General features: G+C 56.3%; 45 protein-coding genes (1 of these 45 running past the window's edge). 17 read left to right on the top strand and 28 right to left on the bottom strand.

The genetic code is table 11. The features are described 5' to 3' along the window. Positions 1 to 66 precede the first annotated feature (66 nt). Positions 67 to 1653, top strand: coding sequence for a peptide chain release factor 3 (locus HZB23_00005; protein ID MBI5843031.1), 1587 nt, complete (start codon positions 67 to 69; stop codon positions 1651 to 1653). Between the two features lie 68 nt (positions 1654 to 1721). Here HZB23_00005 and HZB23_00010 read toward each other — a convergent pair whose 3' ends face one another. After that, positions 1722 to 3371 (bottom strand): hypothetical protein, encoded by a 1650-nt coding sequence (locus HZB23_00010; protein MBI5843032.1) that lies wholly within the window; start codon positions 3369 to 3371, stop codon positions 1722 to 1724. A gap of 54 nt (positions 3372 to 3425) precedes the next feature. After that, a complete protein-coding gene (locus tag HZB23_00015) occupies positions 3426 to 3614 on the bottom strand; it encodes a hypothetical protein (protein ID MBI5843033.1) in 189 nt (62 codons plus the stop codon). A 585-nt stretch (positions 3615 to 4199) separates the two neighbouring features. Here HZB23_00015 and nifJ point away from each other — a divergent pair. From nifJ to HZB23_00040, 5 genes are all read left to right on the top strand, one after another. Beyond that, positions 4200 to 7823 carry a pyruvate:ferredoxin (flavodoxin) oxidoreductase gene (gene nifJ, locus HZB23_00020; GenBank protein ID MBI5843034.1) on the top strand — a complete coding sequence of 1208 codons (3624 nt, stop codon included), beginning with the start codon at positions 4200 to 4202 and terminating at the stop codon, positions 7821 to 7823. A 193-nt stretch (positions 7824 to 8016) separates the two neighbouring features. Continuing rightward, a complete protein-coding gene (locus HZB23_00025) occupies positions 8017 to 9018 on the top strand; it encodes a (Fe-S)-binding protein (protein ID MBI5843035.1) in 1002 nt (333 codons plus the stop codon). Further along, positions 9015 to 10535, top strand: coding sequence for a sigma 54-interacting transcriptional regulator (locus tag HZB23_00030; protein ID MBI5843036.1), 1521 nt, complete (start codon positions 9015 to 9017; stop codon positions 10533 to 10535). Before HZB23_00025 ends, HZB23_00030 begins: the two co-directional genes overlap by 4 nt. Positions 10536 to 10701: 166 nt before the next feature. After that, entirely contained in the window at positions 10702 to 11661 is a 960-nt protein-coding gene (locus HZB23_00035) for a hypothetical protein (protein ID MBI5843037.1), read from the top strand. Positions 11662 to 11695: 34 nt separating this feature from the next. Then, entirely contained in the window at positions 11696 to 12403 is a 708-nt protein-coding gene (locus HZB23_00040; GenBank protein MBI5843038.1) for a glycosyltransferase family 2 protein, read from the top strand. Between the two features lie 32 nt (positions 12404 to 12435). Here HZB23_00040 and HZB23_00045 read toward each other — a convergent pair whose 3' ends face one another. From HZB23_00045 to carA, 9 genes are all read right to left on the bottom strand, one after another. Next, complete coding sequence (locus HZB23_00045) at positions 12436 to 13149, bottom strand: aspartyl protease family protein (protein MBI5843039.1); 714 nt, start codon at positions 13147 to 13149, stop codon at positions 12436 to 12438. Then, positions 13133 to 15310: an ATP-dependent RecD-like DNA helicase gene (locus HZB23_00050; GenBank protein MBI5843040.1), complete on the bottom strand. Its 2178-nt coding sequence runs from the start codon at positions 15308 to 15310 to the stop codon at positions 13133 to 13135. The genes HZB23_00045 and HZB23_00050 overlap by 17 nt, the downstream gene beginning before the upstream one ends. 4 nt (positions 15311 to 15314) lie before the next feature. Beyond that, positions 15315 to 15869 (bottom strand): D-glycero-beta-D-manno-heptose 1,7-bisphosphate 7-phosphatase, encoded by a 555-nt coding sequence (gmhB, locus tag HZB23_00055; GenBank protein MBI5843041.1) that lies wholly within the window; start codon positions 15867 to 15869, stop codon positions 15315 to 15317. Positions 15870 to 16158: 289 nt separating this feature from the next. Continuing rightward, positions 16159 to 16911, bottom strand: a complete 753-nt coding sequence (locus HZB23_00060; GenBank protein ID MBI5843042.1) for a septal ring lytic transglycosylase RlpA family protein — start codon at positions 16909 to 16911, stop codon at positions 16159 to 16161. Then, complete coding sequence (locus tag HZB23_00065; protein ID MBI5843043.1) at positions 16908 to 17813, bottom strand: acyltransferase family protein; 906 nt, start codon at positions 17811 to 17813, stop codon at positions 16908 to 16910. The genes HZB23_00060 and HZB23_00065 overlap by 4 nt, the downstream gene beginning before the upstream one ends. Beyond that, complete coding sequence (locus tag HZB23_00070; protein ID MBI5843044.1) at positions 17810 to 18670, bottom strand: acyltransferase family protein; 861 nt, start codon at positions 18668 to 18670, stop codon at positions 17810 to 17812. Before HZB23_00070 ends, HZB23_00065 begins: the two co-directional genes overlap by 4 nt. Before the next feature lie 27 nt (positions 18671 to 18697). Further along, on the bottom strand, positions 18698 to 20104 hold the full coding sequence (locus HZB23_00075; protein ID MBI5843045.1) for an amidophosphoribosyltransferase: 1407 nt from the start codon (positions 20102 to 20104) through the stop codon (positions 18698 to 18700). A 158-nt stretch (positions 20105 to 20262) separates the two neighbouring features. Continuing rightward, positions 20263 to 23475 (bottom strand): carbamoyl-phosphate synthase large subunit, encoded by a 3213-nt coding sequence (gene carB, locus HZB23_00080; protein MBI5843046.1) that lies wholly within the window; start codon positions 23473 to 23475, stop codon positions 20263 to 20265. 7 nt (positions 23476 to 23482) lie between these two features. Then, positions 23483 to 24625, bottom strand: a complete 1143-nt coding sequence (carA, locus tag HZB23_00085; GenBank protein ID MBI5843047.1) for a glutamine-hydrolyzing carbamoyl-phosphate synthase small subunit — start codon at positions 24623 to 24625, stop codon at positions 23483 to 23485. Positions 24626 to 25057: 432 nt separating this feature from the next. On the opposite strand from carA, the gene HZB23_00090 reads away from it, so the two are divergent. Both HZB23_00090 and HZB23_00095 read left to right on the top strand, forming a co-directional pair. Then, positions 25058 to 26440: a hypothetical protein gene (locus HZB23_00090; protein MBI5843048.1), complete on the top strand. Its 1383-nt coding sequence runs from the start codon at positions 25058 to 25060 to the stop codon at positions 26438 to 26440. 117 nt (positions 26441 to 26557) lie between these two features. After that, positions 26558 to 27781: a hypothetical protein gene (locus HZB23_00095; protein ID MBI5843049.1), complete on the top strand. Its 1224-nt coding sequence runs from the start codon at positions 26558 to 26560 to the stop codon at positions 27779 to 27781. Positions 27782 to 27891: 110 nt separating this feature from the next. On the opposite strand, the gene HZB23_00100 is transcribed toward HZB23_00095, so the two are convergent. From HZB23_00100 to HZB23_00180, 17 genes are all read right to left on the bottom strand, one after another. Next, a complete protein-coding gene (locus tag HZB23_00100) occupies positions 27892 to 28368 on the bottom strand; it encodes an isoprenylcysteine carboxylmethyltransferase family protein (GenBank protein ID MBI5843050.1) in 477 nt (158 codons plus the stop codon). Positions 28369 to 28559: 191 nt separating this feature from the next. Further along, the gene (locus HZB23_00105; protein MBI5843051.1) at positions 28560 to 29042 is read right to left on the bottom strand and encodes a hypothetical protein; all 483 of its coding nucleotides are present in this window, start codon (positions 29040 to 29042) and stop codon (positions 28560 to 28562) included. 83 nt (positions 29043 to 29125) lie between these two features. After that, positions 29126 to 29929, bottom strand: coding sequence for a CoA pyrophosphatase (locus HZB23_00110; GenBank protein MBI5843052.1), 804 nt, complete (start codon positions 29927 to 29929; stop codon positions 29126 to 29128). Between the two features lie 945 nt (positions 29930 to 30874). Beyond that, positions 30875 to 32956, bottom strand: a complete 2082-nt coding sequence (locus HZB23_00115) for an acetate--CoA ligase family protein (protein ID MBI5843053.1) — start codon at positions 32954 to 32956, stop codon at positions 30875 to 30877. A 146-nt stretch (positions 32957 to 33102) separates the two neighbouring features. Further along, positions 33103 to 33501, bottom strand: a complete 399-nt coding sequence (locus tag HZB23_00120; GenBank protein ID MBI5843054.1) for a type II toxin-antitoxin system VapC family toxin — start codon at positions 33499 to 33501, stop codon at positions 33103 to 33105. Beyond that, the gene (locus HZB23_00125; protein MBI5843055.1) at positions 33501 to 33728 is read right to left on the bottom strand and encodes an antitoxin; all 228 of its coding nucleotides are present in this window, start codon (positions 33726 to 33728) and stop codon (positions 33501 to 33503) included. The genes HZB23_00120 and HZB23_00125 overlap by 1 nt, the downstream gene beginning before the upstream one ends. A 223-nt stretch (positions 33729 to 33951) precedes the next feature. Continuing rightward, positions 33952 to 35841: a GNAT family N-acetyltransferase gene (locus HZB23_00130; protein MBI5843056.1), complete on the bottom strand. Its 1890-nt coding sequence runs from the start codon at positions 35839 to 35841 to the stop codon at positions 33952 to 33954. Positions 35842 to 36254: 413 nt separating this feature from the next. Continuing rightward, positions 36255 to 36467 carry a hypothetical protein gene (locus HZB23_00135; GenBank protein MBI5843057.1) on the bottom strand — a complete coding sequence of 71 codons (213 nt, stop codon included), beginning with the start codon at positions 36465 to 36467 and terminating at the stop codon, positions 36255 to 36257. 12 nt (positions 36468 to 36479) lie between these two features. Continuing rightward, a complete protein-coding gene (locus HZB23_00140) occupies positions 36480 to 36857 on the bottom strand; it encodes a hypothetical protein (GenBank protein MBI5843058.1) in 378 nt (125 codons plus the stop codon). Positions 36858 to 36935: 78 nt separating this feature from the next. Further along, the gene (locus HZB23_00145) at positions 36936 to 37385 is read right to left on the bottom strand and encodes a MarR family transcriptional regulator (GenBank protein MBI5843059.1); all 450 of its coding nucleotides are present in this window, start codon (positions 37383 to 37385) and stop codon (positions 36936 to 36938) included. Positions 37386 to 37461: 76 nt separating this feature from the next. After that, complete coding sequence (locus tag HZB23_00150; protein ID MBI5843060.1) at positions 37462 to 38106, bottom strand: L-2-amino-thiazoline-4-carboxylic acid hydrolase; 645 nt, start codon at positions 38104 to 38106, stop codon at positions 37462 to 37464. Between the two features lie 87 nt (positions 38107 to 38193). Then, positions 38194 to 38526: a hypothetical protein gene (locus tag HZB23_00155; GenBank protein ID MBI5843061.1), complete on the bottom strand. Its 333-nt coding sequence runs from the start codon at positions 38524 to 38526 to the stop codon at positions 38194 to 38196. 284 nt (positions 38527 to 38810) lie between these two features. Further along, positions 38811 to 39701, bottom strand: a complete 891-nt coding sequence (locus tag HZB23_00160) for a carbon-nitrogen hydrolase family protein (protein MBI5843062.1) — start codon at positions 39699 to 39701, stop codon at positions 38811 to 38813. A 177-nt stretch (positions 39702 to 39878) separates the two neighbouring features. After that, positions 39879 to 41384 (bottom strand): DUF362 domain-containing protein, encoded by a 1506-nt coding sequence (locus HZB23_00165; protein ID MBI5843063.1) that lies wholly within the window; start codon positions 41382 to 41384, stop codon positions 39879 to 39881. A 2-nt stretch (positions 41385 to 41386) separates the two neighbouring features. Further along, positions 41387 to 41842 carry a hypothetical protein gene (locus tag HZB23_00170; GenBank protein MBI5843064.1) on the bottom strand — a complete coding sequence of 152 codons (456 nt, stop codon included), beginning with the start codon at positions 41840 to 41842 and terminating at the stop codon, positions 41387 to 41389. Position 41843: 1 nt separating this feature from the next. Beyond that, positions 41844 to 42677, bottom strand: coding sequence for a hypothetical protein (locus tag HZB23_00175; protein MBI5843065.1), 834 nt, complete (start codon positions 42675 to 42677; stop codon positions 41844 to 41846). 267 nt (positions 42678 to 42944) lie between these two features. After that, positions 42945 to 43553, bottom strand: a complete 609-nt coding sequence (locus tag HZB23_00180; GenBank protein MBI5843066.1) for a TetR/AcrR family transcriptional regulator — start codon at positions 43551 to 43553, stop codon at positions 42945 to 42947. 465 nt (positions 43554 to 44018) lie between these two features. Here HZB23_00180 and HZB23_00185 point away from each other — a divergent pair, with 465 nt between their 5' ends. The 9 genes from HZB23_00185 to HZB23_00225 all read left to right on the top strand — a co-directional run. Next, a complete protein-coding gene (locus tag HZB23_00185) occupies positions 44019 to 45584 on the top strand; it encodes a DUF4301 family protein (GenBank protein MBI5843067.1) in 1566 nt (521 codons plus the stop codon). A 332-nt stretch (positions 45585 to 45916) separates the two neighbouring features. Beyond that, on the top strand, positions 45917 to 47074 hold the full coding sequence (dnaN, locus tag HZB23_00190) for a DNA polymerase III subunit beta (GenBank protein MBI5843068.1): 1158 nt from the start codon (positions 45917 to 45919) through the stop codon (positions 47072 to 47074). Between the two features lie 110 nt (positions 47075 to 47184). Next, positions 47185 to 48159 (top strand): hypothetical protein, encoded by a 975-nt coding sequence (locus tag HZB23_00195; protein ID MBI5843069.1) that lies wholly within the window; start codon positions 47185 to 47187, stop codon positions 48157 to 48159. Between the two features lie 207 nt (positions 48160 to 48366). Beyond that, complete coding sequence (gyrB, locus tag HZB23_00200; GenBank protein MBI5843070.1) at positions 48367 to 50817, top strand: DNA topoisomerase (ATP-hydrolyzing) subunit B; 2451 nt, start codon at positions 48367 to 48369, stop codon at positions 50815 to 50817. Positions 50818 to 50970: 153 nt separating this feature from the next. Beyond that, positions 50971 to 53424: a TIGR03960 family B12-binding radical SAM protein gene (locus tag HZB23_00205; GenBank protein ID MBI5843071.1), complete on the top strand. Its 2454-nt coding sequence runs from the start codon at positions 50971 to 50973 to the stop codon at positions 53422 to 53424. A 26-nt stretch (positions 53425 to 53450) separates the two neighbouring features. Further along, the gene (locus tag HZB23_00210; GenBank protein ID MBI5843072.1) at positions 53451 to 54293 is read left to right on the top strand and encodes an amidohydrolase family protein; all 843 of its coding nucleotides are present in this window, start codon (positions 53451 to 53453) and stop codon (positions 54291 to 54293) included. A 250-nt stretch (positions 54294 to 54543) separates the two neighbouring features. Beyond that, positions 54544 to 55977 (top strand): amidase, encoded by a 1434-nt coding sequence (locus tag HZB23_00215; protein MBI5843073.1) that lies wholly within the window; start codon positions 54544 to 54546, stop codon positions 55975 to 55977. Then, positions 55974 to 57179, top strand: coding sequence for a class I SAM-dependent rRNA methyltransferase (locus HZB23_00220; GenBank protein MBI5843074.1), 1206 nt, complete (start codon positions 55974 to 55976; stop codon positions 57177 to 57179). Before HZB23_00215 ends, HZB23_00220 begins: the two co-directional genes overlap by 4 nt. 265 nt (positions 57180 to 57444) lie before the next feature. Then, positions 57445 to 57671: the 5' portion of a type II secretion system protein gene (locus HZB23_00225; protein MBI5843075.1), read on the top strand. It continues 157 nt past the right edge of the window; 227 of the gene's 384 nt are visible here — the first part of the coding sequence; its start codon is at positions 57445 to 57447; its stop codon lies beyond the right edge, outside the window.

Genomic DNA, 57671 nt, shown 5'->3' on the forward strand with positions numbered 1-57671 from the left:
GGGGAAACCTTTTTTTCAAAAAAGGTTTCCCCTCCCTCCCCCGCAAATCCTCTCTCGCATTTTTATATGAACGAGCTGCAAAAAGAGATAGCCCGGAGAAGAACCTTCGGCATCATAAGCCATCCTGACGCGGGCAAGACCACGCTCACGGAAAAATTCCTGCTTTTCGGCGGGGCCATCCAGCTTGCGGGTGCGGTGCGGGCGCGCAAAAGCTCGCGCTACGCCACAAGCGACTGGATGAGCATCGAAAAGGAGCGCGGGATTTCCGTCACCACCTCGGTGATGAATTTCTCGTACCGGGATTTCGACGTCAATCTTCTGGACACCCCCGGCCACCAGGATTTTTCCGAGGACACCTACCGGGTGCTCACCGCAGTCGACTCGGCCCTCATGGTGATAGATTCCGCAAAGGCCGTGGAGACCCAGACGGAAAAGCTCATGGCGGTGTGCCGGATGCGCAACACCCCCATCATCACCTTCATCAACAAACTTGACCGCGAGGGCATGGAGCCCCTGGACATCATCGCCGACATCGAGGAAAAGCTCCAGGTGGAGTGCGCGCCCCTTTCCTGGCCCATCGGCATGGGAAAGGGTTTCGCCGGGGTTTACGACCTTTATAAAAAGCGCATCAGGCTCTTCCGTCCGGGAGCGGACAGGCGGGACGACGACGAGGTGGTGATAGAGGACCTCTCCGACCCAAGGCTTGACGACTACGTCGGGAAAAGCGCGGCGGAAAAGCTCCGGGAGGATGTGGAGCTTCTGGAGGGCGCGGCTGACCCCTTTGATCTCGATCTTTACCTTTCCGGCACCCAGACCCCGGTTTTTTTCGGCAGCGCGGTGAACAACTTCGGCGTAAAGGAAGTGCTGGACGCCCTGGTGGAAATGGCCCCTCCGCCCCTTCCCAGGGCCGCCGCAACCCGCGTGGTGTCGCCCGACGAAGAAGCCTTCACGGGCTTCGCGTTCAAAATCCAGGCCAACATGGACCCGGCCCACAGGGACCGCATAGCCTTCGTGCGTGTGTGTTCCGGCCGGTTCACCCGTGGCATGAAGGTGATGCATCACAGAATCGGCAAGGAAGTGACCCTTTCCAATGCCACCATGTTCATGGCCCGCGAGCGCACCAATGTTGACGAGGCCTTTCCCGGCGACATAATCGGCCTTCACAACCACGGAACCATCAAGATCGGCGACACCTTTTCCGAAAAGGAGCCGCTGAAATACGTGGGCATTCCCAATTTCGCGCCCGAGGAGTTCAAGCGGGTGCGCCTCAAGAATCCGCTCAAAACCAAGCAGCTTGCAAAGGGCCTCACCCAGCTTGCCGAGGAGGGGGCCATACAGGTTTTCCGGCCAACGGATTCCTCCGACTACATCCTGGGAGCGGTGGGCGTCCTGCAGTTCGACGTCACAGCCTCGCGCCTTCTGGCCGAGTACGGCGTTGAAACGGTCTTCGAGACCACCAGCTACGCCGTGGCCCGCTGGGTGACCGCCGACGATAAAAAGGCCCTGGACCGCTTCACGTCCGAATTCCGCGCCCACATGGCCACCGACACAGAGGGGCGCCTCACCTACCTCGCCTCAAGCGACTGGCGTCTTTCCCACACCAAAGAAAACTGGCCGGAAATCCAATTCCACAGTACGCAAGAGCAATCATAGGCAGGGCAACAAGGCGTGTTATCCGCTGGCTTGAAGGATTTTTACATATTAATAAATCATTTTAATAGCTATGGAACTGCTATTAAAGGATGATGAGGATAACTTTGTTCATATTGTGCACAATAAACATTATCTTCAGCAATTAAACATGCGACAAATGGCAATCGTATTAAAATCGTACCAGCTTCATTGTTTTGTTGAAATTTTAATGGGTCTATTATAATTTCGCCGACTTTATGTTGGTTTGCCCAAAATAATTCTGGAATGCTAATTTCAGAAATCCAAAAAGTTTCTGGTAAATAATTCTCAATATCTTTTTTAACGTCACTGTCGGTGATGATATTTTTTAATGAATCAAGATATATATTTTTTTCACAAATAAAAGTTCTAATGATAAGATGTTTATTTTGATATGCATTATAAAAAAATCTTTTGAAATTGATGTCTGTTGTTTCAATAATATCCTGCAAGCCATCAACAACTCTATACAAACTTGATACCGCATTAGGCTCTATATTAAAACCATCTATTACGAATGATTTTTCTTTAGGATATATTAGTACAGCCATCATTTCTGTTTCACCAAAATTGGTATCCATACCATCATTCGGGAGATATTTTCCATTATTATCTTCTTTAGCTTTTTGCTGGATAGACACTCCCCTAAAAAAATCCGAGTTAATCAAATAATACGGTCCCCAATTATCATCTTGCACAACGAAGTTATCACACCACAAAACACTCGGCAAATAGTCTATATCCGTTGTATTTTCATCTGCAAAATAAAACTTTAATGAATATGGCCACCAACTATGCGCGTTAAAGGTGTGGCCAATTATTGCTATTGCATGACCTTCGTGGCCTGGATGCTTAAATAGCAATATTACTGGCAATCTCGATTCTATTGTATGGTACAACACTCTTAAAAATTCGAGTCTATTTTTTAATCCATTTAAATCGATAATGGTTGTAGATATTCCATCACATATTGATTCAATGGCTGTACAAATTTGATCAGGGTTTAATCCATCATTTCCCTTTTGCGATTTATGGTCTATTCCTAACTTTTCATTTATATCCTCTGCATAAACATTGCAAGCTAAACCTTTGGTAGTCATTTTTATGGCTGCATGCGCACAACAGTTGGTGTATCCATTTTGTTGCGAAAAATAATCACCGTTCAAAAAAATTGTGCGGCCATCAACTAAAATTTCGGTTTTATAATTATTTAATGTGATCCAATATTTATTATCATGTGGCGTAGGCATCAATGTTTCTGTGAGATACGAACGTCTAATATCTCTACCGTCAACAGTATGCAATATATCGCAATGGACAATACAAAAGCCTATTAGCGCATTTCCATCAATTTTTTCTGAAGGGTCACCATTTCTTTGCATATTAAGAAAAAATATTTTAGTGCACTTTTTTTCCACGAGCCTAAAACCATAGTCATCTAATGCCCCAATATATTTTTTACAGCTATTATATTTCTTCCCACAAAATTGTTCTGAACAATCTTCTCCCCCCCAAGTACATTCTTCGGTATATATATCTTTAAGCTGTCCATGCATCCTCATCAATGAGAGAACTCGCTGCAAAGGCCTTGGGGAACCAAACTTTTCGGCAAATTGAATGAAACTATTTTCCACCGCGATATGTCCAGGTTTCATATCATTGACCCCTAAAATTAAAAAAGAGGGCGGCTTTAATGCCATACCCTCTTTTTTAATTTTGCATTTTAGAATGAATTCACATGAGTCCCCGAATATTTATTCTTCAAGACCAACAGGCACGCGGCCATACTTCCGCTTTTCTGATTCACGAAAGGCCTTGCCGTCTTGCAATGCCTTTTCATACCGTGCGCTCATGGCTTTAAGTTTTTCTTTGGTTGCATCTTCTGTCGGGCGCATTTTAAACTTTCTTGCGTCCGACGTTATGCTTAGTTCTTTCTCACTCACCTTGCCACCTCCTCTCTGTTGTTGGCTTGTGTCTTAACCAGCACACAACCATCAAAATAGAATCGCCCGCTTACGCTCGGCACCCTATTGGGGTGAATTGCCTAATTGATTTTCTTTAATATGTCAAGGGGGAGTTTTCAACTGATTCAGTTTGAAGCCTTTAAAAAAAACTACTGGCTCGCAAAAAACTTATACCCACGCAATATAAGTTTACCAAAGCTCTCTGAAAAATACAAGTTTTTTATTTAATAGTTCTTGCTTTAAAATAAAGATGCTCTTGTGCTTCGCACCCCGGCAACGAGTTGCCGGGGCCACCCGCACCGGGGCAATCTGCATTTTCCATCAACTGCTGCTCTCCTGCCTTTTCACTGCCGACTGCCGACTGCCCACCGCCCACCGCCCACTGCCCACTGCCGCCCGCCGACTTTCCTTTCCGCCCGCCGTTTTCATCAAATTTTTGTAAAACACCCCACTTTGGTCTTTACAGGGGCGTCAGTCATGAAATAATATCGAAATTTTCCCCAAAGCGGAACCGGCGCTTTCGGGCGTTGGCCGCCATTCAACAAACAAGGAGGATTTTTCAAAATGGCCCCCAAGATGAAAACAATGGACGGAAACACCGCAGCCGCCCACGTTGCATATGCCCTCTCAGAGGTGGCCGCAATCTACCCCATCACGCCCTCGACCCCCATCGGCGAAACCGTTGACGAGTGGGCTGCCGAAGGCCGCAAGAACATTTTCGGCCAGGCCTTGCGGGTGCGCCAGATGCAGAGCGAAGCGGGAGCCGCAGGCGCGGTTCACGGCTCCCTCTGCGCCGGAGCCCTCACCTCCACATACACGGCCTCCCAGGGCCTTTTGTTGATGATTCCCAACATGTACAAGATCGCGGGCGAGCTTCTCCCGGCGGTCTTTCACGTAACGGCGCGCAGTATCGCCACCCACGCCCTTTCAATTTTCGGCGACCAGTCCGACGTGATGTGCGTGCGCCAGACCGGCTTCGCCCTTCTGGCCTCGGCCTCGGTGCAGGAGGTCATGGACTTGGGCCTCGTTGCCCACCTTGCCGCCATTGACGCATCGATTCCCTTTCTGCACTTTTTCGACGGCTTCCGCACCAGCCACGAGATCCAGAAAATAGAGGTGATCGACTACGCCGACATGGCGAAACTTGTGAACTACGGGGCGCTTGCCGAGTTCCGTTCGCGGGCCATGAACCCGGAAAACCCGACCCTTCGCGGAACCGCCCAGAACCCGGACACCTTTTTCCAGGGCCGGGAGGCGTCCAATCCATATTATGACGCCATCGTTCCCACGGTTGTGCAATACATGAAAAAGGTGGGGGCTCTCACTGGCCGCCCCTACAGGCCCTTCGACTACGTGGGCCACCCGGAAGCCGAGCGCGTGATCGTTGCCATGGGAAGCGGCTGCGAAACCATAGAGGAAGTTGTCAACAATCTCGTTGCAAACGGCGAGCGGGTGGGACTCGTGAAGGTGCGCCTCTACCGGCCCTTCTCAGCCGATCATTTCCTGGCCGCTCTTCCCGGCACGGCCACCGTCGTCACTGCCCTTGACCGCACCAAGGAGCCGGGCGCTTTGGGCGACCCGCTTTATCTCGACCTGTGCACGGTCTTTTCCGAGCGCGGCGGCGGCCCCGAGCTTCTGGGGGGTCGCTACGGGCTTTCCTCCAAGGAGTTCACCCCGCCCATGGTGAAGGCGGTTTTCGACAACATGAAAGCCTTTGGCCCCAAGAACCACTTCACCGTTGGAATCGAGGACGACGTAACCCATCACAGCCTGGAAACGGTGCCGGTGTTCGAGACAGCGCCCGAAGGCACCATCTCGTGCAAGTTCTGGGGCCTTGGCTCGGACGGCACGGTGGGGGCCAACAAGAGCGCCATTAAAATTATCGGCGACCACACCGACATGTTCGCCCAGGGTTATTTTTCCTACGATTCCAAGAAATCGGGCGGCATCACCATAAGCCACCTTCGGTTCGGCCATAAGCCCATCCAGAGCACCTACATGGTGAACAGGCCGGATTTCGTGGCGGTTCACAAGTCCAACTACGTGGCCCTTTACGACGTTCTGGAAGGCATGAAGGACGGCGGAACCTTTCTTTTGAATTCCGACTGGGGCATGGAAGACCTGGAGCGCGAGCTTCCCGCCTCGCTCAAACGCCAGATCGCGGCTCAGAAGATCAAGTTCTATAATCTTGATGCAGTCAAGATCGCCACGGAACTCGGCCTTGGCGGGCGCATCAACATGATCATGCAGACGGCCTTCTTCAAGCTCGCAAACGTCATCCCCTTTGAAGACGCCGTGAAGTACCTCAAGGCCGAAATCGACCACACTTACGGCAAAAAGGGCGAGAAGGTTGTAAAAATGAACTACGACGCGGTTGACCGCGCCGTTGACAACCTTGTGGAAATCAAGGTCCCGGCAGCATGGGCCGGTGCGGTGGACGCCGAAGCAGGCTGCTGCGACGGCCACGGGCACGCCCATGAAGGCTGCTGCCAGACCCACAGCCACGGCGACTGCTGTTGCGGAGACGAGCCGGAGTACGTGCAAAACGTGATGCGGCCCATTATGGCCCAAAAGGGCGACACCCTGCCGGTTTCTGCCTTCCCCCCGGACGGCATGTTCCCGGTGGGCACGGCGGCTTTTGAGAAGCGCGGCGTGGCCATGAGCGTTCCCGAATGGATTCCGGAAAACTGCATCCACTGCAACCAGTGCTCGATGGTGTGCCCCCACGCGGCCATCCGCCCGGCGCTTTTAAGCGACGAGGAAAAGGAAGCGGCCCCGGAGGGTTTCGACACCCTGCCCGCACTGGGGAAGGAACTGAAGGGCTTTCATTTTCGTATGCAGGTCAACACCCTTGACTGCCAGGGCTGCGGCAACTGCGCCGACATCTGCCCCGCCAAGAAGAAGGCCCTGGTTATGAAGCCCATTCACACCCAGACGGCCAAGCAGGTTCCCCTCCACGAGTTCGCCGTGGCGGTGCCCGCAAAGCCGGGCCTTCTGAAGCGCGACTCGGTGAAGGGCAGCCAGCTTTACACGCCTTTGATGGAGTTCTCCGGGGCCTGCGCGGGCTGCGGCGAAACCCCCTACGTCAAGCTCGTCACCCAGCTTTTCGGCGAGCGCATGATGATAGCCAATGCAACAGGCTGCTCCTCCATCTGGGGCGGCTCGTCGCCATCCACCCCCTACTGCGCCAACGAGGAGGGCTGCGGCCCGGCCTGGAACAACTCGCTGTTTGAAGACCCCGCCGAGCTTGCCTACGGCATGTTGCAGGCCGTGAACGCCCGGCGCGAGGGCCTTGTGAGCATCATGAAGCACGCCATGGAGCACGAGGTGCCCGATTCCGTCAAGGCCGCCATGGAAAACTGGCTGGCCAACATGAACGACGCGGCGGGGAGCAAGTCGGCGGGCGAGGAGTTGATCGAAACCCTCATGAACGAGGCCGAGGGCGAGAGCTACACAGGCGAGATTCTGGAGTTGAACGACCTTCTGACCAAGCGCTCCATGTGGGTGTTCGGCGGCGACGGCTGGGCCTACGACATCGGCTACGGGGGCTTGGACCACGTTCTGGCCTCCGGCGAGGACATCAACGTGCTGGTGATGGACACCGAGGTTTACTCCAACACCGGCGGCCAGAGCTCCAAGGCCACCCCTGCCGGGTCGGTTGCCAAGTTCGCGGCAAGCGGCAAGAAGACCGCCAAGAAGGACCTTGGCCGCATGGCCATGACCTACGGCTACGTCTACGTGGCCTCCGTCGCCATGGGCGCCAACAAGAACCAGCTCATGAAGGCCCTTTCCGAGGCCGAGGCCTATCCGGGGCCGTCTTTGGTCATTTGCTACGCGCCCTGCATCAACCATGGAATAAAGGCCGGCATGGGCAAGAGCCAGGAGGAGCAGGCCCTTGCTGTCAATTCCGGTTACTGGCCCCTCTACCGCTACAACCCGCTTCTGGCCGACGAGGGCAAGAACCCCTTTACGCTGGATTCCAAGGCACCGGACGGAAGCCTCTCGAATTTCCTTGCGGGCGAGGTTCGCTACGCATCCCTTGCCAAGAGCTTCCCGGAGGAGTACACCCGCCTTTCCGCTCTTCTGGCCAAGCAGGTGGACTCGCGTTTTGAGACCTACAAGCTCATGAACGACCCGGCCTCCGTCTGCGCCACGGACGCCAAGGCCGACGAGAAGAAGGACGCGTAAGCGTCAAGATGTTTGAGGTACAATGTGCAAGGGGGGGATTCCGATTATTATCGGAATCCCCCTTTCACGTTTTGGAGTGCCTTGTTCCCTCTTTCCCTCTTGCTTTTTTTGTGAATCCCCTTCAAAAATCCGGCGAGACATCGTACTGTAACGGGTCCGTTCAAACGGCTCTGTCAACGAGGAGGATTTCCCGATGCACCACCCGGACCGCTGCAATTTTTGCGGAATCTGTCTTTCGGAATGCAAATTTGTGGGAATTTCGGCGGAAGACGCCCCCAATGAAGTGAAAAAGCTGGCCGAAGGCGAGGCCCCGGACTGGCTCGACAAGTGCGTGACCTGCTTTGCCTGCGAGGAGCGCTGTCCCAACCAGGCGGGGCCGTTTTTCCGGCTGGCCGCGCGGATGGAGGAGTCGGGCCGCTACTTTTCGCCTGAGATGGTGGACGCCATGCACGCCCACTTCGCGGTGAAGGGCGAGTTCACTCCGCCCAGGGTGGCGGGCCGGGCCGCGAGCCTTTGCACCATCTACACCTTTCTGCCGCCCGAAACCTTCACCGGGGCGCTTTTCGAGGGCCTGCCGGTGCTGAAGGGGCGGTTTTTCTTCTGCCACATAGTCTATCTCCACATGGGAAACCTCACCCATTCCCAGGAGGAAGCACCCCGCACCATAGAAAGACTTGCGGCCACGGGCGCAAGCGAGATAGTATTCGTTCACGAAGACTGCTACGCCATGATAAAGGAAGCCAAGGACCGTGGCGCTCCCGTGCCGTTTAAACCAATTCATCTTTACGAGCACCTTTTGGAGCGCCTCTCGGAAAACCGAGCAAAAATCAGGCCGCTAAACATGAAGGCGGCCTTTCAGCGCCCCTGCGCCCAGCGTCTCGCGCCGGAAAAGGACGCCATCCTGGACGAGATTTTCGCCCTCATCGGCGTAACCAGGGTGGAGCGGAAATTCGACAGGGAAAACGCCATCTGCTGCGGAGAAAACCCCGGGGGAGCCCTTGCCGCAAGGGCGCCCCTCATCGAAATGCGCGGGGCCAACATAGAAGACGCCAGGTCAAACGGAGCGGATGCAATGGTCTTTCTGTGCCCTGTGTGCATCTCCGCCATGGGGCAACAGGTCCGCGACTCCGGGCTTCCCACGATATTTCTGGTTGACCTGTGCCGCATGGCCCTGGGAGAGATTGAAGTTCCATGAAAGACGTACTGGCCTGCCTCCACGAAATAGCCCTGGCCCTCACCGGGACCGACCTCAAACCCTCCCTCTACAGGGTGCTGGACATCCTCGCCGACGGAATGGGCATATCGCGCGGAGCCATCACCATATTGAACCCGGCCTCCCGCGAAATCCGCATCGAGGTCTCCCACGGGCTCTCGCCCACGGCGGTCAAAAAGGGCCGCTACAAGGCAGGGGAGGGCGTCACCGGCAGGGTCATCGAAACAGGCCAGCCCGCCGTGATCCCACGGGTCAGCAGGGAACCGCTCTTTCTCAACCGCACCGGCGAAACAAAACCCGACGGCCAGGAGACCTCCTTCATCTGCGTGCCGGTGATAAAGGGCGACTCCCCGGTGGGCGCGCTTTCCGTCTCCCTCTCCTACGACCCTGCCTACGACCTGGATCAGGCCGAGCACCTTCTCACCGTGGTGGCAGCCATGGTGGCCCAGAAGGCCGCCCACATGGAGGCCCTTGCCTGGGAAAAGGAGCTTCACCGGGAGGAATCTCGGAAACTGAAGGAAAAACTCGCCGGAAAATACTCCGTCAACAACATGGTGGGATCAAGCAACCGCATGAGGGAGGTCTTCCAGATGATCTCCCAGGTCTGCCGGAGCACCGCCACGGTGCTCATAAGGGGCGAATCCGGCACCGGGAAGGAACTGGCGGCTTCGGCCATCCACTATTCCAGCCCGCGCGCGGAAAAGGCCTTCATCAAGGTCAACTGCGCGGCGCTTCCGGTCAATCTCATCGAAAGCGAGCTTTTCGGCCACGAAAAAGGGGCCTTCACCGGAGCTGTCCGGCAAAAACCCGGTCGCTTCGAACTGGCCCACAAGGGCACCATCTTTCTGGATGAAATAGGCTCCATCGGCCCGGACACCCAGTCGCGCCTTCTGCGGGTCCTTCAGGAGCGCGAGTTCGAGCGGGTGGGCGGCGAAAAAACAATACGGGTGGACGTCAGGGTGATAGCCGCCACCAACAAGAACCTGGAACAGGCCGTGGAAGACGGCACCTTCCGGGAGGACCTCTACTATCGCCTGAATGTCTTTCCCATCTACATGCCCCCCCTGCGTGAACGGAAACCCGACATACTCTTGCTGGCCGAGCATTTCCTGTCCATCTACGCAAAAGAAAACAGGAAGGAAATCAAGCGCTTCTCGACACCCGCCATCGACATGCTCATGCAGTACCACTGGCCCGGAAACGTGCGGGAGCTGGAAAACTGCATAGAACGCGCCGTTCTCCTGTGCGAAAGCGGAGTCATCCACTCCTACCACCTGCCGCCCACCCTCCAGACCGGCGAGGAATCAGGCACCCTGCCCAACCGGGCCTTAGGGGACGCGGTAATATCCCTTGAGCGCGAAATGATAATCGACGCTTTAAAAAACACCCAGGGCAACATGGGAAAGGCGGCCCAACTCCTTTCCACGACGCCAAGGAAGTTCGCGTATCGGGCCCAAAAACTAGGCGTCTCCTTCAAAGACTACCGCCAGGGGGGCTGAGAGAGCGAGCTGCTGCGTTGTGCTTCTCTCAGCCCCCCTGGACGAGGCTTGAGGGCAAGGGGGCAAAAGAAAAAAGGAAAAAGTATTGGGTGTCGGCTTTCCTTGCGCGACGTTTTCCTGGCTGGGTTCTGATTTATTAATCATTTCGGGAGGGTTTTAATTCCTGATGGAAGCTGTTTTTTTCCCCCACACCTATGTTTCGGACGACGCGGCGAGGTTTTTCTCGGCCCTGTTCGGCCCGGTCACCGTTTTTCTGCCCACCGACCTGGACGTTCCGGGCAGGTCGCGCCTGGAAGGGCTGGCGGAGGAAAAGGCCCTGGCGCTGGCATTTCCGTTGAAGGAGATAACGGACAGGGCGGCCCTGGCCTCGGCGCTTCGGGACGCGCATTCAGCCGTGAACCGGGGGCTTACCTCGGACGCGGCGCTCGCAATGGCCCTGTCCGGGCGCACCCCCTTCTACGACGACACCCATCCGGGAGCCATCCGGGATCAGGTGAGGGCGGATGGCGCTGTGAAGCAGGAGCCGGATCATTCCACCGAGCTTTTTCTCCATTCGGCCCAGAGCCTGGATTCCGCCCAGTACGAGGCCGCCCTGGCCCTTCTTGCGGTAAGGCTTAAGGAGGCCGCGCTCTTTCGGAAGCTGAACGGTGAGGATGAAAAGGGCGATCCTGCATCCTTCGTGGACGTGCCGCCCCAGGCCGCGTGGCACAGGGTTGACCGGCGCATGAAATTCTTCGGCAGGATGCTCCTGGCCTCCGGCGTCAGTCCGCAATTCCTGGTGACCCGAAGCAGGGAGGCCGTGGACATCCTGAGAGATGTCCACGGAGACTCCATCATACACGACGGAGAGATGGACGTCTCGATCCCCCCCACGGCGAATGAACTCCGCGCCGTGCGCGGCATGGCCGAGGGCCTTCTCAAAAAAGGGGCCGAGGGACGCGCCCCGCTTCCGGTCCCCGCCTTCGGAAGGCCGCCCCTGGATGAGCGCACCATAAAGATGAGGCTTTCCTTCGACGTTGCGGAAATGAACGCGGCGGCCCTTTTCGCGCCCCTTGCGGGAAAGCCCGCGCCAGCGGATGCTTCGGGGCGCACCGTCATTTGTCTCGCAAGCGGCCCTGATTTGTAACAGGCCCGGTGTTTTTGGGAAAGGCGGCGATTTTATGCGGGGACTTACGGTTTTTTGCCCGGTTTACAACGAGGAGGCCCTCATTGAAGGGAACCTCGCCCGCCTTGTGGACTTCCTGGAAAAAAGCGGGATCGGCCCCTTTGAGGTCATAATCGGCGAAAACGGCTCCACCGACCAAAGTCCCCGGATTCTTGAAGCCCTTTGCCGAAAGGACGACCGGATTTCCTGGTTTCATCTGGATGAAAAAGAGGTGGGAACCGCGTTTTCCGAAGGAATCAGAAGGGCGCGCTACGAGAGATTCGTCACGGTGGACATGGACCTGTCCATTGATCTCGATTTCATCAACCGGGCCGTGTCGCTTCTTGAAACCCACGACATCGTCATCGGCTCCAAGATCATGGGGAACCAGAAGCGCCCGTGGCTCAGAAAATCCGTCTCCAACCTCTTCATCATCCTGGCCCGGTTTCTGCTTGGAATAGGCTTTCACGATTATTCCATAGCCGCCAAGGCGTACAGGACCGCTTCCGCCCGCAGATACCTGGATTTCCTGGATAAAAAGACCTTCTACGTGGTGATAATGGTTCACCTCGCCACCGCCGACGGCCTTAAAATCACCGAAATCCCCGTGTCCTGCCACGATATGCGGGAAAGCCGCTTCAACCTTCTGCACGAGGGGGTCTACAAGTTCGGAAACCTGTTTCTGCTGTTTCTGCGGTCGGTGGTGCTGCGAAAAAGGGGATGATGGGCACAGTCTGAAACGGTTTGCGGTAAGTTTCACTCCCACCGTATGACGTGGTTGCCGAAGTCTATGGTGTAGTGGAGGCCGCCCAGGAAGCTCATGCCTAATAGGCCGCTGTAGCTTGCGCCCGAATTTGCCTGGGGCAGTATGATGACCTGAACGCCCCTTTTTGTCTTGGGGCCGACCCTTATGTGATCCAGGGTGGCAAGCCCTGCGGGTATAACCCCGCCGCCCGCCACCTGCATGGCCACCATCTCCGGGTCTTCTATGTTGAGGCGCTCGGCGGTGGCGATATCAATGGCCGTTACCTGGGCCCCCGTGTCCAGAAGAAGGTTTACGGTCACCTGGCGGCCCTGGTAGCTTAGGGTCACGGGAACGATCACCTGGCTGTTCGATATGGTGACCCTGGTTTCCTCCCGCTTTTTTATGGAACCCCGCCCCTCCTTCCTTTCCTTCTCGGCCCTTGCCTTGGCCTTCCGATCCTCCTTGCGCCGGGCGTCCCGCTCCCGCCTCTCACGGTCAAGCTCCTCCTTCTCCTCCGGGGTGAGGGCGTCGGTATCTTCGGAATAGCTTTTAACCGGGGCATTGCCGGCCTTGGGCACCTTGCTTGGGTCGTCGGTATAACGCACCTTGCCGTCTTTGTCCACGTAGCGGTAGAACTCGGCCTCGCCTTTGCCCGGAAGGATTGCCACCAGGAAGGCCGCCAGAAAAAGAAGCGGCAGGAGCTTTAAGCTAGGATGGCTCTTCATAGACAAGGTCCCTGTTGTCCTGAAGCCGTTCGCAAAGGCGCGTGAGGCGGCGGGCCTGGTGGTCGTTGGATATGGCCACGGAAACCGCCTTTTTTCCGCCCACCAGCACCAGGAGCTTGCGCGCCCGCGTGATGCCGGTGTACAGGAGATTTCTCTGAAGCATAACATAATGGCTTGTTGACAGCAACAATACCACCGCCGGATACTCCGAGCCCTGGGACTTGTGGACGCTTGTGGCGTAGGCCAGGGAGAGCTCGTCCAGCTCGGAAAAATCGTAGCGGGCAAAGCCGGTGTCGAAGCGCACCGTCAGCGCCGCGTCCTCCCGGTCTATGCCGGTTATCACCCCGATGTCGCCGTTGTAGATTTCCTTCTGGTAGTTGTTCCTTAGCTGCATCACCTTGTCGCCCACTTTAAACGACCGGCTCATCTTTTCCAGAAGCTCGCCATCGGGGTTTAAAACGGCCTGGAGGGCTGCGTTCAGGGCCAGGGTTCCGGCGGCCCCCTTGTGCATGGGGGTCAAGACCTGGATGTCGTTTACCGGGTCCAGCCCGAAGGCCTTGGGGATGCGCTCGGAGCATAGCTGGATCACGGTTTTCACCATGCGCTCCGGGTCGTCCTCCTCTATGTGGAAAAAATCCGGGTTCCGGTCGGCGGGCAGTGTTATTACGGATTTTCCCGCGTTCACCCTGTGGGCGTTCTGAACGATGAGGCTTTTTTCCGCCTGGCGGAAAATTTCCGTAAGCTCGAAAACCGGAACCCTGCCGGAGGCCATGATGTCCTTTAAGGCGTTGCCCGGCCCCACCGGCGGAAGCTGGCTTACGTCGCCCACCAGAAGCACCGAGGCGCTCATGGGCACGGCCTTCATGAAGTGGTGCATCAGAAAGGCGTCCACCATGGAGGCTTCGTCGATTATGAAGATGTCGGCCTCAAGGGGGTTTTCCTCGTTCTTGGTGAAAACCTCGTGGATGGGGTCGTAGGCCAGGAGCCTGTGGATGGTGACGGCCTCCCTTTTGGTGACCTCGCTCAAGCGCTTGGCGGCCCGGCCCGTGGGGGCGGCCATGCGGATCCTTTTCCCCATTCCGTCGCAGACGTGAGCTATGGAATTCACAAGCGTAGTCTTGCCCGTTCCGGGGCCGCCCGTTATAACGCCGAAACGGCATGAAACAGCGCGGGCCAGGACGTCCAGCTGGCCCGGTGAAAGCTCTATGGCCATGCGGCGGTTGACCTCTTCCAGGAGCCGGTTTTTATCGGTATCCGCCCTGTGTTCGGGCACTGAGAGAAAGGCGGCGAGGCGGCGGGCAAGGCCGGTTTCCACGGCGTGGAAGGTGGGCAGGTAAACGGCGCGCCCGGCCTCCGGCAGGGGGTCGGCTATAATTTTGCCTTTGAGTATCAGGCGGTTGGCGGCCTCGGCCACGACGCTTACTTCGGCGTCCACAAGGCGGGCGGCGGAATCGTAGAGGTCGGTTTCCGGAAGGTAGAAATGGCCGTTTCCGGCTGCCTGGGAAAGGGCGTGGAAGATGCCCGCCTCCATGCGCACGGGCGCGTCCTTGGGAATGCCGAGCTTGCGGCCTATGGCGTCGGCGGTGACAAAGCCTATCCCCGAAACCTCCAGGGCCAGCCTGTAGGGGTTCTGGCGAAGGACCGAGATGGTTTCATCGCCGTAGGTGGCCATTATGCGGCCCGCGTAGCCTGGAGTGATGCCCTGGCCGGTGAGGAAAACCAGGGTCTCCCTCTGGCTTTTTTTGGCCTTCCAGTCCTCCATCATAAGGGCCAGCTTGTTTTCGCCTATGCCCTTCACCTTTAGAAGCAGCGACGGATTTTCATCCATCACGTCAAGGGTCTTGTCCCCGAACTTGTTGACGATGCGTTCGGCCAAAGAGGGGCCAAGGCCCCTGATGAGGCCGGAGCCCAGGTATTCCCGTATGCCGTCGGCGGTGGCTGGCATGATGACCTGGAAGCTTTTGACCTTAAACTGCCGCCCGAATCGCGGATGGCTCTCCCACTCGCCCGTCACCCGAAGGCTTTCCCCCACGTCCAGCCGCCCCATGTTGCCCAGAAGGGGCACCAGGCCCTCGTCTTCGGTATCCAGGCGGGCTATGGTGAAGAGGTTTTCCTCGTTGTGAAAGGTGATGGCCGCAACCCGGCCTGTCAGTTCGGGCATGATCTCAGGCTCCGTTTTGGCTTGCGATCCATTTTGCCGCAGCAAGAAGGTCGTCGCAGAAAAGATCCACCCGGATGTTTTTTTCCATGCACTCGGCCCGGGCCTTAAGGCCGTTTCCGGTGGCCACCAGAACCGTTTTTCCGATCCCCGCGCGGCCCGCCGCGTCCATGTCCTTGGCGCTGTCGCCGATCATGAAGGCGTCTTTCGGATCGATCCCGTATTTTTTTGCGGCGGAAAGAATCATCCCCGGCTTTGGCTTTCGGCATTCGCAGCCGTCTGCGGGCTTGTGGGGACAGAAGAAGATGTCCGTTATCCCGCCGCCCGCCTCTCTTACGGCCTTAGCCATGTTTTCGTGGGTTCGGGAAAGGGTTTCAGGCGCTATCATGCCCCGGCCCAGAATGGACTGGTTGGTGACGATGACCAGGGAAAAGCCCGCGTCTTTCAACATTGCCAGGGCCTCAAGGCTTCCGCTCAAAAACTCGAATTCCTCCCAGGTCTTGACGTACTGGTCCGAATCCCGGTTTATCACCCCGTCCCGGTCGCAAAAAACGATCTTCAATTTCTCTCCCCAAGGTTAAAAGCAAATTCCCGGCTTGCCGCAACCTCTGTATTTATCCGCAATAAAGCCGCCATACTTTTGCTGTGGGCAGCGCCCCCTTCCGCCCCGGTAAGGGCGATCACAAGCTGGTGTCTGGTGTCTGAAACAACCAATAGCACCTCGTCCAGGGGGCCTGAGAACGATGAGCCGCAAGGCGCGCGAGCGAGTGGTGAGTGAGCGTACGCTTTTGTACGTGATTGAGCCGCGAGGCGAAGCGCAACACAGCGGATCGCGTTCTCAGGCCCCCTGGTTATTCGGCGACGATAAAGGCCTGCGGATATCCTTTTTTATGCACCACCCGCTCGAACTCCCTGGCCTTGTCCAGGGTATGGCTTCTCCCGACCCTCACCCTGTGAAAGGTCTCCCCGCCGACTTCGGCGGTAACCACGTGGACGTCGTTGTATTTTTCCGAAAGCCCGCTCTTCATCCTCTCCGCGTTGGCCGGGTCCTTGAAGGACCCCACCTGGATGGAGAACTTGCCAACGTAATACACGTTCACCTTGTCGGGCGAGGTTCCGCCGGGTGCGGCCACGGCCTCCATGACAACGGGAGCGGTCCCATCGGCCACAAGGCCCAGTTCCGTGGCCGCAGCCTTGGAAAGATCGATTATCCTTCCGGAAACAAAGGGGCCGCGATCGTTTATGCGCACCAGAACGCTCCTGCCGTCGTCCTTCCTTGTGACCCTCACGCGGGTGCCCAGGGGAAGGGTCTTGTGGGCGGCGGTCATGGCGAACATGTCGTATATCTCACCGCTGGCCGTGGGCTTTCCGTGAAAATCCGGCCCGTACCAGGAAGCCACGCCCTGCTCGGCGAAACCGCGCGCGTCGGGAATGGGCTGGTACCAGTCGTTTCCTATGCGGTAGGGCTTGGGATAACCGGCCTTGGGGGGCGGGGCGGAAGTTGTTCCGCATCCCCAAAACATGGCGGTTAGAATTAGGACGCATGTTGAAATACAAATGAGGCGCTTTGGGGCCATCTTATACAAGAGGCGGAAATGCTTCATGATTTGGCTTCCCGGCGGCTTTGTTTCTGTTTGCGTTCCCTTGCAAGGCGGGAAAGGGCGGCCTGCATGGCGGTTTCAACCTTGTCGGCGCAAAGGCGCACGTAAGGCTCGTCGGCTGCGGCTTCGGGGCCTTGGCGGTCGAAGCTAATGGGCTCCATGATTTCCATCAGAATTTTTGACGGCCAGGGTATCAAAAGGGGCGGCGGGCCGAAGGTGAGCCCTAAGGGCATTGAAAGAGTAAGGGGCCACACTTCGGTCCTGAAAAGCCTTGGAATGGGCAGCCGTTTCGCCACGTAGGGCATGTCGTCGATTATGATGAAGACCGACTGCGCCCCTGCTGTGACCACCGGCACTATGGGCACGTTTTCGGAAAGGGCAAGCCGGATGTAGCCGGTGCGTCCGCCGAAAACTATTTTGTTGCGGTTGCGGAAAGGCCGGCACGAGTCAAGCTCGCCGCCCGGATAGACAAGCACCTTGCCGCCTTTTGCGAACACCCTGTGCGCGTTTTCGTGGCTTGCGCGTATTGCCCCGGCCATTACCGCAAGATGGGAGATAAAGGGCACGGTCACGCCGAAATCATGGGCCAGGGCGTAGGGCAGGTCGTCAAGCCCCCGGGCCTTGTACACCGCGCCGTAAAAAATCCCGGTGTCCATGGTGAAGGTGCACATGTTGTGGTTGCCCACGTAGAGGGCCGCTCCCTTGGGTATTCTTTCCAGGCCCGCGACGTTCGCCCTGAAATACTTTGAAAGCGCCCAACCTATGCCCGGAATCAGCGCGTCGATCAAATACGGGTTGCGGTTTTTGAGGGAATCGCCGTCAATGCGGATTTTCCTCATCACGCGGCCATAAGCGGAAGAGACCCTGGCTCCCGGATTCGGCTTTAACGCGGAAAGGAGTTTCATGATTTTTCGCCCCGGCGTCCGCCCTTTTGTTTGCGCTCCCTGGCAAGGCGGGAAAGGGTGGCCTGCATGGCGGTTTCCACCTTGTCGGCGCAAAGGCGCACGTAGCGGTCGTCGCTTGCGGCTTCGGGGCCTTGGCGGTCGAAGCTGATGGGCTCCATGACTTCGATTATAATCTTTGAGGGCCAGGGCAGAAAAAAGAGGCCGGGGCCAATTACAAGCCCCCAGGGAAGGCACAGGGTGATTGGCCAGACCTCGCTTCTAAAAAGCTTGTCGAACCTGAGGGTTTTGGCGATTTTGCGGCCGTCTGTGAGTATGATGTAAACCGAGTGGGCCCCGGCGGCCACAACCGGCACTATGGGCACGTTTTCCGAGATGGCCAGGCGCACGTAGCCGGTGCGGCCCCCGAAGACTATGCGGTTTCTGTGCTTGAAGGGCCTAAGCGCGTCCACGTCTCCGCCCGGATAGACTATGGCCTTTTTTCCGGCTGCGAATATTTTGGCCGCGTTTTCGTGGCAGGCCCTTATGCCGCCAAAGGAGGCTATGAAGTCCCTGGCAAGGGGCAGGAACATGGCGGCGTCGTGGGCCAGGCCGTATGGAACCGCGTTTATGCCGTGCATTCTGAATGCTTCGGCTGCGAAGATGAAGGAATCCAGCGAAAGCATCCCCATGTTGTGGTTGCCCACGTAAAGGGCCGCGCCTTGGGGGATTCGAGAAAGGCCCCTTACTTCCGCCCGGAAGTATTTGCCAAGCAGAAAGCTCACCGGCGTGGAAATCCACTCGATCATGGTCTCCGAGCGGTTTTCCATGGAATCGCCGTCAAAGCGGGTTTTGCCCTTGAAAAGATCGTAGATGGACATGGCCTTCCCCCGAAACCGCTTGCGTTCTCAGCACTCCAGGCAGTCTTTGGTGAGGGACTTGTCGAAGTCCACGGGGTAGCGGCCGTCGAAGCAGGCCCGGCAGTAGAGGTTTTTGGCGTCGGGCTCGCCCGTGGCGGCCAAAAGCCCTTCGTGGGAGAGATAATGCAGGCTGTCCAGGCCCAGGAGATCAGCCAGTTCCTGCTCGGTCTTGTCGGTTGCCACAAGCTCGCCACGCGTGGAAAAGTCGATGCCGTAGTGGCAGGCAAAGCGGTGGGGCGGGCAGGAAACCCGCATGTGGATTTCCTTGACCCCAAGCTCCCGAAGGGCCTTGACGCGGGTGCGGGCCGTGGTGCCGCGAATTATGGAATCCTCCACGATTATTATGCGCTTGTCCCGCAACAGATTCTTGACGGGGTTCAGCTTCACCCGGACCCCGAAATCCCTCATGCTCTGGCTTGGCTGGATAAAGGTGCGGCCCACGTAGTGGTTTCGTATCATGCCCATCTCGAAGGGGATTTTCGACTGCTCGCAGTAGCCTAAGGCCGCGTAGTTGCCCGAATCTGGAAAGGGCATTACAAGGTCCGCAGGCGGCGCGGACTCCCTTGCAAGAATGCGGCCCATTGCCTTGCGCATTTCGTAGACGTTGTGCCCCATGATGTCGGAGTCGGGCCGGGCGAAGTAGATGTACTCGAAGATGCAGAAGGCCTTTTTTTCGGCTGCCCCGGCGGATATGCTTCTTATGCCCTTGTCGGTTATGATGACGATTTCTCCGGGCTCGATTTCCCGCTCAAAGGTGGCTCCCACAAGATCGAGCGCGCAGGTCTCCGAGGCCAGCACCCATGTTCCGTTGGCACGGCCAAGGCACAGGGGCCGGAACCCGTGGGGGTCCCTAAGCCCTATCAGCTCGCCTTCGCTTGTGAGCATCACGAAGGAATAAGCGCCCTTCACCCTGGACGCGCTTTTTACCAGGGCGCTTTCAAGGCCGGAATCCAGGTTCTTGATGAAAAGGTGCAGGAAAACCTCGGTGTCCATGGTGGTCTGGAAGATGGAGCCGGTCTTTTCAAGCTCGTCCCTGAGGGTGTGGGCGTTTACGAGGTTGCCGTTGTGGGCCACCGCGTAGGAGCGCTTCCTGTGGCGCACCACGAAGGGCTGGGCGTTGGCGATGACCGAGCCGCCGGTGGTGGAGTAGCGCACCTGTCCTATGGCCGTGCGGCCTTCCAGAAGGGACAGGGCGTGATGGGAGAACACGTCGGAAACAAGCCCCATGCCCTTGTGGCTTACGATGGCGTCGTCACGGTGAACCGCTATGCCCGCCGATTCCTGGCCCCGGTGCTGGAGGGCGTAAAGCCCGAAATAGCATAACCGGGCCGCTTCCTCGTGGTTGTGGACCCCGAACACTCCGCATGCTTCGCGTGGCTTCTCGAATTCTTCCATGTCGTTTCCCGGAAAGGCTTGATGCGGAAAGAGGCTTGATCCCGAAGATAAGGAAAATAGGGATGCCCTCCTTTTGCCGCGCCCTTCCTCCTTTTCAAAAAATTGTTCGCCCCGTTTGGCCCTTCGGCCATAAGCTGCGCCAGATGCCCCCAAAACCGCTACTTATAGTAATCCTGCAAGGCCCGAACGTCCAGACCCTTCTCCTGCACTTTAAGAATGGCCGCGCATGTGGCCCTGGCCCCGGCGATGGTTGTGACGTAGGGCACCCCGTGCAGAAGGGCGGCGCGCCTTATAGCGTAGCCGTCTTTTGCCGCCCGGCTCCCTGTGGACGTATTTATGAGAAGCGCCACCTCACCGTTCTTGATGGCGTCCACCGCGTGGGGCCGTCCTTCGGAAACCTTCCTTATGGTTTTGGCCGGAATGCCCTTTTCGGACAAAAAGGCCGCCGTGCCGCTGGTGGCGATTATCTCGAACCCGGCCTTTGAAAGCCGTTCGGCTACTTCCACGATGCTTTGCTTGTCATGGTTTGATACGGACACGAAAACAGACCCGGAAAGGGGCAGTTTCTGGCCCGCCGCGTACTGGCTCTTGGCGTAGGCCGCGCCGAAATCAACATCAATGCCCATGACCTCGCCGGTGGATTTCATCTCAGGCCCAAGAAGAGGGTCAACACCGGGGAAGCGGTTGAAGGGAAAGACCGCCTCCTTCACCGCCACGTGGTTGAGGACGACTTCTTCAGTGAACCCAAGGTCTTTTAAGGTGCGGCCAAGCATGACTTTTGTTGCGACCTTGGCGAGCGGCACACCCGTGGCCTTGCTTACAAAGGGCACCGTGCGGGAGGCCCTTGGGTTGACCTCGATAATGTACAAAAGCCCGTCTTTTACGGCGTACTGGATGTTCATGAGCCCCTTCACGCCAAGCTCCTTAGCCAGGGCCCTGGTTGCGGCGCGTATCTGGTCCAGGATTTCGGGCGACAGGCTCCGGGGCGGAAGCACGCAGGCGGAGTCCCCCGAATGGACCCCGGCGGCCTCGATGTGCTCCATGATCCCGCCTATCACCGTCTCGTGGCCGTCGCAGACCGCGTCCACGTCGATTTCCGTGGCTTCCTCCAGAAACTTGTCGATAAGGACCGGATGGCCGGGCGAAACCTCCACCGCCTCGCGTGCGAATTTTATCACGCTCTCCCTGTCATGCGCCACTGTCATGGCCCTGCCGCCCAGAACAAAGGAGGGCCGCACCATCACCGGGTAACCGAGCTTTTCCGCGATGGCCGCAGCCTCTTCCACCGAAAGGGCCGTGCCGTTTTCCGGCTGGCGAAGCCCCAGCTTGTTCAGAAGGACCGTGAAGAGCTTGCGGTCCTCGGCCCTCTCGATGGATTCCGGCTGCGTTCCCAGAATGGGAACGCCTGCGCGGGAAAGTTCGCCAACAATGTTCAAGGGAGTCTGCCCGCCGAACTGAACGATGACCCCGTAAGGCTTTTCGGAGGCCACGATGGATAGCACGTCTTCGGCTGTGACCGGCTCGAAGTAGAGCTTGTCGGATGTGTCGTAGTCCGTGGAGACTGTTTCCGGGTTGGAGTTGACCATTATGCTTTCCACGCCCTCCTCCTTAAGCGCAAAGGAGGCGTGAACGCAGCAGTAGTCGAACTCTATGCCCTGGCCTATGCGGTTGGGGCCGCCTCCCAGGATCATCACCTTCTTGCCGTCGGTTTTCCGGGACTCGTCCTCGGCCTCGTAGGTGGAATAATAATAGGGCGTTACCGCAGTGAACTCCGCCGCGCAGGTGTCAACCAGCTTGTAGACCGGGGTGACGCCCAACTCAAGGCGGGCCGTCCTGACGCCGTGCTCGGTGTTTCCCGTAAGAAATGCTATCTGGCGGTCGGAAAAGCCAAGGCCCTTCACCCTCGCAAGTTCTTCGGGCGCAGGGGATGCACCCAGGTTTCTCACCAACTCCTCGGAATCTATGATCTCCTGCAAATGATAGAGGAACCAGGGGTCTATGCGGGTGATTTCGTGGATTTCCTCGATGGTCATGCCAGATATCAGGGCGTAGCGCAGGTAAAAGAGCCGCTGGCTGTTGGGGGTGGAGAGCTTCTCGATTATGGCGGCCCGGTCGGGAAGGGTTTCCGGGTCCTTGCCGTCCGCCCCGAAACCGGCCCGACCGATTTCCAGCGAACGAAGGCCCTTTTGCAGGGCTTCCTTGAAGGTGCGACCTATGGCCATGGTCTCCCCAACACTTTTCATGGCGGTGGTGAGAAGGTCTTGGGTGCCGGAAAATTTCTCGAAGGTGAACCTTGGAATTTTCACCACGCAGTAGTCTATGGTGGGCTCGAAGGATGCCCGTGTTTCGCGTGTGATGTCGTTCTGGATTTCATCCAGGGTATAGCCAACCGCAAGTTTCGCTGCGATTTTCGCTATGGGAAAGCCGGTGGCCTTGCTGGCCAGGGCGGACGAGCGGGAGACCCTGGGGTTCATCTCGATTATGACCAGCTCGCCGTTTTCCGGGTTCACGGCAAACTGGACGTTGGATCCGCCCGTTTCCACGCCTATTTCCCGCATCACCGCAATGGTTGCGTCCCGCATGGCCTGGTATTCGCGGTCGGTGAGGGTCTGGGCCGGGGCCACGGTGATGGAATCCCCCGTGTGTACGCCCATGGGGTCGAGGTTTTCGATGGAGCAGATGATGACCACGTTGTCGTTCTTGTCGCGCATCACCTCAAGCTCGTATTCCTTCCAGCCAAGGATGGATTCCTCGATCATCACCTGGCCTATCATGCTTGCGCTAAGCCCGCTTTTTGCGATCTGGTCCAAATCCTCCACGTTGTAGGCCACCCCGCCCCCGGTTCCGCCAAGGGTGAAGCTTGGGCGAACGATGACGGGAAAACCGATGACCTTCGCGGCTTCCTGGGCTTCGGCCACGCTTTTCACGAAGGACGAGGCCGGGACGCGCAAGCCTATGTTTTCCATGGCTTTTCTGAAAAGCTCGCGGTCTTCGGCCTTTTCGATTACGGCCACGTTCGCGCCTATCATCTCCACGCCATAGCGCTCGAACACCCCGCGCTTGGCGCATTCAACGGCGGTGTTCAAGCCCGTCTGGCCTCCAAGGGTGGGGAGCACCGCGTCCGGCCTCTCCTTTTCTATTATGCGCTCCACGGCTTCCGGGGTGACCGGTTCGATATAGGTGCGGTGGGCGAACTCCGGGTCGGTCATGATGGTGGCCGGGTTGGAGTTCACCAATACAACCTCGTAGCCTTCTTCCTTGAGGGCCTTCACCGCCTGGGTGCCGGAATAGTCGAATTCGCAGGCCTGGCCGATAATGATCGGCCCTGCTCCGATTATGAGGATTTTCTTTATGTCTGTGCGCTTGGGCATGGAAAGCCTACCGATTCTTCATCATGTTGACGAAATCATCAAAAAGGTATTGGGCGTCGTGGGGGCCGGGGGCCGCTTCCGGGTGGTACTGGGCCGCGAAAAGCGGCAGACTCTTGTGCCGGAAGCCTTCGCAGGTGTCGTCGTTCAAGTTGACGTGGGTAAGTTCCACGTCAGCCGGAAGGCTCTTTTGATCCACCGCGAAGCCGTGATTCTGGCTGGTTATCTCGATCCTGCCGTTTAACAGGTTCTTCACCGGCTGGTTCAGGCCCCTGTGGCCGAATTTCAACTTGTAGGTTTTGGCCCCAAGGGCAAGGCCCAGAATCTGGTGGCCCAGGCAGATGCCGAACATGGGGACTTTTCCCGCAAGCGCCCTGGCCGTATCAATGGCGTAATCAAGGGGTTCCGGGTCGCCGGGGCCGTTTGAGAGGAACACGCCGGAAGGCTTTAGGGACATGGCCTTTTCCGCGCCGAACCGGGCCGGAACGATGACCACCTCGCAGCCTGCGGCTTCCAGGCTTCGGGCGATGTTGTACTTTATGCCGAAATCAAAGGCCGTAACCCGTGGGCGTCCGTCTGTTGTGCGCCAGACGGAGGGATTAAGGTCCGATGCCCCGACAAACTCCTTTTCATCGTTCACGAGCCGATAGGGCCTGTCCGTGGAGACTCCGCCCGCAAGGTCCAGGCCCGCCATGCTTGGCACCTCTGAAACCACCCTTTTTGTAAGGGATGCCGGGTTCAAATCCTTGGTGGAGATCATACCCCGCATGGCCCCTTTTTCGCGGATGTGGCGCACAAGGGCGCGGGTGTCGAAGCCGCAGATTCCAAGCACGTTTCCGCTAATCAGGTAATCGCGCAGGGCTGCTGTGGAGCGGAAGTTGTTGGGATGCTCCTGGTATTCCCGTATCAGAAAGGCCGCCACCTGGATTCGGTCGCTTTCGAGGTCTTCCGGGTTGGTGCCGTAGCTGCCCACAAGGGGATAGGTCATGCAGACCATCTGGCCTTGGTAGGAGGGATCCGTTAAAACCTCCTGGTAGCCGGTCATGCCCGTGTTGAAAACAACCTCTCCGCCCGCTTCGCCCCCGCCCGTAAAGCTCGCGCAGTTGAAACACCGCCCGTCCTCCAGGGCCAGAAGGGCCTTTTGCATCTCCATCTTTTTCGCCTCCTTGCGGTTCCGTAACAAAACTTCTTTAGATACCACATTGGCCGCTCAAATCAAGATGAATGACGGATATATGAACCGGGAAAGGACGAGTGGAAAAACAAGGGCCGCGAACGGATAGAATTTTAATCCGGCCCGGCCCTTTGCCTTTGAGACATAAGCAAGGACTGCGGCAGCCGGACGAAATCTGCAAGGGAGGAATATTCGTTTTCACATTTAACCCCGTCACGCCACCTGCAGAAATACCACCTGCTATTGCAAATAAGGCCCACTTTGTGTACGATAATACAAACTCAATTTCACTCAAGGTTTTGCGCAGCAATGTCCCCGAAGTGACTGTTAAGGCAGCCCCTGCACGGGACAATGCATCCAGGGGATTTATTGGCTCAAAGCTGAATCACCGCATAAACGAAGAGGGCCGGAATGAAACGCAGAATTTTGATGTGTCTTGCCGTTTTTTCGATGTTTTGTCTGGCTTCGTCGGGTATCAACGCCGCTGTCGGCGATTTCGCTTTGATTCACGACTTCGCTGGCGGAAACGACGACGGCTCGAACCAGTACTCGCAAAGGCTCATAACCGACGGCGCGAAACTTTACGCCATCACCGAACAAGGTGGAGACAACAATTTAGGAACAATTTATTCCATGAACATGGACGGTGGTGGTTTTACCCTTTTGCACGATTTCGCCTCCGGCCAGACCGACGGCGGATATCCGACCGGCTCCCTTCTCCATTCAGCCGGAAAGCTCTACGGCACTGCGGTATACGGAGGGAGATTCGGCAATTGGGGTGTCATATTTTCGATGAACACGGACGGCTCAGGATTCACCCTGATCCACGAATTCGCAGGTTTCCCGGCTGACGGCGCCCTACCTGTGGCCTCGCTGCTGCTCTACAGCGGAAAGCTCTGCGGCTTGACCAACGCGGGCGGGTCCATCGGCAGGGGTACCGCCTTTTCCATGAACACGGACGGGTCTGCCAGCGCCCTTATTCACGAGTTCGCAGGCGGGGTGGACGACGGGAGTTATCCCTACGGATCCCTCGTTCTTTCAGGGAGCAAATTTTTCGGAATGACCCGCTGGGGCGGCGACAACGACAAGGGCGTTATCTTTTCGATGAATCCGGACGGCTCAGGATTCACCCTGCTTCACGAGTTCGCCGGAGGATCGAACGACGGCGCAGAGCCCTTCGGAACACCCATCGTTTCTGGCGGCAAACTCTACGGCATGACCAACCTTGGCGGAGACAACGACAAGGGGGTGATATTTTCGATGAACATGGACGGCTCAGGATTCACCCTGCTTCACGAGTTCGCCGGAGGATCGAACGACGGCAGCTTTCCTCTCGGAGATCTCGCTATCTACGACTCAAAACTCTACGGAATGACGGGCCAGGGAGGGGACAACAATTTCGGCGTACTTTTTTCCATCAAGACCGACGGAACCGAATTCAGCCTTCTGAAGGAATTGTCAGGACCTGACGGACGCACCCCAAATTTTGAGGCCCCGCTGATTTCAGGCGGCTTCCTTTATGGGGCTACTTATCGCGGCGGAAGTAACGACCGTGGCGTCGTCTTCAAATATGAGCTCCCTGCCCCAGCGCCACAGCCGCCGGTCGTGCCCCACTGCTTCGCCCAAATCAAAAGCCCCCCAAAGTTGATTCAGCCACGGGGACGCTTTCCACGCCTCATGAAGCGCCAGGCGACTTCCTGTAAGAAAAGCTCCTCGGAAGTGAAAAGTTTCACTTCATTTGTTTCATTTCTTGTTGCGTCAACCGGAAAAATTGAATTAAAATTTGATAATTAGGATGATTATTATTTTGCGATTCCGGGGTTCTTCCTTCGCGCATATTTCCGGCGGCGGAAAAAAGGGGCTGTTCCGGCCTTGGAAAACCTTCAAACAGAATTCTCAAAGGGGGCCCGGGTGAAAAAGAAACTGGCTTTTACCGCCGCCGTTTTTATCGCGCTGTGCATCACCGCGTTGGGCATTTACGCAGCAGTGGGGGATTTTACCCTTCTTCACCAGTTCGCGGGCGGAGCCGATGACGGCTTCAACTTACTTTCCCAAAAAGTGCTCGTTTCAGGCGGAAAAATCTACGGAATGAGTTTTCAGGGCGGAGACACGAACTGGGGCGTCATTTATTCCATGAACACGGACGGAACCGGCTTCACCCTTTTGCACGAGTTCACGGGCGGCGCGGATGGCGGGGGCAGTCCATATGGCTCCCTCATCGCCATCGGCGCAACTTTGTACGGCATGACAAACGGCGGCGGAGACTCGGGCGCAGGGGTCATTTTTTCGATCAACCAGGACGGAAGCGGCTTCACCCTCTTGCACGAGTTCACGGGCGGCGCGGCTGACTGGGGCAGTCCATATGGCTCCCTCACTCTTTCGGGCGGAAAACTCTACGGCATGACAATCTTTGGCGGCGACGCGGGCTCGGGAACGATTTTTTCCATAAACACCGACGGCACCGGGTTCACCCGCTTGCACGAGTTCGCGGGCGGCGCGGATGACGGATCGAATCCCTTGGGCTCGCTGACCGCTTCCGGAGGAAAGCTTTATGGCATGACAAACAGCGGAGGGGACTCGACCAGGGGGGTGATCTTTTCAATAAACGAGGACGGCTCCGGGTTCACCCTGCTGCACGAATTTTCAGGGGGCGGGAATGACGGGTTTAGTCCCCGTGGCTCGCTCCTTCTATCAGGCGGCAAGTTCTACGGCATGGCGTTTAACGGCGGGGATTGGGACAGGGGCGTCATCTTTTCCATGAACCAGGACGGCTCCGGGTTCGCGCTCCTGCACGAGTTTGAAGGCGGCGCAAATGACGGCGCTTCTCCTTTGGGGGATCTCGCTCTTTACGACGGGAAGCTTTACGGCATGTCCCTGATAGGCGGCGATGCAGACAGAGGCGTATTGTTTTCCATCAATCCCGACGGATCGGGATTCGGCCTGCTGAGGGAATTTGCGGGAGCGGACGGCCACATGCCTTACCTGGAAGGCCCGGTGGTTTCAGGAAATTTTCTTTATGGCGCCACGTACATAGGAGGGGCTGCCAACGGGGGGGTGGTTTTCAGGTACGAGCTTCCGGCTGTCGCGCCACAGCCACCGGTCGTACCCCATTGCTTCATCAACACCCTGTTCTGATTCAGCGCTCTTGCGATTGAATCGGAATTGAATCGGAGCGGAACAAAAAGGCCGTGCCGGATGGAATTTTTCATCCGGCACGGCCCTTTTATTTCAGTAAGCAAATGGCCTCAGGGCGTGTGTTTCGGAAGGCGAGGCAGCCAGCGGGGGGTTTCGGCGCGGTACTCGTCGTAGGAGCCGGGAAAGCGCCGGGAAAGATGGGGCTCCTCGTAGAGCACAACGAACAGATGAAAGCCAAGCCATAAAAGCGCGCCGTAGATCACGATCCGCAAGGATGCGAAATAGAGAGCCCAGCCCAGGATGACCAGGAGAACCCCCACGTACATGGGGTTTCGCACGAATCGGTAGAGGCCGCGCACTACCAGCACCTTGGGCGGGTCTATGGGTGCGGGGGTTCCCCTGCCTGTAACGGCGAAGTCCCACACGCATTTTCCCGCCACAGCCGCGCCCAAAACAAAAGGAATCACCGAAACCGCCCGCAGGAGCGGCCAGCCGCCGCAGTCCGGCCCCCCAAGCCATACCGGCACAGCCACCGCCGCCACGCCCGGCACCAGGATCACGAACACGAGATTCTTGAGAAAGAGCATTCCCGAAGCCCGCCACGGTTAAAAAGGCGTAAACAAGATGAGCCGCAAGGGTTGGTCTTTAAACAGGCGAGGCCGATCAAAAGCGATGAGCCGCAAGGCGCGCAAGTGGGCGGCGGCGGAGCGTGCTTAATGCACGTGAGCACGCCGCCCGCGCAGCGCAACACAGCGGATCGCGCTTTTGGACGGCCGGGCTAAATATCATCAGAGAAGTCGTCCGCCAGGTCCTCGTCCTGAACCTTCAGGTTCACCGGCTCGTCATCCAGGTCGTCGGCCTCCAGAAGCGCGTCGTCGCCGAACTCGTCGTCGATGTAGTCGGTCTCGCCATCGGAGTCGCCTTCCTCCGGTGCGGGCTTGGCCTCGTAGCGTTTGGGCTCGATGGGCGGAGCTGTGATCTCCTCCACGTTAAGCTCGTCGGTCTCGCTGCGCTTGTCCCCGTAAAGGCTGATTATTTTTTCGGAGATGGCTGCGGCGGTCTTTGCGGGCGGGAAGAATTTTTCGTTGCGGAAGGCCAGGGTGACGGCGCTTGCGCCTTCCATCACCGCCTTTTCCATGAGTGCCGCCGGATAGTCCTGAACGCCCAGAACGTCGTTTTCGTCTTCGGTGCGGCGAACGAGCTCGGTTATGATGAGGCTCGATTTCGCGTCATCGCGCTTGATGTTGTAAATGTAGCGCATGGGGAACACGCCTTTCTTGGAGAGGTCGTTAAACTTTTTACCGAAGGCTGTGAAACATGAATTTTACGGGATGTCAAGGCGCTTCACGCGGAAGCGGGATAGAGCACCGCGTTCGCCCTGACCGGGCCGCCCGCAGGAGGGGTGAAATCGAAGACAACCGACAGAAATTCCATGATGATTTTAAGTGTCGCGCCCCACAGGATTTCGCTTCCTCCGTTCGGCTCGCGCACCAGAAAGCAGGGCACATCCACCGAGGAAGCGCCGAAGGCCGCCGCAAACTTTCCGGTGAGGGCCAGGCTGTAGGTTCCGTAATTTTCGGGCCTGAAAAGCTCCGGCAGGGGGAGGAGCACGTTCTTTTCGATCTCGCGGCCTGTTCTGACGGCGGCGTCCGGGCTGATGAGGCCAACGGCGGGGTAGATGATCCGGGTCCGGGTGGCCATTCGGTGGGCCGGGAGCGCGCCCAGGAACTCCACCTTTGACGGGGAAAGGCGCATTTCCTCCCAGGACTCCCGCAAGGCGTTGGCCAGGAAAAAGCGGATGGCGTTCCGGGTTACCGGGTCCCGGCGGGCGGCCTCCCGAAAACCCGGATTCTTGCGAAGGGGCAGGACAAGGGGAAGAAGGACGCTTGCCATGAACCGGTCCGCCCAGGGGTGCGGATGGCCGCCCGGAAAGCACAGGTCTCCGGGCTGGGGCACGTGGGCCGAACGCTTGTTGAGCACGAAGGCGTAGCTTTTGAGCTCGTCGCCGCTTCCCGTCCTGCGCAGAAGGGCCAGAACCCCGGCTTCCTTCCACAGGATTCCGTTTTGGCCCTGGCCGCAGATGAAGGCCTTTTCCTGCCCGTAGCCAAGCTCGGCCCTGGCCAGCCTGTTTATTATAAGGTCTTTCAAGACGCCTTGATGGTCCTTTTGTTAAACCGGAGAGCGAACAACTCATCCTGCCCGCGTTCCCAGGAAAACCATACACCATCGCCGAATGGAAATTGATAACCTCTCGGCAAATTTATAGAAGCCATCTCAAAAATAAAATATCTGCCGGACAAAACCGACAACCTCCCAAGACGTAGCGTAACTCACAATCCAGCCATGTGCTGATCTGTCAGGTCAATACCGTCACTGAACCGCTCGCCTGCCGTTAAAATAGTAATCCCTGAAACGCATAAGGATTAATTATTAGCCACATTAAACAAAATAAAATAACACAAAGCTTGAAAAATGGATAAATTATTAATATAATAAGAAATACCTTATTATAAATTGATAAATAAATGAATTTGTGCTTTATGAGATAGATTTCAAACAAAATTAAAATCATCCATCCTAAAGCTATTAATCTTTCAAAACGATTCTCATAAATCATACTGCTTAAACCGCCAAACCAAAAAAAATATTCCGATGCTTCCAACCATGCGTAAATAATTATTATATATAAATATAAAAATAATACATAGAGCTTTTTCATTTTGAAGCCTTTGTATTGGCCGCCCCCGGCGACGCTACAAACGCCGCTGGAAAAGCAAGAGACTTTTTACCTAGCTCCAGAACTTCCGACGCCTTGGTACCAGATACGAGTATCATGCTGATAATTTCCTTGGTTTTCTGCAACTTAGATGCATCGTTATTCTGCTGAGGTATTTTTGAGATGGATTATAGGTTGGGTTAACCCGCTCTTGTGCTTAAACCAGCCAAAACTTATCTGCCTTGGCTCAACGTAAAGCCTGGATAAAAACGATGAAATGCAAGGAAGAGTGAAGCGGGCGGGGAGGAATAGTACTTGTCGTACATGACGACCCGCACGCTTTACTCTGACACAGCAGTTCACGTTTTTATCCAGGCTTATCCCAAGACTATGGTGGCGTCCACCGCTACGGGCTCCCCGTCCGCCACGATGAGCGGGTTTATGTCGATTTCCATTATCCTCGGAAAGGAGGCCCCAAGCCGGGAGACGCTGGCTATGATCCGGGCTGTGGCCTCGCGGTTTAGGGGTTTCGCCCCCCGGAACCCGTCCAGGAGCTTCTGGTTTTTGAGGCCCGACAGCATGGCGAGGGCCTCGGACTCGGTGACCGGTCCCACGGCGAAAACCTTGTCCGCCAGAACCTCGGCATAGACTCCGCCCAGGCCGACCATCACCGAGGGGCCGAACTGGGGGTCGCGGAAAAGGCCCACGATCAGCTCCAGCCCCGGCGGCACCTGCTTTTGCATCAGCACCAGACCCTCCTGGCCCACCCTGGCGGAGAGGTCCTTGAAGGCGCGCTCGACGTCGCCCCAGTCATTAAGATTGAGGCGCACCAGCCCCAGCTCGGTCTTGTGAACGCCGCCCTGGGCGATGCCCTTGGCCACCACCGGAAAGCCCCATTTTTCGGCAAGGCCTACGGCCTCCTCGGCGCTTTCGGCCACGGCCTCGGCAACCACGCGGACCCCGCATTCCTCAAGGATTTTTTTGGAAAGGTGCTCGTCTATGGGGCCCGACTGGGTGGAGAGAATCTCGTTTAAGGTTGGGGAAAGTTCAGGCGCTGAAATCTCCGGAAAGGCCACGGCGCTGGCGGCCTTCAGCCTTGAATGGGAAAACGCGGCGGCCATGCACTCCACCGTCCTGTAAAGCTCGCGGTAAACCGGGATTCCCAGGTTCTGAAGCTCGATGTGGGCCTTTTTAGCCCCGTCGTTTTCGCCGATCAGCCACACGAAAAGCGGCTTGTTGTAGGCCTTGGCCATCTGGGCCATGGGGGTGTAATCAGCCGAAAGCGCTGCGGAGCCGGTGAAAAGGTGCATGAGAATCGCGTCAACGTTGGGATCGAAACAGGCTGCGGCAAGGGCCGTGCCGTAAACCTTGGACGGGCCGTTTTTCTCCACCGCAGGCCAGAGGTCTATGGGGTTTTTCACCGGCATCCATTCGGGATAGACCTTGGCCAGCATGGCCTCGGATTCGGGCGAAAGGTCGGCCACGCAAAGGCCCAGCCTTTCCAGGAAATCGGCGCTCATTATCCCGGCCCCGCCTGAATAGGTGAGAATGGCGGTGCGGCCTTTCGAGTCCGAAGGAAGCACGGGATGCATGGCGAGGCTTCGGGCGACATCCATCATCTGCTTGAAGTCGTAGGCCTCGATGACCCCCGCCTGGGCCAGGGCACCTGAGATCAGCGCCCCGTCTCCGGCAAGGCTCGCGGTGTGGCTCATGGCCGCTTCCGCGCCCCGCCTGCTCTTTCCGCCCTTCAAGACCACCACGGGCTTTTTCGCCCCCCGGCAGAGGTCGAGAAAGCGCCTTCCGTCGGGTATGGATTCCAGGTAAAGGGCAACGGCCTTCGTATCCGGGTCTTTTAACAGGTATTCCAAAAGGTCGGTTTCGGAGACGTCCATCTTGTTTCCGATGGAGCAGACCTTTGAAACGCCCATGGTGCCGTGGGTCATGGTGTCGGTGAGAAAGCCGCCGGAAAGCATCCCGCTTTGGACTATCAGAGACACGTCGCCTTCGATCATCCCGTTCCAGATGGTGGGGGAGACGAAGGAGAACACGTGTTTCGCCTTGATGTCAACGAGGCCCATGCAGTTGGGGCCCCACAGGCGCACCCCGCCAGCCCTGGCTATGGCCAGGACATCCTCCTGGAGCTTGCGGCCTTTTGGCCCGGTTTCGGCGAACCCGGCTGATTCTATTATGATTCCCTTTATGCCGCGAGCCACGCACTGGCTGACCACGTCCGGCACCAGCACTGCCGGGACGAAGACTATGGCCAGCTCCACCGGGTCGGGAACGTCGGCCACCGACGGGTAGCTTGTAAGCCCCTCGATTTCAGGATAGCGCGGGTTTACCGGGTAAATCGCGCCCTTGTAGCCCTTCATCAGGTTTATCAGTATGGCGTGGCCGCCCTTGGCCTGGGGGGTGGCCCCTACTAGGGCGATTCCGCGCGGCTTGAAGAAGAATTCCATGAATGATCCTTGACGGCTTAAGTATGTAAAAAGGCCCTCACAGTGTGCGGGGCCGACCGGTTTCCTTATAGCAAGCGCTCGTTATAATCACAAGGGGCGCGTGGCGCGAAAAACAAAAGCGGTTGATAGATGGGCGCTCTGACCCGTCAGGCCCAGTTTTCCATCACAAGTTTTTCTACTCTTGCAAACTCGCGGGTGTTGTTTGTTACCAGTATGGCCGAAATGCTCATGGCGTGGGCCGCTATCAGCATGTCCATGGCCCCGATCACCGCTCCCCGCCTTTCGAGGCCGGCCCGGATGACCCCGTAGCACTGGGCGGCCCTGTCGTCAAAGTTCGCTATTTCAAGGGGGGCCAGAAGGCCCTCCAGGGCGTCCCGGTTTTTCTGCGGCTGGGCGCTTTTGGAAACCCCGTATAGAAGCTCGGCAAGGGTTATGGAGGAAATCCCGACCTCCGAAACGGAAAGCCCCCTAAGCCTTTCAATGACGCTTTGCGGCTTTTTTTTGATGAGGTAGATGCAGATGTTGGTATCCAGCATGTAGCGCATCAGAGGGACTCCCGCATTTCAAGGCCGGGCTCGAACCTTTGGTCCATGAAATCCTCCGAAAACATGGAAAGGCTCTCAACAAAAGAGGACCAGGGGTCGTCCTTGGGGGAGAGGATCACGTTTCGCCCCACCTTTTTTATGTACACCTCGTCGCCCGAAAACTTGAACTCCCTGGGAAGCCTCACCGCCTGGCTGTTGCCGTTTTTAAAAAGTTTGGCCGTGTCCATGAGCCCTCCTTTCATATATATTTATAAATATATATCATTTCCGGCGAAAAAGCAAGGGCGGCCCAGGGAGCCATTCTACAAACATCCCTACCGCCCCGGACAGGGCGATCACAAGCGATGAACGGGGAAGCGCAAGCCGGGCGGGATAGACAATGTGCCGTGGTACATTAAGTTCCCGCCCGGCTCGCGCCTGACACAGCAGTTCGCGCTTGTGGTCGCCCTGTCAGCGGAAGGAAATCCTCTCGGAGCGATCCGGCGCGGTCTGGCAAAAAGGAATGGACAGGTGATAGACCCCGGATTCCAGCCGGGCGGAAACCGGATAGGGGGATTTTTCGTAAACCTTGAACATACTGGTGTTGGACGCCAGGATGTCCGCCGTGAAGCCCTCTATGCCCCGCGACCGGGCGATTCTTATGAGGAGGAAAAAGAGGTAGGTGGCGATTCCCTTTTTCTGGTTGTCCTCGTCAACGACAAAGGCTGTGTCGGCCCAGGGGCGGTCGGCGAGCCTCACGTAGCGGCCCTCGGCGATTATGTGGCCGTGGCCGCGCTCGCCCACGAGGCCCACTATGCTCATGGCTTTTCGGAAGTCCACGTTCACGTATTCCTGCATCTTGGAGTGCGGCATGGTCTTTACCGGCGAGAAATAGCGGTAGTACACGGCCTCGCTGGAAAACCGGTAGAACAGCCGCCTCATCTCCTCCTCGTCGCTGGGCCTTATGGGCCTGAAACGAACGGGCAGATCGCCCTTGAAGGTGCTGGTCTCGTCGATGTCCTGGGGGTAGAAATGCCCGGTTTCGGCAAGATAAATCTGGTCCCTGTAGATGATCTTGGCTTCCTTGGCCGCGTCCACCAGGGCCGCCCGGTCGTCCGGGTGGGCTATGTCGATGAGGGCCAGGGCGCGTTCGCGCACGGAGCGTCCCGTAAGGTGCGCCGTTCCGTATTCCGTCGCCACTATGTCCACGGCTTCCGGGTTGTTGAACTGGTTGGTGAGGTCCCCAAGGCTGATCACGATATTGGAACAGCCCTCCCGGTTGCGGCTGGGAAGTGCCGCTATGACCTTGCCGCCCGCAGATGAAGCCGCGCCCTGGATGAACTCCGTGGCCACGCTGGAGCCCACGCCCAGGTTTCCCCTTCCCGAAAGAAAGGCCACCTGCCCGGTGACGTCAACGCGCCTTGAAGGCAGGATGCCCACGAAGCGGCTGTTTCTGCGTATGCGCTCCGGGTCGCCCAACACGTCCACGCCCTGGAATTCCACCATGGGGTTGCAGTCCAGCCACTGCATCAAGGCCCGGCTTCCCATGGCGTAGGCGGTTACGCTCTTTCCCCGGAAGGAGCCCTTGCGGCGGTTGGTTACCGCCCCGCTTTTCACCAGGTCCATGAGGGAATCCGTGAAAAAGGGCGTGTGAACCCCAAGGTCCTTCTTGCGGGCGAGGTGGGGCGAGAGGGCCTCGAAAAGGCGCTCCATGGACCAGCCGATGCAGCTTCCGTCCTCGATTTCGCTTGCCACGTTTTCGGCCACCTTGTCGTAAATCTCGTCCACGCTGGCGCGCGGAAAGACAAGCAAAGGCTCGGTGGCCTCCACAAGGTAATGGAAATCGTTCACGTGAACAAAGGTGTCGCCGGTTGTGCGGGGCATTTCCGGCTGTATTTCCCCCACCACCAGCCGGGCGTTTTCCATGGCCAACCGGGCCACGTCCACGGACACCCCAAGGCTGCAATAACCCGCGTCGTCCGGGGGGGTTATCTGGATAAAGGCCACGTCCACCCTTATCTGGCCGTTCTCGAACAGGGCGGGAATCCGTGAAAACCGGCATGGGATAAGGTCCACCTGCCCCCGCGAAATGGCGTCCGAGGCCACCCAGCCCGAAAAGAAGGTCTTCAGGCGAAACTTCATGCTGTCGAGCTTGGGGTAGCTTATGGTGTCCCCAAGGCTCACGAGCTGGATCAGCTCCAAATCCTGAAGGTTCTGGGCCGTGGATTCCATTATGCCCTTTACCAGGGTGCGCGGCTCGGCCACGCCGGTTCCGATAAAAACGCGCATCCCCGGCTTCACCTGGGACAGGATTTCTTCGGTGGTGACGAACTTGTCGCGCCACCTGGCGTATTTTCTCATGTTAAAGACCTTTTTTAACAAGGGTGCTCCTTTAAGAACCCGCCCGAAAGACAGGCTCGTAACCTTAAAATATTGTGACCGGCCCCCATTCACGGAAACGGCGAAAACCGCACCGACGGAAAAAAAGGAGCGCTCGCCCCGATTCCGCAAACCGCCGACCCGCGCCGACGGCGTAAACTTCCTTCTTTTACTCGGATTTAAGGAAACGGTCAAGAATTCGGAATGAGGCCGCATCCGGCCGGAGGGGTAAGGCGGGCCGGATGCGGAAGGGGTCAGAATCCGAAGATGGCGGATTGAATGTTCCTGTTCAAAAAGGCCGTCTGAGCGGCGGTGAAGTAGGACCCTCGAACGCGGTGTCCGCGCTTCCTGTAGGCTCTCGCATGTTCTTCCGACCGGAAGAAGACGCTTTGCTCTCAAAAGGACGAGATGATGTTGGGCTCGTCGAGGGCCATGAGGTCCACGTCCGGAATGAAGATTATGGGATCGATGTCGTCCGGTCGGCCGTGGATGTTCATGTCCGAATCAATTTCAAGCTCCATCGGCTCATTACAGCAGGCGCAGGACGTTTTCACCGTTATGGAAAGCTTTCTTCCGCGCAAGCGCCCTTGCACGAAGGGCGTGGCCATGCTGTCCACCGCTCAGGCTGCGTAGAGGCTCTCGCCCGTGTCAAAGGTGATGGCGTGGGGGGTTTTTTCAACGGTCACGGGATAGGCCCATATTGCCTCGTCCTTTTCGTTGCGCCAAATGAAGGTCATCCGCTTTTCAAGCCCGTCCATGATAGTCAGCACGTTAGAAAGCGGCAGGCCAAGGTCTCCCGCCACCATTTCCGGGCCGACCGGCCCACCGGTTTCCGGCATTTTTGAAACCAGGTAGTGATGCACGCGCCTTGAGTCCGGGCTCATGTCCTCCAGTGCGCGGAGCACGCGCTTTCTGGTTTTTTTCACCTGGCTTTCCCATAAAACGGGCGGAACGTTTATAACGTACCGCCACAATCCGATCATGAGGCTGTTTTTCATGCTTTCCTCCCTTGTTTTGCGTCCGCTTATTAATCCGGGCTTTGATTTTAGATACTTAAAACTGACGGCAAAAAAAATTCAGCCGAGATTCTTCAAAAACCCGTTCCAGCGGGCAAGGAACCCGGAAATCCTTTCCTGATCCTCTTCCGAAAGGCTTTCAAGATAGGCTGAAAAATTCCGCCACTCCTCCGCCCGCGAACTGCGGAAACCCTCCAACGCCTCCTTTCCTTTGATGGTGAAACGGGCCGTCAGCTCGTTTTTTCTGTCACGGTCCTTAAATTTTATAACCACCCCTTTTTTTTCGAGCCTGGAAAGCGTCTGGGACACCGCTCCGGTGGTCACTCCAAGCGCCCTGGCCATCTCCCCGGCGTTCATCTGCGGGTCATTTTCTATAACCTGCATCAGATGGATTTCCGAGGGGTGAAGCCTTAGGTCACCGTGGCGGTGGATGAACTTTTTTTCAAGAAAAATAAGCCTGTTGGCGACATCGGAAATGCAATTCAGAAGTTTTTCCAGCGGCGTTTTCATGGCATGAATTTAGTATCTGAAAACTCCTTTGTCAAGCCCCCCTCGCCACATTTCCCATGCCTGAAATGTTATACGATTACCCCAGAATATATCGGAAATCGCAGAAGGGTGCTCCCTCGGACTGGTATTGGGTCCGGGTAAGGCTTGTGCCGGAAGGCATGAACCGTGCTGCGAAAAGATCGTCAAGAGTGCAGATGGCAGCCCTTGTAAGCTCAGGTGCGCCGTTTTCCGAAAGATACTTGTGGGCTCCGCATCGCTTTACGTTCAAGTCCGCCAGATGCCCTTTTCCCGCCGGTAAAAGTTCGTACATCCATCCGTTGGGATCATCAGCCCGGTTGTCGGTAAAAGCCAACAGCCTTATGGCCGCCCTTACCGCAAACCTGCTTTTGGCTGCCAGCCTCACAAAAAATGCGGCCTTTTTGTTCATGAAGGCCAGAAGAAAATCCTCGTTAAAGCGGGCCGCCAGCAGAAGCGCCTTGTCCCGATCCACTCTTTCGAGTAACGCCAGGTAAACCGGAAGCACGATCACCGCCGCCGCCAGATTGACCCTGCCGCCCATTGTCTTGAGGGCCGGAACTCCGGGCCGGAGACGGTCGTAATGCCTTTTGGCGGATTCCAGAACTTCCCGCGCCGCATCGCTCCCCAGGGCCTCGTCCAAGGCAGGACGCCCCCATTCCAGGGACCGCGCAAACCCGCCGTCAAAATCGGGAAATCTGATCATGCCTCTTTCTCCATTCCGTCATTCAGGGCGTTGCGCCGGAATCTTGTCTTTTGATGCTTGCAGCCATTTCCTGAATCCAGATATGATTTAATTTTTCATCTTGCCTTTCGACTTTTTCTTCTTTTTTATATCTTCAATAACCACCATAATTTCATCTTTTTTATTCTTTTTTCTTTTCATATTTTCAAATTCATCTAACAACAGACCTATTGAAAAGGTTAAAAAAGATGCTAAAAAAACAATACCTCCTATTGGTGATAAAATACATTTAATATAACACCTTACCATTCCATCATATTTATTATTATAAATAGTATTTAAAATGACAATATTATAATAATAATAAAGTTGAGAAAATATAAAAAGTGAAATAAAAAGTATTATTCCAATAGTTATTAAGTCCTTTCCTTTCAATTTCATTTTTATATGCCATATTGTAAGTTATAGTCGCTTTCGCCTTAACTATAGAACATTGAACAATCAGTTGAAATACCGTATTATTCTGGCTCTATAGCTTTCATAACCTCCTTCAGACACTACCATAAAACTCTAACTGTAGCAACCCGGATACTTGGAATCCCTGCCGAAGATGCCGGGGGAAAGGTGCTGCAAAAGGCTCAGTTCCCCGGCGAAGGCGGGGGGGGGCCGGTTTTAGTTATGGCCGTATAGAACCTTGCCTGCTCTTTCCAGGATTTCCATATATTTCAAAACTTTTCGCGGACACCCCGGATAAATCCTGCGGCCTTGCAAAGGGCGCGCTCCACCGCCAGAACAGGCGTGATATGGCCACGGCTGGGCCAGGGGTCATTATCGTCAACAGGGCCGGTGTTTTTAAGTTCCAGTTCTGCTAAGAGCATCTGCTCTCCGGTGGTGATTCCCTTTTCCACAAAGCCTTCCGGCGTAACAATGGAAGAGCCCCCGATCATCCACGCGTCCGAGCCGAAAAGCGGGTGCGGGCCTCCCCAGGAATCGCAATACACCACGGGCGCTCCCACGTAGCGCGCAATTCTTTGCGGCAACTCCCGGATCAGCCGGTCACTGTGCCGCGCGGCGCGGCCCAATGGCCCCCATTTGTAATCCCTTGAAAGGTCCGGCCAGGCCGAAGAAATGGCCATCATGTCCACCCTGCCCCGGTAGGGCTCAAAAACATCCTTATACAGCATGTCCTTGCAGATGGCGCAGCCGATGCGGCCGAAAGGCGTATCATAGATCACGGGCCCGGTTCCGGGGACCGCAAAAAGGTTCTCGTGCGCCACCAGTTCGTTCTTGAAATACACGCCCGCCAGGCCGTTTGGCGTGAAATAGCCCTGGGTGTTTCGCAGCCTGCCGTTTTCCTCATGTAAATATCCCGCGAAAACATGAACCGAAAGCTCTTGGGCCAGGCCCTCGAGCCGCGCCGCAAATGGCATGGCTTTTTGTGCCTGACTCCGGTTGTAGCAGGCCACGGTATAGCCTGTGAGCGCAAGTTCCGGCAAAAGGCAGATTTGAGCGCCTTTCGCCACGGCCTCTTTTACGGCCTCTTCGCAGGCGGCGATGTTTTTTTCCATGCTGAAGGAGCTAACATCGATCTGGCACGAGGCAACAGTGACTTTCATCGGCATCTATCCTTAACAGCCTGCCCAAAAACGCGAATCGCTGTGTCACGCTTCAAAGGCAATTCCGTCACGTACTTTTAGTACGCTTACTCATTGCTTTCTCGCGTTCCTTGCGCTTCATCGTTTTTGAACAGGCTTCACATTAAGCCTTTTTCAACTGGCTGTTAAAAAATCCCATCAATTGTAGCAACCCGGATACCTGGAATCTCTGCCGAAGATGCCGGGGGAAAGGCGCTGAAGAAGCGCCAGCTCTTCAACAAAGGCCGTGGGGCTTTTTCCGGTTTCGGCAAGGCGGTTCACCAGTTCGGCGGCGGCTATGCCGGTGGTGTAGAGCCTCGCCGGATAGGCGAACTCCCGCGAACCGGAAATTATGTAATGCCCCGAAAAACGCACCGGACCGGACAGGCCCTTCCCCATGGCGCTTTTCAGGCGTTCGGCGTCTTCGGCCCCAAGGTAGGAGAGCCTCTCGATTATGTAGGGCGAGCCGGAGATTATGGGAAGCTCGTTTCCTATGTTCCCGATTTTTTTCCTCATCATGAATTTTCTGTACAAGAGGAGCAGGTAGCGCAGGTCAAAGGCCAGATTTATTGGCGCGGTTCCCATGTAGAGCAGTTTCTTCCACCAGGAAAGCTCCTGATTTTTATGGATGAAGCATTTGTCGTAGCCGCCCGTGGCCAGGGCCCCGCAGTAGTCCATTATCCAGGCCGAGCTTTCGATCAGAACCACCACCAGAACGAAAATGAGGGGCACGTTGCGCCAGGGCGAAAATGGCGCGGCGTTTCCCACGAGCCGGTAAGGCTTTTCGGACATAATTGAGGCGAGCTTGCGGAATATGGGGCTTTTTTCCGCCTTCACCCCCATGAGCCGCGCCCCCTCGCGCTCCACGGCCATTATGTCGCGCCCTGCCACCATGGTGTGGGTCTTTTTGGCGATGGCCTTAATCTTGACACCCATCCAGCCGTCCGCGCCGGAGTAGCCGTCTATTATGGAAAAATGGACCGGAAAGGCCTTCACGATGTGGGCGGTCCAGGGGGTGACGCGCCTGTGGCAATGGTAGTGGGTCACCTTGTCCTGGTGCGGAAGGCAGCCGTAGACGTTTTTTATGGCAAGGGTGTAGTAGGAGTAAAAGTGGCTTTTGAGCTTGGCGAAACTTATGCGGAAATCCGCCTCGGCCCAGGCCTTCCCCACCTCCACCCGCCCCACGTCCGGGATGTCGTACTCCGCAAATTCATACGTGAGATCGACTATGGGCACCTTGGCGTCAACCCCGCCGCCCTTTACGGAAATTTCCGCCCTCGATTCGCCCTTCCAGCTTTCAATGACGGATTCCGGAAGATACCCGGCACGGGCCGCCACAGGCACAACCCCCCGCCTTTCAAACCAGTTGCCATAAAGGTTCTGGCTTTCCACCACGCAAAGGTTGGTGTAGCCGCGCAGAAGAAGCAGACGAAGAAGGTGGATCACCAGAAAGCTGTCGGTGTAGACCCCCACGTCGTCGCGCCTTAGCATCATGGAGAGGTTGGGCTTCACCGCCACCATAAAGTCCGCCTTGGCCTTGCCGGAGCGCGAAAACTCGTCGTCCAGGGTCTCGAAAAACCGGGACTGGGCAAGGGTTTCCTCCAACAGGGCGTACTTGTCGCCTTTTCCGTGGTCAGTGAGCGCGGCTACAATGCTCTCTTCCATGACTATTTATCCTCTTTCGGCCCGTATCCGAGGAAAAGAAGCGAAAAAACAACCGCTATCGGCTCTATCACAAGGGTCCAGAAACCGATCACCGTGATCTCGTTTCCGTAAGTGCCGGGAATGAGGCACAACAGCCCGGAATCCGGAAACATGAAACCAAGGGCGATCAGGGCACCGCCAATCATCGGGCCCGCCGCTGCGAAAAGATAGCCTGCGCTTTTGCCCCGCAATATCAGGACGGCGCTGGTTTCGTAGCCCACAAGGGCGATTATGAATATGGCCCAGTACCACACGGGCATGGAAAGCCCCGAAGCTATGGTCTGGGCCATGCCAAGGCCGTGGAGGAAGCCTCCTGCGGCGATGGCGGCTGCGGCCGCCCTTCCTGTCACGAAAAAGACAGCCGCCGCATCCTGTTCCCGCATGGTTGCAGCATTGTTTACAACCGGGGAGTCGTCCATGTCAGTTCTCGGTCACGAAAAGTTTCTGAAAAACCTTGTAGATGGGGCGTCCCTTGGCAAGGAGCAGGTATTTCGCCCCCACCAGGAAAACCGGCACCACTATGAGGGCCGCCAGAAGCGGGCTTCCGATTACAGAGGCGAGAGCCCAGGCAAGCCCCGCCGCCACGAAGACGCTTGGGATGCTCACCCCGAAAAGGGCTACGAGAACCAGAATGATTGCGGTTTTCGGTTCGGGAATATCGTCGCGCTTTATTTCGGGGTCCGTGAAAAGGCCCATGCGGATCCAGATTATCATGGGGAAAATGAGGGCCGGGCCGATGATGATTCCCATGCCCACAAGGGTGAAGGCAACGTTCGAGAAGACGAACGAAAAGCCCATGTGATGGCCCACTGTCCAGAGCACGCCCCCGTTTTTGGTGGCGTCGTAGAGAAAGCGCTGCCAGCCGGTTCCGTCCCAGCCGTAGACCAGGATGAAGATCATGAAGAAGTAGCCGAAATAGGCGTGATTCCAGGCCCCGGAGATGCTTCCCTTCTTTATGGAGCGCTGGGCGAGGTAGAAGCCCAGGACCCCCTGGGTGATGTTGGTTACGGCGAAAAGCACGACGAGCCAGGCCGGAAGGTCATCCCTGCACGTGGCCACCTGCATTGTCTCCCAGTGGGGGAACTGCCACAGAAGATAGACCCCGCTCGGCGCGAAAAGGCAGGCAAGAAACAGGAGGTTGTACACGAAATACTTGTTGATGAAGGGGTCGTCCTCCTTTTTAAGCTGCCTTGCCGCAGCAGCCGCAAAACCCGCCCCAAGGGAATAGGCCCAAAACACGTCCACCTGAACCATGACATCCTCCTTCTTTTAAGGTTGATGATAAAGGCTTTTCCGGTCTTTACGTCTTTTCCTTTAAATCTTTCCGCCCTATCTTCTTTTTCATTTCACCCCTTACACTATCGCCACGGCCTGAGGGGATTAGGGCGATGAAATGCAAGGCGCGCAAGCGAGCGGTGATGGAGCGTACCCGCCCAAGAAATCGCAGAGTTCTTGGGCTAAATTAGAATGTTTGTACGTGACCGAGCCGGGATGCGACGCGCAACACAGCAGTTCGCGCCCTCATCCCCTCAGGGCCATGCCGGAGAGCATCAAGAGAGACACCGTCTCTATCCAGCGTTTTCCGGCTTCCTTCTTGTTTTCGGCAAACATTATGTCCCAGGCCGCGCCAAGGGTCATGGCGTTCACGGCCTTGGAGATGGTGTTGACGTCCAGGTCCGGTTTCAGGAAGCCTTTTTCCACGCCGTTTACAAGGTAGGCCTCCACCATGAGATCGGCCAGGTTTTTTATGGCAAGGAGCTTTTCGTCAAGATCAGGGTCCACCCCAAGCGCCTGGTAGAAGATGATCCGGGCCATTCTGGGGTCTTCCATGAAAAGGTCCAGCAGCCTAAACCCTATGCGCCTTATCTGATCCCGGTAGGTTTGAACGGAATCCGTGGCCTGGGGAGCTTCCTCCTCAACCACCTTTGCAATTCTCGTTATGAAATGGTCCACTACGGCCAGAAAAATATCCCTCTTGTTCCTGAAATAGCGGTAAAAGGTGCCGTGGCCCATGGAGAGCCTCTGGGCGATGTCGCTGATCTTGGTGTCGTGGAACCCGCGCTCGGTGAAGGCGTCCATTGCAGCGGCCATTATCTGGGATCGGCGTTTTTCAAGGAGATCGCTGTCCATCCGGCCCTCTGTTTTTTACGGTTGTAAAATGCGGAATGACTTGTCATTCCATATCTGGTCCGGGAATGCAAGCCCTTTTTTTTGGAAGCGTTTAAAATTAGCCAAAATTTGATAAAACCACCTTAAATAGTGTTGATAAAATATTATAATCAATATATTGTATCTAAACCTGCCGTACCCCTTTTTTGAAGGTCTTTTCGTTATCCCCTGTATTTTTTTTTGACGGCATGATATGCTTGGAAACTTTGAAAAGTCCATCTTTGCGGTTTCGGCTTTTTTTCTTTTCCTTAATTTTTTAAGCGAGTTATTACCTGGAGCGCCATTTACTTCCATTTTTCGTTTTCCCGAAAATGGCGGGGGAGGAAGACAGAGATATTTCTTCCCTTTGCCGGATTTCTTAAAAATGGAAAAGAACCATGCTCCGCTTAATAACGACTTTTACATCTGTTATACTGACCGGATTCCATGAAATTTTTCGACCAAAAAGACATCCTTCAGATCAAAAGCCTTGGGATCGCTCCCGAAAAGGCGTCGGCCCAGCTTTCCCTTTTCAAAAAGGGATCAGGCCTTCTTGATCTCGTGCGACCGGCAACGACGGGTGACGGCATCATTGTTCTGCCCGAAGAAGCGGTCAAAAATTACGCCGCTTTCTACGAGTCTAAAATACCCGTTTTAAAGCCCCTTAAATTCGTTCCTGCTTCCGGGGCCGCAACCCGGATGTGGAAGGCCCTTTCGGCCTTGCGGGCGGCGGTTGAAAAAGAGGGGCTGGTGGTCCTTCGCATGAAGGCCGGGGAAGGCGACAAGGATGCAATATCTGTAATCGAATTTTTCGAAAACCTTGAAAAATTCGCCCTTTGCGAAGCCTTGGCAAAGGAATGCGAAAAGGCGGGAAAAAATCTGGCCGGGCTTCTGGAATTCGGAAATTACAGCCAGATTTATAATATTCTTTTCGATCCGAAAGGGCTTAATTTAAAAAACCTGGCAAAGGGCCTCATTCCTTTTCACCTGTACAAAAACGGCCCCAAGACCGCCTTTGAGGAGCATCTTTACGAGGCCGCAGGCTACGTGCGGGATTCAAAAGGCGTGTGCCGCCTTCATTTCACCGTTCCAAAAGATCAACAGCATGATTTTGCCGCGCTTTTTGAAAAGGCGGGAAAGGAGCTGGAAAAGGAGCTTGGGGTAAAATTTGAAGTTGAATTTTCCATCCAGGACACCCATACGGATACTCTTGCGGCAAACGAGGATTTTTCGCCCTTCCGCACCCCGGCGGGCGATCTATTTTTCCGGCCCGCAGGCCACGGGGCCCTTATCTCCAACCTTGACCGCATCGATGCAAGCCCGGTCTTTCTCGCAAACATCGACAACGTGGTTCCCGATAAGGCAAAAGGCGAAAGAATTTTATGGAAAAAGGCCCTTGCCGGGCTTCTTGTGGACTTAAAGGAAAAAATTGAACAACACCTCGAAATTCTTGAAAAAAATCCTGAAAAAGTGCCCGAAGTACTCGCTTTTGCGCAAAAAACACTTTTGATATTTCCTCCTTCGGGTCTTGACGGCAAAAAAAACGCCGAATTTCTTCAAAAGGCCCTGAACCGGCCCATAAGGGTGTGCGGCATGGTGAAAAACCTTGGCGACCCCGGCGGTGCTCCATTCTGGGTGAGGGAAACCGATGGAAGGCTTACGCTTCAGATAGTGGAAAGCGCCCAGGTAAGGCAGGATCACCCTGAGCAGGCGGAAATTTTCCGGTCTTCCACCCATTTCAACCCTGTTGACGTGGTGGCCTGGGTTTTTGACAGGCACGGAAAAAAATTCAACCTTTCCGATTTTGTGGATGAACACGCTGTTTTCATTTCAAAAAAGAGCCAGGACGGAAAAAACCTTCTGGCACTGGAGCTTCCGGGACTATGGAACGGGGCCATGTCCGACTGGACCACGTTGTTCGTGGAAGTTCCCATGTGCGAATATAACCCTGTGAAATCGATAAACGATCTCTTGCATCCCTCGCATTTTGGATTGTCAGCGGACTGTTCATAAAAAGCCTGGTTTTGAACATGGGAAAAACCCCGGTTCGTAACCACAAGGTTGCAAACAATTTCCAGACAAAGCCACTGACAGAAGGATCACATATTTTTATTACTGATTTCAAATAATTGTCTTACTTATCTACAAATCTACCGGCCTTTATTATTCTTTATTCTTTTAAAATTATAAAAAAAGAATAAAAAATATCTGAAAACAATTCTTGAAAAACAAGACGGCCCTCAATCTGCTCCGAAAAGGAGCTTTAAGTTATTTATAGCAATATCAGATTGTTGTGTAAACCATGGACAGCCGGTCCCAGGAGGACCCCTTAAAAGGAGAAGGTCATGGAATTTTCCATTTCAAAAGAGGATTTTTTAACCGGCCTCTCGAAGATTCAGGGCATAGTGGGCCGGGAAACCACCTGGCCCATAACGAAAAACGTCCTCATAACCACCGGGGAGGAGGAAATATCCCTGGTGGCCACCGACATGGAGAGCTACTTCCTGGGAACCTACCCGGCCAGAGTGATCGTTCCTGGCGCCATAACCATACCCGGAAAAAAGCTCTTCGAGGTGGTGAAGGATTTTCCCGAAATGGAAATCCCGGTCACCGAAACCGAAAACGGCTGGGTGAAGATATCCAACAACCGCTTGAACCACCTTCTTCCGGCAATAAGCGCGGAGGAATTCCCTAAAATACCCGGTATCGACAAGGAAGGCCTGATGAGGCTTCCCACCGGGATTTTTCATGATGTCATTCAGAAAACCGACCTTCCGGCAGCCGGAGGCGGCGACGACAAAAGGCCATACCTGGTGCATCTTCTGGGCTTTTATTTTTCGATTTTTCAGGACGGCGAAAACCCGCCGGTTCTTCGCCTCGTATCAACCGACGGCAACCGGCTGTCGGTGATGGATCACAAGCCCGAAAACCCCGATGACCTCTTGGGCCTTCAATTCGAAAAGGGCGTGGTGCTCCCCAAAAAGATACTGGGTGACGTAAAGCGCCTGTGCGACGGTGAAGGGACCATAAGCATGGGGATAAGAAGCATCGATGACGGCAACTCGCTCTTCGTTTTTTCGAGGGAAAGCGAAATACTAATGGGACGCCTTCTGGAAGGCGAATATCCGGAATACAAGGCTGTCATACCCAATGATGTCAAATCTTCGCTCACCGTGAGCAAAAAGAGCTTTCTGCCCCTTTTAAAAAGGATAATCATATTCACCTCCCCTAATTTCAAGGCCGTTAACGTGTCCATACTGCCGGACATGCTTAAACTTTCCATCAAAAATCCGGAAATAGGCGAATCCCAGGAGGAATACTCCACCGAATTCGACGGGGAGCCCTTTGAGACGGCCTTCAATCCCCAGTATTTCATCGACGCCCTGAACGTGATGAAAAGCGACAAGGTGACCATAAGGCTTGAAAAGGACAAGAGGGCGTTTCTTATCACGGGCGAGGAGGATCCGGGCTATCTTATGGTCATCATGCCGATGAGAAATTGACGCCTGCCTAAAAACGCGAATCGCTGTTTACTGTTTGAAAATTGAAGGGTGTAATGCGGCAATTGGGCCACCGTGCAAACAGGCGCATGAAAAGGGAAAGGAAACTGAAAATGAAGAAAAGACCTTCGGTTGTAAAAGTTATGGTTCCGGCTTTTTTGATTCTCGCTTCCTTTTTCATTTTCGGGGGTCAGGCCCTGTGCGCAGACTACACCCCGGACGCGGATGTCATGAAGGCCGTCAAGCAATACGTCTCCACAAGCGGCAATTTCAAGAAAATGGCCGGGCCGGGAAAATTCATGGTCTATTCCTTCAACGTGGAGTTCGCCTACAAAAAATACACGGCAAGGGTCGGCGAGACGAAAAAGACAGGCAATGTCACCTCCACGGTGATTGCCGACGGCAGCATGTCCATGGAGCTTGACGAGGAAACCTACAAGAGAATCACCGACGCAATGTATGATTCCTTCGTGAACGCCATGAGCGAATACACCGGAAAACAGGCGATTTCAAAGGACGCCATGACTGCCGAGGCCCTTTACCAGGAGCTTTCCGGAAGCGAAAAGAAGGACACCAAGGACAGTTTCTTTTCCATAAGGCGCGGCGGAAACGTCCAGACAGGCGACAAGGGAGCGGAAACCCTAACCATCGCCCCCACCGGAATGAAGGTTCAGGGAATGGCCGCCGCCTTCCAGGCCGCCAAGATGAATGAACTTGCCGGAAAGCTGGGCGCAGACACCATCATGGGCGTTACCCTTTTCGTTGACTTCGACAAAAAGAGCGACGTTTTCGTCATCAAAACCGCAGGGGTCAAAATTTCCAGCGACATGCGCACCAGGGAAAAGAGGATTCCCTTCAAGGGAGTGGTTCCTGGGGAATTCATTTACGAATTCTTCGCAAGCCAGGACCTCGGCCTCAAAAAGGACCTTTCGGCAGGAGTCAAGGTGACCGACCGCAGGACCGGCTTTTTCGAGCAGGTGTCCGGAACCTACCACATAGACACCAACGCGGCTGCCAAATCCATCCTGGAAGCCTACAACACCGTGGCTTTTCTCCAGGCCGTGGCCGTGGCCGACAAAATGAAATAAGGCCGATTCCGGATCAGTCTGATAAGGGACCGGCTGTCTGGTAAAAACGGCGGGAGGACAGGCTCCTACCGCCGCTTGCTTTTATCGGCCGGGTGCGTCAAGATGCATCCGGCTGAAATTTCATCAAGGGGCGCAATCTCCTGTTTTCGTTTTCAGAAGAAAAAAAAATTTTTCAACTTCGCCACAAAGCGTCATCAAAGGATTTCCATGAGCGACGAGACAAATCAGCAGCCCAACGGCTACACCGCAGACAACATAAAGGTTCTTGAGGGCCTGGAGGCGGTGCGCCAGGTTCCGGCCATGTACATCGGAAACGTCGGGGAGGAAGGCCTCCACCACATGGTATATGAAGTGGTGGACAACTCCATCGACGAGGCCATGGCCGGCCACTGCGACACCATAAAGGTGATCATCCACCCGGATAATTCCATAACCGTGGAAGACAACGGACGCGGAATCCCGGTGGACATCCACAAGACCGAAGGGGTGCCTGCGGTTGAAGTCGTCATGACGCGCCTTCACGCGGGCGGCAAGTTCGACAAGTACACCTACAAGGTCTCCGGCGGCTTGCACGGCGTGGGCGTAAGCGTTGTGAACGCGCTTTCCGAGTGGCTGAATGTGGAAATCCACACCAACGGCCGCAAATACATCCAGTCCTACGCCAAGGGCGCAAAGATCAGCGAGCTGACCGACGCCGGCCCCACCAGGAAGCGCGGAACGGTGGTTCATTTCAAGCCAGACACCACCATAATGACGGCTGAGCCCTACCAGTTTGAAATTCTTTCCCGCCGCATGAGGGAGCTTTCGTACTTAAACGCCGGAATCGCCACGGTGATAGAGGACGAGCGCACCGACGAGAAGCAGGAGCACCACTACAAGGGCGGAATAGTCTCGTTCGTGGAGCACATAAACCGCAACCGCACGCCGCTCCACAAGCCCATTCTCATGGCGGGCGAAAAGGGCGGGGTGGAAATAGAAGTGGCCATGCAGTATTCCGACGGCTACGCAGAAAACATTTTGAGCTTCGCCAACAACATCAGCAACAAGGAAGGCGGCTTCCACCTCATGGGCTTCAAGGCCGCCCTCACCCGCACGATAAATCTTTACGCGGCCAGCGACAAGACAGCCAAGAACCTTCAGGAAAAAATCGGCGGCGACGACGTGCGCGAGGGCCTCTCCGCAGTCATCAGCATCCGTCTCCAAAAGCCCCAGTTCGGGGGCCAGACCAAGACCAAGCTGGAAAACACCGAGGTAAAGGGCCTTGTCGAAAATCTGGTCAATGAAAGGCTGGCCCAGTTCCTGGAGGAAAACCCATCCGTCGCAAAAAAGATAATCACCCGCGCGGTGGAGGCGGCCCGCGCCCGTGAAGCCGCAAGAAGGGCCAGGGAGCTTGTGCGCAAGAAGGGGTCCCTGATGGAAGGAAGCCTTCCGGGAAAGCTGGCCGAATGCCAGGTATCCGAGCCCGAAGCCCGCGAACTTTTCCTTGTGGAGGGCGACTCCGCAGGAGGCTCGGCAAAACAGGGCCGCGACAGGCGTTTCCAGGCCATTCTGCCACTGAAGGGCAAGATTTTGAACGTGGAAAAGGCCCGGTTCGACAAGATTCTGGAAAGCGAGGAAATAAGGAATCTCATAACCGCCCTGGGGACCGGGGCGGGCCGTGACGACTACGACGTTTCCAAGATACGCTACCACAAGGTCATAATAATGACCGATGCCGACGTGGACGGGGCCCACATAAGAACCCTCATCCTCACCTTTTTCTACCGCCAGCTTCCGGAAGTCATCAAAAGCGGCTATCTCTACATAGCCCAGCCCCCCCTTTACCGCATAGGAAAGGGCAACGCGGGGATTTACCTCAAGGACGACACCGCGCTTTCCGAGTACCTCATAACCAGGGTTGCGGAAAAATACGTGGTGAAGGCCGGGGAAAAGAGCATGGCCGACGAGGACCTTCACCGCTGGCTCTGCGATTTTTCCGAGTACCGGGAAATCCTTTTCCGGTTCGAGCGCAAGAACATTCCGGCGCTTCTGGTGGAATTCCTGCTTCAGGAAGGGGTTTTCGACAACTCCTTTTTGCGCGACCAGGAAAAGATGGCCGTGCTGTCGCAAAAACTCGCGGCGGCGGGCTGGGGGGTTTCGGGAGAGCCGGTCTTTATCGACGAAAAGGGCCTTTACGAGTTTTTCGTCACAAGGCCCAGGCAGGAGGAGGACGAAGAGATTTTCAAACGTTCCTCCGCAGCCGACGCCAGGGCCGCCAAGATAGGGCGCGGCCTTGTTTCCTCGCCCGATTTTCAGAAGGCCGTGGTCATGGCCGAGCGCATCTTCGATTTCGCAAAGCCCCCCTTCACCGTAACCGCAAAGCAGTCCCCGGAAAAACCGCTCATTACGGCATCCTCTCGCGGCGAGCTTCTGGACCTTCTTCTTGAAGAGGGCAAAAAGGGCCTTTCCCTCCAACGCTACAAGGGCCTTGGTGAAATGAACCCGGAACAGCTCTGGGAAACCACCATGAACCCGGAAACGCGCATACTCATGAAGGTGAACGTGGAGGACGACATAGAAAGCGACGACATTTTCCGCCTTCTCATGGGCGACGACGTGGAGCCCAGGCGGGAATTTATCCAGCAGAATGCCCTGGAAGTCAGCCAACTCGACATATAGCGGAGCGCCTGAAAACGCGATCTGCTGTGTTGCGGGAGGCCGGGCGGGTCGTAACGTACATTTAGTACGCGTCCTCCCCGCCCGGTCTCCCGCGCCTTGCAGCTCATCGTTTTCAGACGCTCCGCTTTATCTTCTTACTTGCTGGAAAAATTGATGACCATTGATAAGAGTTTGAAAATCGAAAGCCTTCTTTCAAGGGTGCGGCAGCCTGGGCGTTATATCGGAAGCGAAGTCAACTCGGTGAAAAAGGACTGGGAAAAGGCAGGGGTGCGCCTCTGCCTGGCCTTTCCCGATCTTTACGAAGTGGGCATGAGCCATTTCGGGATGCAGATACTGTATTTCCTCGTGAACCGGGAGCCGGATTTTCTGGCCGAAAGAAGCTTCGCCCCGGACGCCGATATGGAGGACCTGCTCCGAAAAGAGGGCGTTCCGCTTTTTTCCCTGGAATCCCGAAAGGCTCTTTCCGATTTTGACATTCTGGGCTTCAGCCTTCTATATGAGCTCAATTATACCAACATCCTTCTGATGCTGGACCTGGCCGGGATCCCCTTCAGGGCTCTTGACCGCGACCTGACGCATCCGCTCGTCATTGCGGGCGGCCCGGCCACGGTGAATCCAGGCCCGGTCGCGGCCTTTTTCGACGCCATGCTGATAGGCGACGGGGAGGAAGCGGCCATATCCATATTGCGGGCCTATGAAGCCTGGAAAAAGGGCGGCGGCGCGGACAAAAAGGCCCTGCTTGCCGCTTTGAAGGAGATCGAGGGCGTTTACGTTCCGGCCCTGGAGGACGATAAACCAGGCCCTGTGGTAAGGCGGGCCATCCTGCCGGAGCTTCTCACCGGCCATTTCCCCCAAAAGCCCGTGCTGGGCTACGCCAAGCCCGTCCACGACCGCCTTCGGGTGGAAATCGCGCGCGGCTGCGGCAGGGGCTGCCGCTTCTGCCAGGCGGGAATGATCTACAGGCCCTTGCGGGAGAGAAGCGCAAGCGACATCGTTCAACTCACCTGCGGATGCCTGGCCGGAACCGGCTACGAGGACGTCTCCATTCTCTCGCTTTCAACGGGGGATCATTCGCAGATAGCGCCGGTGCTCTCCACCCTGATGGGCTGGTGCCGGGACCAGAGGGTGGCGGTGTCCCTTCCCTCCATGCGGGCCGGAACCCTCACCGAAGGGCTCATGGCCGAAATCCGAAGGGTGAGAAAGACCGGCTTCACCATAGCGCCCGAAGCCGGAAGCCAGCGCCTGAGGGACGTAATCGGCAAGAACCTCACCGAAAAAGACATAGCGGACACGGTGAGGGCGGCCTTCGACGCCGGGTGGAAGCTCATAAAGCTCTATTTTATGGTGGGCCTTCCCACCGAGACGGACGAGGACGTCGAGGCTTTGGCCCAACTGGTGAAGGAGCTTAAGAAAATCGCCGGAAAGCGGGCGGACATCACGGTTTCAGTGGGTATTTTCGTTCCCAAGCCCCACACGCCATTTCAATGGGCGGCCCAGATAACGCCACACGAGGCCCAGGAAAAAATTTCCCGCATAAAGGGCCTGCTTCACGGGCCGGGCATCAAGATCAAGTGGCAGAGCCCGGAAACCAGCCTTCTTGAAGGGGTTTTCGCTCGCGGGGACGAAAGGCTTTCAACTGCCCTTGAAACCGCCTATGAATCGGGATGCCGCTTTGACGGCTGGAGCGACCGCTATCGACACGACCTCTGGCTGAAAGCCTTCGAGGCCGAAGGCATCGACCCGCTTCTATACCTTGCCGCCCGCGACACCGAAAAGCCCCTTTCCTGGGACAGGGTGGATATCGGCATCGACCGGGAATACCTTTTATCCGAATGGCGCAAGGCTCTAAACAACGAGCCGGGCGGACCAAGCTGCCAGGAATCCTGCCAGGGCTGCGGGGTCTGCGATTTTGACCGCGTAAAGCCGCGAATTTCACCGCCCCTTTACCCGGTGGACTCTCCCCCGGCCATCGGCGGCTTCAAAAAGGACCTTGGCCGGAGGATCGTGGTAACGTACGCAAAAACCGGCAAGGCGCGCTTTCTGGGGCACCTGGAGCTCATGAGCGTGATTCTGCGGGCGCTTCGCCGGGCGAGGATTCCGCTTGTTTTTTCCGAGGGCTTCCATCCGCTTCCCAAGGTGAGCTTCTCACAGGCCCTGCCGGTTCTTATGGAAAGCCTGGACGAATACTTCATAGTAACAACCGGCCCCAAGGTATCGCCCGGCGAGCTTCAGACCCGCCTTTCCGCCGAGCTTCCCGAGGGCATAGAGGTTTCCGACTGCCTTTACGAGCAGTTTTTCAAAAAGCCGGACACCGCCCTTGGCCGCTTTTCGGTGGTTTTCGACGGGTACGCGCCCGACCGGGCCGCCCTTGACCGGTTTCTTTCAACGGACGCCTTTCCCGTGACCCGCACCAACAAGAAGGGCGAAACTGTGGAGTTGGACCTTCGCCAACTGGTGAAGGACATCGGGGTATCCGAAAACCGGGTCGATCTTCTGCTCGTCACCGAGCCCGGAAAATCCGTAAAACCCCTTGCAGTTGTCAAAAGCCTGTGGAATCCTTCCGACGAGGCGCTGACAGGGGCCAGGGTGACAAAAACGCCGGTCTGAAACCGCGCGTTCAAAAGGACGGCCTGATGATAATTGATTTTCACACCCACATTTTTCCGCCGGAAATAAAGGAAGGCAGGGCGGCCCATTTCGCGGACGAGCCCGCCTTCGAGCTTCTGTACGGCCCGGAAAAGTCGAAAATCGCCACAGCCGAAGACATCGTGGCGGCAATGGATTCCGACGGCGTGGAAAAATCCGTGGTTTTCGGCTTTCCCTGGACCAATGGGGAGCGCTTCCGACGCCACAACGATTACGTGATGGAAAGCGTTTCCCGGTACCCGGATCGCCTGATCGGGCTCGGCTGCTTCGACATCCATCACAAAGACGCCCCCAAAGAGGCCCTTCGCTGCCTTCAAAACGGCCTTTCCGGCTTGGGCGAGCTTGCGGCCTACCGTTCGGGCCTCGACAGCGAGGCTCTAGACCGCTTTGAGCCGGTCATGGAGGCGGCCCGCCATCACAAGGCCCTGGTCCTCATCCACGTGAACGAGCCGGTGGGCCATTATTATCCGGGAAAAGCGCCCATAAGCCTCGATCAAATCTGGAATCTCGCGGCCCGGTTTCCCGAAAACCGCGTTGTTCTGGCCCATTGGGGCGGAGGGGTGTTTTTTTATCACCTCATGAAGAAGAACGCGAAGGAGGTCCTCAAGAACGTGTGGTACGACACGGCGGCCTCCCCTTACCTGTATGATCCGAAAATCTACGCGGTTGCGGCCTCCATCCTTGGAGCCGAAAAAATCCTTTTCGGCACCGATTTTCCGCTTCTTGGGGTCAAACGCTGCCGGGCCGAGGTGGAAAACTCCGGCCTTTCACCCGAAGAAATCAGCGCGATCCTGGGCGAAAACGCAAAAAACATTCTCGGCATTCAATAACGTGCCTCTAAACAATTTACAGCTTTTTGGTGGCGGCTGCCTAACAAAGAGAAAGCAACAGCCTGCGTCACCCCGGCGTAGGCCGGGGTCCAGAATGCTGCGTTTAAAAGAAAGAACTGGATTCCGGCCTACGCCGGAATGACGGAGTGCGGAGCTTTACAGGTTTCGTTTTGCCTACACAAAAAAGCTGAGAATAGTTCAGAGCGACATTCATTAATAAAGAGTTCATAACCAAAGCGGGGGGAATCAAATGGACGAGCTTCTCACCATCTCGGCAAGCCGCATGGCGGAAATGATCAGAAAAGGGGAGGTTTCATCTCGCCAGGCGGTGGAGGCCCACATCGCCCACATCGAAAAGGTGAATCCGCCCCTGAATGCAGTGGTGGCCAAGCGCTACGATGAAGCGCGGAGCGAGGCCGACCGGGCCGACGCGCTTCTGAAAGAAGAGGGGCCCGACAACCTCCCGCCCTTTCACGGTGTGCCGTGCAGCATAAAGGAAAACTTCGCCTTGACCGGTATGCCCAACGCGTCCGGGCTGGTGGCCAGAAAGGGCATCGTTTCCAGGTCCGACGCCCCCTGCGTGGAAAGGCTCAGGAAGGCCGGGGCCATTCCCATGGGGGTCACCAACACCAGCGAGCTTTGCATGTGGATGGAATCCAACAACAAGGTCTACGGCCGCACGGGCTCGGCCTACGACCCCAAGCGCACCTGCGGCGGAAGCTCCGGCGGGGAAGGCTCCATAATCGGCGCGGGCGGCTCGCCCTTCGGCCTTGGCTCGGACATCGGCGGCTCCATTCGGATGCCCTGCTTTTTCAACGGAATTTTCGGCCACAAGCCCACGGCTGGCCTCATTCCCAACACCGGGCAGATCCCCCTTGCGGAAAAGGGCGTTTCAGGCACCTGCACCACGGGTCCCCTGTGCAGAAGGGCGGAAGACCTCTGGCCCCTGATCAAAATTCTGGCCGGCCCGGACGGCATCGATCCTGGTTGCGTGGAAATCCCCCTTGGCGATCCTTCTGCGGTGAAAATTTCGGAGCTCAAGGTTACCAGCGTGCCGGAAAACGGCAGGGCCGCAGTGGACCCGGAGCTTGGCGCGGCCCAGGCCAAGGCCGCCGCCGCCCTTGCCCGCCTTGGCTGCGACTTCACGGAAAAGCGGGTGGAGCGCCTCAAGAAGAGCTTTCCCATCTGGACCGCCAAGGTCTCGGTAAAGGGGACCACGCCCTTCGGCACCCTTCTGGGAAACGGAAAGCCCATAAACCCGGCAAAGGAGCTGGCCCTTTACGCGCTTGGAAAAAGCGCCCACACCCTGCCCGCCCTGGCGCTGGCCGCAGTTGAGAAAATTCCGGTGCCGGTGGCCCGCTGGCTGAAGGAAGGCGACCTCCTGCGCGAGGAGCTTACCAGTCTCATCGGCAAAAACGGCGTTATGCTCTTTCCCTCCTACAGTCAGCCCGCGCCCAAGCACAACGCGCCCCTTTTCCACTTCGACCACTGGCTCTACACCGGAATCATCAATGCCATGGGCTTTCCATCCACCCAGGTTCCGCTGGGCCTTTCCAAAAATGGCCTGCCGCTGGGCGTGCAGGTGATAAGCCTTCCGGGAAACGATCACGTCACCGTGGCCGTGGCCCTGGAGCTTGAAAGGATTTTCGGCGGCTGGGTTCCGCCCTGGACGGCAAAAAAGTGACCGATTACCCGAAAATCAAGATCAAAAAGGGCCGCGAGGGCTCGGCGCGCTTTCGCCACCCATGGGTGTTTTCCGGGGCCGTGGTGAGGGTGCCCAAGGACCTTTTCGACGGCGACCCGGTAATCGTGGAGGATTACGAGGGCCGGGTCCTGGGAACGGGGACCTATTCCGCCCGAAGCCAGATCAGCGTAAGGCTTTTCGCCTTTGAAGAAGCCCTTCTGGACGCGGATTTTTTCAGAGCCCGCATCAGGGAGGCGGATTCCCGGAGACGCCTTTCGGGCCTTGGGCCGGATACTTCGGACACCGGCTACCGGGTGGTTTTCGGGGAGTCGGACCTTCTGCCGGGCCTGGTTGTGGACCGCTACGGCGACGTTTTGGTGTTTCAGATCGCAACAGCAGGGATGGAAAAGCTGCGCCCCCTGGTTCTGAAGGCCCTGGAGGAGCTTTTCCGGCCAAGGCTCATAGTGGAGAGAAGCGACCTTCACACCCGGAGCGAGGAGGGGCTTTTGCCGCGCACGGGAATAGCGGGAGGGTCGGACAAAAAAGGCGAGGATGAGGGACTTGCGGCCTTTACCCAGCTCGGCCTGAAATTTCTGTCACCCACCTTGACGGGTCAGAAAACGGGATTCTTCCTGGACCAGCGGGACTTGAGGGCCGCCATCGCCCGTCTTTCTGCGGGCCGCAGCGCCCTGAACCTTTTTTCCTACTCCGGGGCTCACGGGCTTTTCGCCCTGGCCGGAGGGGCCAAAAGCGTCTTAAACCTCGATTCATCCGCCCCGGCCCTTGAAATGTGCCAGGAGCACGCCCGGATGAACGGCTTTCCGGCGGAGTCCATGATCTGCGAAAAAGCCGACGTGTTCGACTGGCTGACCAATCCGCCCCAAACGCGCTTTGAAATGGTGATCTGCGACCCGCCCGCCCTCATCAAGTCAAGCAAGCACATGGAGGCCGGCCTTGCGGCCTACAGGTTCCTCAACCGGGCGGCGATTTCCCTTCTGGCTCCGGGCGGGATTCTCGTCACAAGCTCCTGCTCCCATCATCTCACGTCCGCCGATTTCGCCCACATCCTTCGCCAGACCTCGGTGCACGAGGCCCGCCCGCTTCACACCTTAGGCTTCATCGGCCAGGCCGAAGACCACCCGGTATCCCTCTATTTTCCCGAAGCGGCCTACCTTAAAAGCTTCGTCGCCCTTGCCTCATGAGGCTGAGATACTGATAGACCTGTCATTTTTCCGGCATTAAAAATGCTGTTTTATGGCAGATAATTTGCTTGACTTTGTACCTAAATCGTATGTAGTGTGTAACCAAAAATTTATGTAAGCGTAGTGACCGGCATAACGGTCGAGTAAGGCGGTTTTTTGGGCAACTTTCAAGGCCTGTCCGCGAATATTTTTTCGGACGGGCTTTTGAACATTCCGCACGAGCTTTGATTCCTACAAAAAATGTGGTTTATGAAAGGCAAGAGCCATGAAAAGACTGGCGCGTACCGGTAAAGAAACAGGCTTTACGCTGGTGGAACTGATGATAGTCATAGCCATTATCGGGATCTTAGCTTCCATAGCGATTCCCAACTTCATAAGTTACAGGAAAAAGGCCTACAATACCGAAGCCGTGACTCACGGCCACAATCTTTTAAAGGCTTTCAACTCCTACCGGACCGAGCATAAGGGCGATTTTCTATATGACGGAAACAC

It is taken from the genome of Deltaproteobacteria bacterium, from assembly GCA_016235345.1.
In the GTDB taxonomy this organism is placed as follows: Bacteria; Desulfobacterota; Desulfobacteria; order Desulfobacterales; family Desulfatibacillaceae; genus JACRLG01.

Coding starts and splice junctions, on each gene's coding strand:
- HZB23_00135 (MBI5843057.1), bottom strand. CDS start 36,467: ATGGCCACGCCCTTCGTGCAAGGGCGCTTGCGCGGAAGAAAGCTTTCC.
- HZB23_00195 (MBI5843069.1), top strand. CDS start 47,185: ATGAAGAAAAGACCTTCGGTTGTAAAAGTTATGGTTCCGGCTTTTTTG.
- HZB23_00130 (MBI5843056.1), bottom strand. CDS start 35,841: ATGAGAAAATACGCCAGGTGGCGCGACAAGTTCGTCACCACCGAAGAA.
- HZB23_00040 (MBI5843038.1), top strand. CDS start 11,696: ATGCGGGGACTTACGGTTTTTTGCCCGGTTTACAACGAGGAGGCCCTC.
- HZB23_00120 (MBI5843054.1), bottom strand. CDS start 33,501: ATGCGCTACATGCTGGATACCAACATCTGCATCTACCTCATCAAAAAA.
- HZB23_00185 (MBI5843067.1), top strand. CDS start 44,019: ATGAAATTTTTCGACCAAAAAGACATCCTTCAGATCAAAAGCCTTGGG.
- HZB23_00060 (MBI5843042.1), bottom strand. CDS start 16,911: ATGAAGCATTTCCGCCTCTTGTATAAGATGGCCCCAAAGCGCCTCATT.
- dnaN (MBI5843068.1), top strand. CDS start 45,917: ATGGAATTTTCCATTTCAAAAGAGGATTTTTTAACCGGCCTCTCGAAG.
- HZB23_00070 (MBI5843044.1), bottom strand. CDS start 18,670: ATGTCCATCTACGATCTTTTCAAGGGCAAAACCCGCTTTGACGGCGAT.
- HZB23_00180 (MBI5843066.1), bottom strand. CDS start 43,553: ATGGACAGCGATCTCCTTGAAAAACGCCGATCCCAGATAATGGCCGCT.
- HZB23_00125 (MBI5843055.1), bottom strand. CDS start 33,728: ATGGACACGGCCAAACTTTTTAAAAACGGCAACAGCCAGGCGGTGAGG.
- HZB23_00210 (MBI5843072.1), top strand. CDS start 53,451: ATGATAATTGATTTTCACACCCACATTTTTCCGCCGGAAATAAAGGAA.
- HZB23_00035 (MBI5843037.1), top strand. CDS start 10,702: ATGGAAGCTGTTTTTTTCCCCCACACCTATGTTTCGGACGACGCGGCG.
- HZB23_00170 (MBI5843064.1), bottom strand. CDS start 41,842: ATGGACGACTCCCCGGTTGTAAACAATGCTGCAACCATGCGGGAACAG.
- HZB23_00145 (MBI5843059.1), bottom strand. CDS start 37,385: ATGAAAACGCCGCTGGAAAAACTTCTGAATTGCATTTCCGATGTCGCC.
- HZB23_00090 (MBI5843048.1), top strand. CDS start 25,058: ATGAAACGCAGAATTTTGATGTGTCTTGCCGTTTTTTCGATGTTTTGT.
- HZB23_00030 (MBI5843036.1), top strand. CDS start 9,015: ATGAAAGACGTACTGGCCTGCCTCCACGAAATAGCCCTGGCCCTCACC.
- HZB23_00160 (MBI5843062.1), bottom strand. CDS start 39,701: ATGAAAGTCACTGTTGCCTCGTGCCAGATCGATGTTAGCTCCTTCAGC.
- HZB23_00165 (MBI5843063.1), bottom strand. CDS start 41,384: ATGGAAGAGAGCATTGTAGCCGCGCTCACTGACCACGGAAAAGGCGAC.
- nifJ (MBI5843034.1), top strand. CDS start 4,200: ATGGCCCCCAAGATGAAAACAATGGACGGAAACACCGCAGCCGCCCAC.
- HZB23_00115 (MBI5843053.1), bottom strand. CDS start 32,956: ATGGAATTCTTCTTCAAGCCGCGCGGAATCGCCCTAGTAGGGGCCACC.
- HZB23_00205 (MBI5843071.1), top strand. CDS start 50,971: ATGACCATTGATAAGAGTTTGAAAATCGAAAGCCTTCTTTCAAGGGTG.
- HZB23_00100 (MBI5843050.1), bottom strand. CDS start 28,368: ATGCTCTTTCTCAAGAATCTCGTGTTCGTGATCCTGGTGCCGGGCGTG.
- HZB23_00215 (MBI5843073.1), top strand. CDS start 54,544: ATGGACGAGCTTCTCACCATCTCGGCAAGCCGCATGGCGGAAATGATC.
- HZB23_00075 (MBI5843045.1), bottom strand. CDS start 20,104: ATGGAAGAATTCGAGAAGCCACGCGAAGCATGCGGAGTGTTCGGGGTC.
- carA (MBI5843047.1), bottom strand. CDS start 24,625: ATGGAGATGCAAAAGGCCCTTCTGGCCCTGGAGGACGGGCGGTGTTTC.
- carB (MBI5843046.1), bottom strand. CDS start 23,475: ATGCCCAAGCGCACAGACATAAAGAAAATCCTCATAATCGGAGCAGGG.
- HZB23_00175 (MBI5843065.1), bottom strand. CDS start 42,677: ATGGTTCAGGTGGACGTGTTTTGGGCCTATTCCCTTGGGGCGGGTTTT.
- HZB23_00025 (MBI5843035.1), top strand. CDS start 8,017: ATGCACCACCCGGACCGCTGCAATTTTTGCGGAATCTGTCTTTCGGAA.
- HZB23_00155 (MBI5843061.1), bottom strand. CDS start 38,526: ATGAAATTGAAAGGAAAGGACTTAATAACTATTGGAATAATACTTTTT.
- HZB23_00105 (MBI5843051.1), bottom strand. CDS start 29,042: ATGCGCTACATTTACAACATCAAGCGCGATGACGCGAAATCGAGCCTC.
- HZB23_00005 (MBI5843031.1), top strand. CDS start 67: ATGAACGAGCTGCAAAAAGAGATAGCCCGGAGAAGAACCTTCGGCATC.
- gyrB (MBI5843070.1), top strand. CDS start 48,367: ATGAGCGACGAGACAAATCAGCAGCCCAACGGCTACACCGCAGACAAC.
- HZB23_00140 (MBI5843058.1), bottom strand. CDS start 36,857: ATGAAAAACAGCCTCATGATCGGATTGTGGCGGTACGTTATAAACGTT.
- HZB23_00150 (MBI5843060.1), bottom strand. CDS start 38,106: ATGATCAGATTTCCCGATTTTGACGGCGGGTTTGCGCGGTCCCTGGAA.
- HZB23_00010 (MBI5843032.1), bottom strand. CDS start 3,371: ATGGCATTAAAGCCGCCCTCTTTTTTAATTTTAGGGGTCAATGATATG.
- HZB23_00045 (MBI5843039.1), bottom strand. CDS start 13,149: ATGAAGAGCCATCCTAGCTTAAAGCTCCTGCCGCTTCTTTTTCTGGCG.
- HZB23_00050 (MBI5843040.1), bottom strand. CDS start 15,310: ATGCCCGAACTGACAGGCCGGGTTGCGGCCATCACCTTTCACAACGAG.
- HZB23_00065 (MBI5843043.1), bottom strand. CDS start 17,813: ATGAAACTCCTTTCCGCGTTAAAGCCGAATCCGGGAGCCAGGGTCTCT.